Annotated in this window: 49 protein-coding genes, 1 tRNA gene and 1 pseudogene; 24 read left to right on the plus strand and 27 right to left on the minus strand. The window is 75.5% G+C overall.

Annotated elements, in window-relative coordinates:
• The coding region (locus IE321_RS14160) for an alkyl sulfatase dimerization domain-containing protein (protein WP_308439705.1) at positions 1-1,026 on the plus strand (1,026 nt) is incomplete at its 5' end.
• A 31-nt stretch (positions 1,027-1,057) separates the two neighbouring features.
• On the opposite strand, the gene IE321_RS14165 is transcribed toward IE321_RS14160, so the two are convergent.
• From IE321_RS14165 to IE321_RS14195, 7 genes are all read right to left on the minus strand, one after another.
• The gene (locus IE321_RS14165; protein ID WP_190223135.1) at positions 1,058-1,675 is read right to left on the minus strand and encodes a TOPRIM nucleotidyl transferase/hydrolase domain-containing protein; all 618 of its coding nucleotides are present in this window, start codon (positions 1,673-1,675) and stop codon (positions 1,058-1,060) included.
• Positions 1,676-1,736: 61 nt separating this feature from the next.
• Positions 1,737-2,225, minus strand: a complete 489-nt coding sequence (locus IE321_RS14170) for a hypothetical protein (protein ID WP_226652248.1) — start codon at positions 2,223-2,225, stop codon at positions 1,737-1,739.
• Positions 2,226-2,307: 82 nt separating this feature from the next.
• Positions 2,308-4,575 (minus strand): SpoIIE family protein phosphatase, encoded by a 2,268-nt coding sequence (locus IE321_RS14175; RefSeq protein ID WP_190223136.1) that lies wholly within the window; start codon positions 4,573-4,575, stop codon positions 2,308-2,310.
• A gap of 129 nt (positions 4,576-4,704) precedes the next feature.
• A complete protein-coding gene (locus IE321_RS14180) occupies positions 4,705-5,700 on the minus strand; it encodes a TIGR03557 family F420-dependent LLM class oxidoreductase (RefSeq protein WP_190223137.1) in 996 nt (331 codons plus the stop codon).
• 156 nt (positions 5,701-5,856) lie between these two features.
• Positions 5,857-6,129, minus strand: a complete 273-nt coding sequence (locus IE321_RS14185; RefSeq protein ID WP_190223138.1) for a hypothetical protein — start codon at positions 6,127-6,129, stop codon at positions 5,857-5,859.
• A 186-nt stretch (positions 6,130-6,315) separates the two neighbouring features.
• Positions 6,316-8,154, minus strand: a complete 1,839-nt coding sequence (locus IE321_RS14190) for an ABC transporter ATP-binding protein (RefSeq protein WP_190223139.1) — start codon at positions 8,152-8,154, stop codon at positions 6,316-6,318.
• A gap of 107 nt (positions 8,155-8,261) precedes the next feature.
• Positions 8,262-9,077: an alpha/beta fold hydrolase gene (locus IE321_RS14195; protein WP_190223140.1), complete on the minus strand. Its 816-nt coding sequence runs from the start codon at positions 9,075-9,077 to the stop codon at positions 8,262-8,264.
• A 247-nt stretch (positions 9,078-9,324) separates the two neighbouring features.
• Here IE321_RS14195 and katG point away from each other — a divergent pair, with 247 nt between their 5' ends.
• The gene (gene katG, locus IE321_RS14200) at positions 9,325-11,514 is read left to right on the plus strand and encodes a catalase/peroxidase HPI (protein ID WP_190223141.1); all 2,190 of its coding nucleotides are present in this window, start codon (positions 9,325-9,327) and stop codon (positions 11,512-11,514) included.
• Positions 11,515-11,632: 118 nt separating this feature from the next.
• Here the strand turns inward: katG and IE321_RS14205 are convergent, their stop codons facing one another.
• On the minus strand, positions 11,633-11,932 hold the full coding sequence (locus IE321_RS14205) for a hypothetical protein (protein WP_190223142.1): 300 nt from the start codon (positions 11,930-11,932) through the stop codon (positions 11,633-11,635).
• Positions 11,933-12,099: 167 nt separating this feature from the next.
• On the opposite strand from IE321_RS14205, the gene IE321_RS14210 reads away from it, so the two are divergent.
• Entirely contained in the window at positions 12,100-13,422 is a 1,323-nt protein-coding gene (locus tag IE321_RS14210; protein WP_190223143.1) for an ROK family transcriptional regulator, read from the plus strand.
• A gap of 7 nt (positions 13,423-13,429) precedes the next feature.
• On the opposite strand, the gene IE321_RS14215 is transcribed toward IE321_RS14210, so the two are convergent.
• The gene (locus IE321_RS14215) at positions 13,430-14,887 is read right to left on the minus strand and encodes a TerD family protein (protein ID WP_190223144.1); all 1,458 of its coding nucleotides are present in this window, start codon (positions 14,885-14,887) and stop codon (positions 13,430-13,432) included.
• A gap of 270 nt (positions 14,888-15,157) precedes the next feature.
• On the opposite strand from IE321_RS14215, the gene IE321_RS14220 reads away from it, so the two are divergent.
• From IE321_RS14220 to IE321_RS14235, 4 genes are all read left to right on the plus strand, one after another.
• The gene (locus tag IE321_RS14220; RefSeq protein ID WP_190223145.1) at positions 15,158-15,736 is read left to right on the plus strand and encodes an SRPBCC family protein; all 579 of its coding nucleotides are present in this window, start codon (positions 15,158-15,160) and stop codon (positions 15,734-15,736) included.
• Positions 15,737-15,765: 29 nt separating this feature from the next.
• Positions 15,766-15,921 (plus strand): hypothetical protein, encoded by a 156-nt coding sequence (locus IE321_RS14225; RefSeq protein ID WP_043225719.1) that lies wholly within the window; start codon positions 15,766-15,768, stop codon positions 15,919-15,921.
• A 159-nt stretch (positions 15,922-16,080) separates the two neighbouring features.
• On the plus strand, positions 16,081-16,560 hold the full coding sequence (locus IE321_RS14230; RefSeq protein WP_043225717.1) for a carboxymuconolactone decarboxylase family protein: 480 nt from the start codon (positions 16,081-16,083) through the stop codon (positions 16,558-16,560).
• Positions 16,561-16,821: 261 nt separating this feature from the next.
• Positions 16,822-18,402, plus strand: coding sequence for a SulP family inorganic anion transporter (locus IE321_RS14235; RefSeq protein WP_079022136.1), 1,581 nt, complete (start codon positions 16,822-16,824; stop codon positions 18,400-18,402).
• On the opposite strand, the gene IE321_RS14240 is transcribed toward IE321_RS14235, so the two are convergent.
• Positions 18,399-18,737, minus strand: a complete 339-nt coding sequence (locus tag IE321_RS14240; RefSeq protein WP_043225715.1) for a MazG-like family protein — start codon at positions 18,735-18,737, stop codon at positions 18,399-18,401. The two genes, IE321_RS14235 and IE321_RS14240, sit on opposite strands and share 4 nt — an antisense overlap.
• Positions 18,738-18,863: 126 nt before the next feature.
• Complete coding sequence (locus IE321_RS14245) at positions 18,864-19,259, minus strand: VOC family protein (protein WP_190223146.1); 396 nt, start codon at positions 19,257-19,259, stop codon at positions 18,864-18,866.
• Positions 19,260-19,594: 335 nt separating this feature from the next.
• Between IE321_RS14245 and IE321_RS14250 the strand changes: the two are divergent.
• The 3 genes and pseudogenes from IE321_RS14250 to IE321_RS14260 all read left to right on the plus strand — a co-directional run bounded on the left by IE321_RS14250 (position 19,595) and on the right by IE321_RS14260 (position 25,025).
• Positions 19,595-20,478 (plus strand): annotated as a pseudogene (locus IE321_RS14250) (ABC transporter ATP-binding protein).
• Positions 20,478-22,991 (plus strand): FtsX-like permease family protein, encoded by a 2,514-nt coding sequence (locus IE321_RS14255; protein WP_190223147.1) that lies wholly within the window; start codon positions 20,478-20,480, stop codon positions 22,989-22,991. Before IE321_RS14250 ends, IE321_RS14255 begins: the two are co-directional and overlap by 1 nt.
• A gap of 456 nt (positions 22,992-23,447) precedes the next feature.
• A complete protein-coding gene (locus tag IE321_RS14260; RefSeq protein ID WP_190223148.1) occupies positions 23,448-25,025 on the plus strand; it encodes a pectate lyase family protein in 1,578 nt (525 codons plus the stop codon).
• Between the two features lie 4 nt (positions 25,026-25,029).
• On the opposite strand, the gene arcA is transcribed toward IE321_RS14260, so the two are convergent.
• From arcA to IE321_RS14275, 3 genes are all read right to left on the minus strand, one after another.
• Positions 25,030-26,292: an arginine deiminase gene (arcA, locus tag IE321_RS14265; protein ID WP_190223149.1), complete on the minus strand. Its 1,263-nt coding sequence runs from the start codon at positions 26,290-26,292 to the stop codon at positions 25,030-25,032.
• Between the two features lie 22 nt (positions 26,293-26,314).
• Positions 26,315-27,775 (minus strand): basic amino acid/polyamine antiporter, encoded by a 1,461-nt coding sequence (locus IE321_RS14270; protein ID WP_190223150.1) that lies wholly within the window; start codon positions 27,773-27,775, stop codon positions 26,315-26,317.
• A gap of 202 nt (positions 27,776-27,977) precedes the next feature.
• Positions 27,978-29,618 (minus strand): adenosine deaminase family protein, encoded by a 1,641-nt coding sequence (locus tag IE321_RS14275; protein WP_226652664.1) that lies wholly within the window; start codon positions 29,616-29,618, stop codon positions 27,978-27,980.
• 209 nt (positions 29,619-29,827) lie between these two features.
• Between IE321_RS14275 and IE321_RS14280 the strand changes: the two genes are divergently transcribed.
• Complete coding sequence (locus IE321_RS14280) at positions 29,828-30,247, plus strand: CBS domain-containing protein (RefSeq protein WP_043225704.1); 420 nt, start codon at positions 29,828-29,830, stop codon at positions 30,245-30,247.
• 82 nt (positions 30,248-30,329) lie between these two features.
• Here IE321_RS14280 and IE321_RS14285 read toward each other — a convergent pair whose 3' ends face one another.
• Together IE321_RS14285 and IE321_RS14290 are read right to left on the minus strand one after the other, a co-directional pair.
• Positions 30,330-31,508: a lactate 2-monooxygenase gene (locus tag IE321_RS14285; protein ID WP_043225703.1), complete on the minus strand. Its 1,179-nt coding sequence runs from the start codon at positions 31,506-31,508 to the stop codon at positions 30,330-30,332.
• 94 nt (positions 31,509-31,602) lie between these two features.
• On the minus strand, positions 31,603-31,908 hold the full coding sequence (locus tag IE321_RS14290) for a hypothetical protein (RefSeq protein ID WP_190223151.1): 306 nt from the start codon (positions 31,906-31,908) through the stop codon (positions 31,603-31,605).
• 116 nt (positions 31,909-32,024) lie between these two features.
• Here IE321_RS14290 and IE321_RS14295 point away from each other — a divergent pair, with 116 nt between their 5' ends.
• Positions 32,025-33,059 carry an aminoglycoside phosphotransferase family protein gene (locus tag IE321_RS14295; protein ID WP_226652665.1) on the plus strand — a complete coding sequence of 345 codons (1,035 nt, stop codon included), beginning with the start codon at positions 32,025-32,027 and terminating at the stop codon, positions 33,057-33,059.
• A 14-nt stretch (positions 33,060-33,073) separates the two neighbouring features.
• Here IE321_RS14295 and lysA read toward each other — a convergent pair whose 3' ends face one another.
• Both lysA and IE321_RS14305 read right to left on the minus strand, forming a co-directional pair.
• Positions 33,074-34,441 (minus strand): diaminopimelate decarboxylase, encoded by a 1,368-nt coding sequence (gene lysA, locus IE321_RS14300; protein ID WP_190223152.1) that lies wholly within the window; start codon positions 34,439-34,441, stop codon positions 33,074-33,076.
• Complete coding sequence (locus tag IE321_RS14305) at positions 34,438-34,911, minus strand: SAV_915 family protein (protein WP_226652815.1); 474 nt, start codon at positions 34,909-34,911, stop codon at positions 34,438-34,440. Before IE321_RS14305 ends, lysA begins: the two co-directional genes overlap by 4 nt.
• A 368-nt stretch (positions 34,912-35,279) precedes the next feature.
• On the opposite strand from IE321_RS14305, the gene IE321_RS14310 reads away from it, so the two are divergent.
• From IE321_RS14310 to IE321_RS14325, 4 genes are all read left to right on the plus strand, one after another.
• Positions 35,280-36,317: a C40 family peptidase gene (locus IE321_RS14310; RefSeq protein ID WP_190223153.1), complete on the plus strand. Its 1,038-nt coding sequence runs from the start codon at positions 35,280-35,282 to the stop codon at positions 36,315-36,317.
• Positions 36,318-36,373: 56 nt separating this feature from the next.
• Complete coding sequence (locus IE321_RS14315; RefSeq protein ID WP_226652667.1) at positions 36,374-36,940, plus strand: Chromate resistance protein ChrB; 567 nt, start codon at positions 36,374-36,376, stop codon at positions 36,938-36,940.
• Between the two features lie 41 nt (positions 36,941-36,981).
• Positions 36,982-38,163, plus strand: a complete 1,182-nt coding sequence (locus IE321_RS14320; RefSeq protein WP_190223183.1) for an MFS transporter — start codon at positions 36,982-36,984, stop codon at positions 38,161-38,163.
• Positions 38,164-38,552: 389 nt separating this feature from the next.
• Positions 38,553-39,281, plus strand: coding sequence for a hypothetical protein (locus IE321_RS14325; RefSeq protein WP_043228585.1), 729 nt, complete (start codon positions 38,553-38,555; stop codon positions 39,279-39,281).
• A 15-nt stretch (positions 39,282-39,296) separates the two neighbouring features.
• Here the strand turns inward: IE321_RS14325 and IE321_RS14335 are convergent, their stop codons facing one another.
• A complete protein-coding gene (locus tag IE321_RS14335; protein ID WP_229916400.1) occupies positions 39,297-40,988 on the minus strand; it encodes a SulP family inorganic anion transporter in 1,692 nt (563 codons plus the stop codon).
• 619 nt (positions 40,989-41,607) lie between these two features.
• Here IE321_RS14335 and IE321_RS14340 point away from each other — a divergent pair.
• The 4 genes from IE321_RS14340 to IE321_RS14355 all read left to right on the plus strand — a co-directional run bounded on the left by IE321_RS14340 (position 41,608) and on the right by IE321_RS14355 (position 45,387).
• The gene (locus IE321_RS14340; RefSeq protein ID WP_043228587.1) at positions 41,608-42,240 is read left to right on the plus strand and encodes a carbonic anhydrase; all 633 of its coding nucleotides are present in this window, start codon (positions 41,608-41,610) and stop codon (positions 42,238-42,240) included.
• Entirely contained in the window at positions 42,237-42,881 is a 645-nt protein-coding gene (locus tag IE321_RS14345) for an L-threonylcarbamoyladenylate synthase (protein ID WP_043228590.1), read from the plus strand. Before IE321_RS14340 ends, IE321_RS14345 begins: the two co-directional genes overlap by 4 nt.
• Positions 42,882-42,969: 88 nt before the next feature.
• Positions 42,970-43,041: transfer RNA gene (locus IE321_RS14350), tRNA-Pro, on the plus strand.
• A 3-nt stretch (positions 43,042-43,044) separates the two neighbouring features.
• Positions 43,045-45,387, plus strand: coding sequence for a hypothetical protein (locus IE321_RS14355; RefSeq protein WP_190223155.1), 2,343 nt, complete (start codon positions 43,045-43,047; stop codon positions 45,385-45,387).
• 71 nt (positions 45,388-45,458) lie between these two features.
• On the opposite strand, the gene IE321_RS14360 is transcribed toward IE321_RS14355, so the two are convergent.
• Positions 45,459-46,676 carry a S8 family peptidase gene (locus tag IE321_RS14360; RefSeq protein WP_190223156.1) on the minus strand — a complete coding sequence of 406 codons (1,218 nt, stop codon included), beginning with the start codon at positions 46,674-46,676 and terminating at the stop codon, positions 45,459-45,461.
• A gap of 443 nt (positions 46,677-47,119) precedes the next feature.
• Here IE321_RS14360 and IE321_RS14365 point away from each other — a divergent pair, with 443 nt between their 5' ends.
• Complete coding sequence (locus tag IE321_RS14365; RefSeq protein WP_190223157.1) at positions 47,120-47,731, plus strand: hypothetical protein; 612 nt, start codon at positions 47,120-47,122, stop codon at positions 47,729-47,731.
• Positions 47,732-47,738: 7 nt separating this feature from the next.
• On the opposite strand, the gene IE321_RS14370 is transcribed toward IE321_RS14365, so the two are convergent.
• From IE321_RS14370 to IE321_RS14385, 4 genes are all read right to left on the minus strand, one after another.
• Positions 47,739-48,149: a RidA family protein gene (locus tag IE321_RS14370; RefSeq protein WP_190223158.1), complete on the minus strand. Its 411-nt coding sequence runs from the start codon at positions 48,147-48,149 to the stop codon at positions 47,739-47,741.
• Positions 48,150-48,304: 155 nt separating this feature from the next.
• Positions 48,305-49,048 carry a DUF6193 family natural product biosynthesis protein gene (locus IE321_RS14375; protein WP_190223159.1) on the minus strand — a complete coding sequence of 248 codons (744 nt, stop codon included), beginning with the start codon at positions 49,046-49,048 and terminating at the stop codon, positions 48,305-48,307.
• 34 nt (positions 49,049-49,082) lie between these two features.
• The gene (locus IE321_RS14380) at positions 49,083-50,447 is read right to left on the minus strand and encodes an MFS transporter (RefSeq protein ID WP_190223184.1); all 1,365 of its coding nucleotides are present in this window, start codon (positions 50,445-50,447) and stop codon (positions 49,083-49,085) included.
• Positions 50,448-50,680: 233 nt separating this feature from the next.
• On the minus strand, positions 50,681-51,040 hold the full coding sequence (locus IE321_RS14385; protein ID WP_043228674.1) for an ArsR/SmtB family transcription factor: 360 nt from the start codon (positions 51,038-51,040) through the stop codon (positions 50,681-50,683).
• Between the two features lie 209 nt (positions 51,041-51,249).
• Between IE321_RS14385 and IE321_RS14390 the strand changes: the two genes are divergently transcribed.
• On the plus strand, positions 51,250-51,651 hold the full coding sequence (locus IE321_RS14390) for an STAS domain-containing protein (RefSeq protein ID WP_190223160.1): 402 nt from the start codon (positions 51,250-51,252) through the stop codon (positions 51,649-51,651).
• Between the two features lie 233 nt (positions 51,652-51,884).
• Here IE321_RS14390 and IE321_RS14395 read toward each other — a convergent pair whose 3' ends face one another.
• Together IE321_RS14395 and IE321_RS14400 are read right to left on the minus strand one after the other, a co-directional pair.
• A complete protein-coding gene (locus IE321_RS14395) occupies positions 51,885-53,108 on the minus strand; it encodes a GNAT family N-acetyltransferase (RefSeq protein WP_190223161.1) in 1,224 nt (407 codons plus the stop codon).
• A gap of 238 nt (positions 53,109-53,346) precedes the next feature.
• Positions 53,347-54,027, minus strand: a complete 681-nt coding sequence (locus tag IE321_RS14400) for a hypothetical protein (protein ID WP_190223162.1) — start codon at positions 54,025-54,027, stop codon at positions 53,347-53,349.
• A gap of 108 nt (positions 54,028-54,135) precedes the next feature.
• Between IE321_RS14400 and IE321_RS14405 the strand changes: the two genes are divergently transcribed.
• A complete protein-coding gene (locus IE321_RS14405; protein ID WP_190223163.1) occupies positions 54,136-54,645 on the plus strand; it encodes a MarR family winged helix-turn-helix transcriptional regulator in 510 nt (169 codons plus the stop codon).
• A 96-nt stretch (positions 54,646-54,741) separates the two neighbouring features.
• On the opposite strand, the gene IE321_RS14410 is transcribed toward IE321_RS14405, so the two are convergent.
• Complete coding sequence (locus tag IE321_RS14410) at positions 54,742-55,173, minus strand: VOC family protein (RefSeq protein ID WP_043228606.1); 432 nt, start codon at positions 55,171-55,173, stop codon at positions 54,742-54,744.
• An 83-nt stretch (positions 55,174-55,256) separates the two neighbouring features.
• On the opposite strand from IE321_RS14410, the gene IE321_RS14415 reads away from it, so the two are divergent.
• The gene (locus IE321_RS14415; protein ID WP_190223185.1) at positions 55,257-56,039 is read left to right on the plus strand and encodes a 2-phosphosulfolactate phosphatase; all 783 of its coding nucleotides are present in this window, start codon (positions 55,257-55,259) and stop codon (positions 56,037-56,039) included.
• Positions 56,040-56,109 lie beyond the last annotated feature (70 nt).

Genomic DNA, 56,109 nt, shown 5'->3' on the forward strand with positions numbered 1-56,109 from the left:
ACCCACACCATGCACAACATCCTCACCCTGCGCGGCGCCCAGGTCCGCGACGCCCACGCCTGGGCCGGCTACCTCACCGAGTCCATCGGCCTCTACACCGGGGCCGCCGACGTCGCCTTCGCCTCCCACCACTGGCCCACCTGGGGCAACGACACCATCGTCGAGCTCCTCACCCACCAGCGGGACCTCTACGGCTACCTGCACGACCAGACCGTCCGCCAGATCAACCGGGGCCTGACCGGCACCGAGATCGCCGAGACCTTCCGCCTCCCGCCCGCGCTCGAAGGGGTCTGGGCGAACCGCGGCTACTACGGCTCGCTCAGCCACAACGTCAAGGCCGTCTACCAGCGCTACATGGGCTGGTTCGACGGCAACCCCGCCCACCTGTGGGAGCACCCGCCGGCCGAGGAGGCCCGCCGCTGGGTGGAGACCCTCGGCGGCCAGGCGGCGGTCCGGGCCCGGGCCCGGCACTACGCCGACCGCGGCGACCTCCGCTTCGCCGTCACCCTGCTCAACCACGCCGTCTTCGACGACCCGCGGAACGAACGCTCCCGCCGTCAGCTGGCCGAGCTGTACACCCGCCTCGGCCGCAAGGCGGAGAACGCCGTCTGGCGGAACTTCTACCTCACCGCCGCCCAGGAACTGCTGCACGGGATCACCCCGCACGCCACCGCCTCCCTCGGCCCCGACATGTACCTGGCGCTCACCGTCGGGCAGATCGTCGACAGCATGGCCGTACGGGTCGACGGCCCCCGCGCCTGGTCGCTCCGGCTCGTCCTGGACTGGCACATCGGCGACACGTACTGGCACCTGCGCCTCGTCAACGGACTGCTGACCTGGACCAGCGACGACCGGCCCGCGCCGGACGCCGCCCTGACCCTGACGATGACCCGGCCGCAGCTGCTGCGGCTGCTCGCCGGCCAGGGCACCGCGGGCATCACCATGGACGGCGACCGGACCGTGCTCTCCCGGCTCCTCGGCGTCCTCGACACGCCCGAGCCGGACTTCCCGATCGTGACGCCGTGACGGGCCGGGGCCCCGACCGCCCCGGGCCCGCTCAGAGGGAGGCGAGGAGGTCGTCGAGCGGGGCCGGTACGCGGCCGAGGTCCAGGCCCTCGACGAGGACGCGGCCGTAGCGGATCTTCCGTCCCGAGGTCGTGCCGAGGAAGCGGCGCATCCGCGGCAGCGGGCCGCGGTCGCGCTGGGCGGGCTGGTTCAGGAAGGTGCGCAGGGCCCGGCCCTCCCCCTCGGCGTCGACGAGTTCGCCGACCCGGTCCACGCCGAGGGCCCGGATCAGTTCGTCCTCCAGGTCGGCGACGCAGACGAAGAAACCGTCCGGATCCGCCCCCGCGGCGGCCAGGCCGCGGGCGTAGTGGGCGCGCTCCGCCTCGTCGCACAGGCCGGTGAGGCGCAGGCCGAGGCCGGACGGGCCGAGGAGCCGGGCGTGCCGGGCGGCGTTGGTGGCGCCGTTCATGGAGAGCACGCCGACGCCCTCGGCGGCGAGGTCACGACCCCGGCGGGCGGCCAGGGCCTCGACGGCGGCGACGTCGCTGCGCCCCTCCAGGAGCACCACGGTGCGCACGGGCAGGCGGGCGGCGAGGTCGCGCGCGGTGTCGCCCGGTCCGCCGGCCGCCCAGGCGGTGACGGCGGTCCGGAAGGCGTCCATGTCGGTCATGGGAGGAGTCTGGGCGCCGGACGGCCCGGACGGTACCGGTTTTCCGCCGGGCGCGGCGGGCTCAGTAGCGCAGGGCGCTCGCGACCGTGGGGGTCACGGAGCCGGAGAGCTTGTGGGTGCTGCGGGCGGTGCCGTCGCCCGGCTTTCCGGCGGGCACGTCCGAGATCGTGAGGACCACGGCGTCGAGCAGCTTGCCGTCGCCGTCCTCGAACCGCACCTGGATGGCGAAGGACCGGGACGCGTCGTCGGTGTTGCGCACGGTGACCGGGACGGTGGTGCGTCCGTCGGCGTCGGTGGCGGGGTCGCCGAGCTCCACCTCGTCCTTGGCGTCGACGCCGTCCTTGATCTCCGCCATCTGCGCCTCGGCCTTGTCGGCCGCCTCGGAGGCGGCGTCCGTGACGCCCTCGGCGGCGGAGGCCACCGCCGAGGCGGCCTCGCTGACCGCCCCCGACACGGGGTTGTCGCCGTCGTCGGAGCAGCCCGCCGTGCCCATCAGGACGGCTCCCGCCAGCAGGCCGCCCGCGGCGCCCCGTACCCAGCGTCCGGTCATCTCGTGGTCTCCCTCGGCTCGCCCGTCCTCGTCGGAGCCAGTCAACGGCAGCGTCCGGCACCCCGCATCCCGGGACCGGCGTTCAGCGGGGGCCGAGGGCGATGACGGCGATGTCGTCGGCGAGGTGGTGGGTCCAGTCGCGGACGTCGTCGTCGAGGTGGCGGACCAGGTCGTCGGGCGTGTGCCGGCCGACGGAGACGAGCCGCTCGGCCAGGGGGTAGAACTCGCCGCTGGAGTTCCGCGCCTCGCTGAGGCCGTCGGTGTGGGTGAGCAGGGTGGCGCCGGGGTCGAGGGAGACCTGGTGGGGCCGTACGGCTCCGGCGGCGTCCAGCAGCCCGAAGCCGAGCGGGAGGACGGCGGGGACGTCCAGCTCGCGGGTGCGCGCGGGACCGACCTCCAGCGGGGCGAGGTGACCGCAGTTCACCACGTGGAGGTCCTGGGAGGGGCCGGAGTGCTGGAGGAGGAGGGCGGTGGCGAAGAGCTCCTCGTCGCCGCGGGCCAGGGCGGCCCGCCGGACCTGGCGGTCCAGGGAGGCGGCGACCTCGCCGAGGTCCTCGGTCTCGTGGGCCCGGCTGCGGAAGCAGCCCAGGAGGTCGGTGACGGTCTGGACGGCCTGGAGGCCCTTGCCGCGCACGTCGCCGATGAGGATGCGGGTGCCGTAGGGGGTGTCGAGGGCTTCGAGGAAGTCGCCGCCGATCGCGGTGCCGGCGGTCGCGGGACGGTACAGGCCGGCGAGGCGCAGGCCGCCCAGCCGGGACGGGATGGGGTGGAGCACCGCGCACTGGAGGGCGCTGGCGGTCTCGCGGGTCCGGGTCAGCCGCTCGGTCTGCTCGCGGCGCGACCAGGCGACGGCCCCGGCGGCCGCGCCCACGCCGAGGGCGACGATCACGCTCATGGGCTGGCTGGTGTCGGCGTCCACCATCACGTACTGGAGGACCGAGGCGGCGGCCACGACGAGGGCGACGACGGGCCGGCCCAGGGCGAGCGCGGCGACCGCGACCACGATCGTGCCGACCCACAGCAGCTCGCGCGCCTCGGTCGGCAACGGCATGGGCCCCAGGGCGGAGGTGTAGGGCAGCGCCTGGGCGGCGGCGGTGCCGACCAGGATCGCCACGGGCAGCAGGGCCGCGTTCACGCCCAGGTGCGGGCGGGGGACGGCGGCGAGGAAGCGGGCCATCTGCGGGGCGGCGGCCAGCATGGTGCCGAAGCCGACGAGGGTGACGACGGCGAAGCCGCCGACCAGGGCGTGCGAGGCGTGGTCGACCAGGGCGTGCAGCAGCGCCAGCCCGAGCGCGGCCAGCGGCAGCCCGAGGGAGGCCCCGGCCAGCGGGGAGACGTTCCGGTGACGGATCAGGAGGCAGGCGGCGGCGCCGCCGACGCCGAAGGCGGAGAGCACGAGCGCCGTGATCCAGCCGGCGAAGCCCACGGCGGAGACCAGCGTGGGCACGGCCATGGTGAGGACGACCTGGGTGAAGCCGAGGGCGAGGCCCGCGACCAGCGCCCCGGTCCACACGGCACCGGGCACCTGCTCGGCCCTGCGGCGCTCGGGGGCGCGGCGCAGGGCCCTGGCCCGGGCCGCGGCGCAGGCGAGCACGGCGGCGGCGAGCAGGGCGCCGACCCTGAGGTCCTGCCAGCCCCAGAGCGGGGCGAGCTGGAGGGCGGCCGCCAGGCTGACCGCGCCCAGCACGCGGGCGAGGGTGCGGACGGCGTCGGGCAGGGCCTCGCGGGCGAGCGGCCCCGCCTCGGGGAGCAGCCGGCGGACGAGCAGCAGGGCGGCGGCCGCCGCGGCGGCCATGAGGGCGGCGGTGATCCGCCAGCCGGTGAGGGCGGCGGCGTGCGGGGCGAGGTTGACCGCGAGCACGAAGCCGGCGGACATGGCGGCGAGCCAGCCGCCCATGATCCGCCGGATCCGGCCGGGCATGGAGACGGTGGCCATGAAGGCGAGGCAGGAGACGAAGACGGCGGCGAGCGCGGCGGCGACCACGATCCGGCCGAGCACGTAGGTGGCGGGGTCGAAGGAGACGGCGAGGGCGGCGGAGCCGAGGCAGAGCGCCGCGAGGGAAGCGGTGAGGGTGGCCCGGCGGCCCTTGAGGTCGCCGGCCCTGCCGGTGACCGCGAGGACGCCGATGGCGAGGCAGGCGCCGGCGATCTGGGCGACGGCGTTGTCCTCGGCGGTGACGCCGAGGTCGGTGTGGACGAGGGGGGCCACGGCCGCGTTCATGGCGGGCGCGACGACGTACAGTGCGGCGACCAGGGCCAGAACCAGCCCGATCACCCGGGGGGAGACGGCGTGGCCGCTCCCCGGCGCCGGTGCGGCACCCGCCCGGTACGGCGTGGTGGTGCCGGTCATCGACAGGACCTCCTCGTGTTCCCCCGTGGACTTCCCCACCCACGAGGGTGGCAGCGAAGAGGTATGCGCATACAGGGACAAAAGACCTTAAAGTCGTATCAATGCGTGGTGGCGTCGGCCCCGGTCCCCTCAATGCGTGGTGGCGTCGGCCCCGGTCCCCCAGGCCGCGCGGAGGGCGGGCAGCAGGGTGGTGCGGGCCCATTCCAGGAAGGGGGCCTGGTGCCCGCCGCCGATCTGGACGAGCGCGAGGTCGGTGAAGCCGGCCCGCCGGTAGGCGTCGGCGGCCTCGACGACCGCGCCCGGGTCGTCGCCACAGGGGATCGCCCCTGCCACGTCCTCGGGCGTGACGTGCCGGGTGGCCTGGGCGAAGCCGGCCGGGAGCGGCAGCTCGGGGTTGACCCGCCAGCCGCCGAGCGACCAGCGGAACTGCTCGTGGGCGCGGGCCACGGCGGCGTCCCGGTCGGTGTCGTAGCAGAGCGCGAGCTGGCCGATCCTCGGCTTTCCGGTGCCGCCGTGCCGGTCGAAGTCCTCGGTGAGGTCGCGGCGCGGCTCGACGGCGACGAGGAGGTCCGCACGGCGGCCGGCCAGCGCGCAGGAGCGCGGTCCCGAGGCGGCGATGCCGAGCGGGGGCGGCCGGTCGGGCAGGTCCCAGAGGCGGGCGGCGGTCACGTCGAAGTGGCGCCCGTGGTAGGTGACGTCCTCGCCGGCGAAGAGGGCGCGGATGATGTCGACGGCCTCCTCCAGGCGTTCCAGCCGGGTCCGGGCGGTGGGCCAGCCGGCTCCGGTGACGTGTTCGTTGAGGTTCTCGCCGGAGCCGAGGCCCAGCCGGAAGCGGCCCTCGGAGAGCAGCTGCACCGTCGCCGCCTTCTGCGCGACGACCGCCGGGTGGTAGCGGAAGGTCGGGCAGGTCACGAAGGTCATCAGCGGGATGCGGGTGGTGGCCTGGGCGGCCGCCCCCAGCACGCTCCAGGCGTACGGCGAGTGCCCCTGCGCGTCGAGCCACGGGAAGTAGTGGTCGGACACCACGGAGAAGTCGAAGCCGACCCGTTCCGCCTCGACCACGTGGTCGACCAGCTCACGCGGGCCCGCCTGCTCGGTCATCATCGTGTAGCCGAAATGTGTCATGCGCGGCGCCTTGCCGGAGCCGCCCGCCCGTAAACGGAAGCCGGGCGACCGGCCGGACCGGCGCCGCCCCGCACGTGGTCGCGCGGCGGGCACCGCGGCGGGATTCGGCCCCCGCCGTCCCGCCGGGCGGGGCTCCGCCCGGCGGGACGGGGCGGGCTACTCGCGGAGCCGGGCCGCCGCGGCCCTGACCGCCCTGACGACGGTGAGGGGTATGCGGACGTTCTCGCAGAAGCGGCGGACGCGGGAGAGCACGCTCAGGGAGGCGGGCGAGGGGTCCGCGGTGGAGAGCTGGACCCGGACGAGCCGGGGCCGGTGGGCCAGGGCCAGGGCCTGGGCCTCCAGGTCGGCCGCGGACCGGCTGGTGAGAGCGAGGTCGCCCGGGAGCGACAGGTGCAGGACGCCCTCTTCGAAGGCGTGGCCGATGAGCATGGCCGCCTCCTTCCGTCGTACGCCGTCCCACCGCCCGGAGGCGGTGGGACGGACGGTTTCCGTCAAGGCGTTGTGCCGGGCACGCTGGCACCAGGCTGGCAGACGCGGACCGTGTCCGCACCCGCACGGCCCGCAGCCGCCGGGCCGGCGGCCCGGGCGAATCCGCTGGTCGGAGGGGTCACGGGGTCAGCGGGACACGGTGGCCTCCGGGCTGGTCCGGTCGCCGTCGGCCCCGGCCCCTTCGAGGAAGCCGCCCGACTGGTGCCGCCACAGCTTGGCGTAGGTGCCGTCGGCGGCGAGCAGTTCGTGGTGGCCGCCCTGTTCGACGATCCGGCCGCGGTCGAGGACGACGAGCCGGTCCATCCCGGCGACCGTGGACAGCCGGTGTGCGACGACGAGCGCGGTCCGGCCCTCCATCAGCCGCCACAGGGCGTCCTGGACGAGGAGTTCGCTCTCGGAGTCGAGGGCGCTGGTCGCCTCGTCGAGCAGCAGGACCGGCGCGTCGCGCAGGATCGCCCGGGCGAGCGCGACCCGCTGCCGCTGCCCGCCGGAGAGCTTCACCCCGCGCTCGCCGACCAGGGTGTCGAAGCCCTCGGGCAGCGCGTCGGCGAACTCGGTGACGTGGGCGGCCTCGGCGGCCCGGCGGACCTCCGCCTCGGTGGCCCCGGGGCGGGCGAAGGCGATGTTCTCCCGGAGGGTGCGGTGGAACATCGCCGGGTCCTGCGGGACCGAGGCGATGAGGCCGCGCAGGTCCGACTGGCGCATGCGGCTGATGTCCTGACCGCCGATCAGGATCCGTCCGCCGTCGACGTCGGTCATCCGCAGCAGCAGCCGGGTGAGGGTGGTCTTGCCGCCGCCGGAGCGGCCGACGAAGCCGACCTTGGTGCCGTCGGGCACGTCCAGGTCGAGCCCCTCGAAGAGCGGCTTCGCGCCCCGGTGGGCGAAGTGCACCCCTTCGAAGCGGACCGCGCCGGACCGGCCCGCGAGCGCCTCCGGGGCGGGCGGGTCGAGCACCGTCGGCGGCTCCAGGAGGAGTTCGGTGAACTGGGCCGCCTCCGTCATGGAGCTCTCCAGCCGCCGGTAGATCTGGTTGAACTCGAACATGATCCGGGTGGCGTTGGCGTAGTACGTGAACGCCACGATGATCGCCTCCACGCCCCGCTCCCCCGCGCCGAGCATCAGCGCGAGCACCAGCCCCAGCACGTTGGTGAGGACCGAGAGCGGCGCGACCAGGGTGTCGATGCGCAGGTTGCCGTAGTCCCAGGAGCGCAGGGTGATCCGCCGTGACTCGGCGACGCGCGAGCGGTGTTCGTCGGCCTCGCGCCGCTCGGCGGCGAAGGAGCGGACGCTGTCCATGTTGGTGAGCACGTCGGCGACGTGCCCGGAGACCCGGGCGATGGCCTTCTCGCGGTCGGCGACGATCCGCTGCCGGCGCCGCACCAGCGGGAAGACGCAGAACCCGGTGAGCGCGATCATGACCAGCAGGCCGACCACGAGCGTCGGGTCGTACTGCCACAGGACCACCGAGGCGAACAGCAGCGGGACGAGGCTGCCCATCACCTGGAAGGTCAGGGTGTCGACGAAGTCCTCGAACCGGGAGGCGAAGCTGATGACCCGCTTGGTCAGCGAGCCGGCGAAGTTGTCGTGGAAGAAGGCGGCGTCCTTGGCGAGGAGTTCGTCCATGCCCACGACGTAGAGGTGCTCGATGCCCCGGGCGTCGAGCCGGTTGAGGCAGTGGAAGCCGACCCGCCACAGCGCCTCGCCGAGCAGCAGGACGGCGGCGAACACCAGCGCGTAGGGCAGCACCGCGGAGAAGGTGGTGGGGCCGCCGTCGGCGACCCGGCCGACGAGTTTGGCGACCACGAGCGGAGCGAGGTACTGGATCCCGATGTTGCCGAGCGCCGGCAGCAGCAGCGCGGGCACGGCCACCCGCCGGAGCCGGACCAGCTCTCCCCCGTAATGGCGGAGCGCGAGGCGGACGGAGCCTTTGCCCGGTCCGCCGTCGCGTTGTTCTGACGTTCCCATCACGACCTTCCGTCGTCGTTCCGATACGTTCGGTGACGGAGTGTGGCGGAGGGCGGGCGCGCCGGTCCACGGGTTTTCCGGCCGGGCGCGGACCGGAGGGCGTACGGTCAGCGGCGCAGCGCGGCGGCGAAGGCGGCGAGTTCGCGCACGACCCGGTCCGGGTCCTCCCAGTACACGACGTGACCCGCGCCCTCGTGGACGAGGAGGCGCGAGTCGGGGATCGCGTCGAGGATCAGCTGCTGGTCCGAACGGGTGAGGAGGGGGTCCTGGTCGCCCCAGACGACGAGGGTGGGCACGAGGATCCCGGTGAGCGTGGCCGCGAGGTCGGTCTCCAGGAGGCCGCGCAGGGTCTCGCGCCAGACGCGGGCCGGGGCCTTCAGGCTCTCGTCGACGACGGTCTCCAGGAAGCCGGGCGCCACCCTGCCGACGACGAGCCCGCGGGTGAACTCGGCGGCGAACGCCCGGTCCACGGGGTCCTCCAGGGCCCGGACGGCCTCCCAGAAGCCGGTGACTCCGGGCTTGTCGGCGAGCAGCGCGGGGACCCCGAGGAGCACGAGTCCGGCGACCCGGTCGGGCCGCCGGCCGGCCACGATCCGCGCCTGGACGCCGCCGCTCGACCCGCCGACCAGGACGGCCCGCTCGATGCCGAGGTGGTCGAGGAAGGCGACCAGGTCGTCGGCGAAGTCCTCCGGGAGGTAGCCCTCCTCCGGTTTTCCGGCGTCGCCGTGGCCGCGCTGGGTGGGCGCGTAGGCGTGCAGGACGGCCGGCATGGCCCGCAGCATCGGCTCCCAGGTCCACCAGGAGTCGGCGTAGCCGTGGACCAGGACGAGCGGCGGCCCGTTCCCGGGCCGTCCGGTCTCCGCGTACGGCAGCGTGGGGCGTCCGTCGCCGAGGACGGCGCGGTGCGCGACGACGCCGGCCATCGGCACCTCCCGGTCGCTCGCCCATTTCCCGAACCGCGGACCTTTTCAGCGTAGGGAGGCGATTCCGGGGGCTCAACAGGAACGCGTCCGCACGGGGCCGGCGGCCCTTCCGGCGTCATTCCGCACGGCCCGGCCCTGCGTGTTCGCGTGGCCGCGAGCACCTCGGTGCGCGACCATACGGACGCGCCGCCGTGAGAATTCCGGCCGGCGGCGGGAAAGAAGCACGCACACAGGAAGAAGGCCGTACGTGACCGGCAGCGAGAGCGAGAACCCGGCAATTCCCTCCCCCAGCCCGAAGGACACCCGGCCCCGGACCAATCGGGACTGGTGGCCGAACCAGCTGGACCTCTCCGTACTCCATCGGAACGATCCGCAGGCCGACCCCCTCGACCAGGGCTTCGACTACGCGAAGGAGTTCGCCGGACTCGACGTCGAGGAGCTGCGGCGCGACGTCTTCGCCCTGATGAAGGATTCGCAGGACTGGTGGCCGGCGGATTACGGCCATTACGGTCCGCTTTTCATCCGGATGAGCTGGCACGCGGCCGGCACGTACCGCATCGCCGACGGCCGGGGCGGCGGCGGAAGCGGCGCCCAGCGATTCGCGCCGTTGAACAGCTGGCCGGACAACGCGAGCCTGGACAAGGCGCGCCGGCTCCTGTGGCCGGTCAAGCAGAAGTACGGACAGAAGATCTCCTGGGCCGATCTTCTGGTTTTCGCCGGAAACTGCGCGATGGAATCCATGGGGTTCAAGACCTTCGGTTTCGGATTCGGCCGCGAGGACATCTGGGAGCCGGAGGAGATCTTCTGGGGCCCGGAGGACACCTGGCTCGGCGACGAGCGCTACAGCGGCGACCGGGAGCTGAAGGGCCCGCTCGGCGCCGTCCAGATGGGCCTCATCTACGTCAACCCGGAGGGCCCGAACGGCAATCCGGACCCGCTGGCCGCCGCCCGCGACATCCGCGAGACCTTCGCGCGGATGGCGATGGACGACGAGGAGACGGTCGCGCTCATCGTCGGCGGCCACACCTTCGGCAAGTGCCACGGCGCCGTCGGCCCCGAGCACATCGGCCCGGAGCCGGAGGCCGCGCCGGTCGAGCAGCAGGGCCTCGGCTGGAAGAACCGCCAGGGCACCGGCTCCGGCTCCGACTCCCTCACCAGCGGCCTGGAGGGAGCCTGGACGAACCACCCGACCACCTGGGACAACGGCTTCCTCGACAACCTCTTCCGGTACGAGTGGGAGCTGACCACCAGCCCGGCCGGCGCCCAGCAGTGGAAGCCCACCGACCCGGCCGCCCAGGACACCGTCCCGGACGCGCACGACCCGTCGAAGCGGCACGCGCCGATGATGCTGACGACCGACCTGGCGCTGCGCATGGACCCGGTGTACGGGCCGATCGCCCGCCGCTACCACGAGAACCCGGAGCTGCTGGCGGACGCGTACGCCAGGGCCTGGTTCAAGCTGCTCCACCGCGACATGGGCCCGCTGTCGCGCTACCTCGGCCCGTGGATCCCGGAGCCGCAGCTCTGGCAGGACCCGGTCCCGCCGGTCGACCACGACCTCGTCTCCGACGAGGACATCGCCGCGCTCAAGGAGCGGATCCTCTCCTCCGGGCTGAGCGTGCCCCAGCTGGTCACCACCGCCTGGGCGTCGGCGGCCAGTTTCCGCGGCACCGACAAGCGCGGCGGCGCCAACGGCGCCCGGATCCGGCTCGCGCCGCAGAAGGACTGGCCGGTCAACGACCTGCCCGAGATCGCCGAGGCGCTGCGCACCCTGGACGCCCTCCGCGAGGAGTTCACCGCCGGCCGGAGCGACAACACCCGGATCTCGCTGGCCGACCTGATCGTGCTGGGCGGCTGCGCCGCCGTCGAGAAGGCCGCCGCGGACGCCGGTCACACGGTGACCGTGCCCTTCGCCCCCGGGCGGACGGACGCCACCCAGGAGCAGACGGACGTGGAGTCCTTCGCGGTCCTCGAACCGCGCGCCGACGGCTTCCGCAACTACCTGCGCCCGGGCGAGAAGCTGTCCCCGGAGACGCTGCTCCTCGACCGGGCCAGCATGCTCACGCTCACGGCGCCGGAGATGACCGTGCTCATCGGCGGGATGCGGGCGCTCGACACCGGGCACGGCGGGGCGCGCCACGGCGTCCTCACCGACCGTCCGGGCAGCCTGACGAACGACTTCTTCGTCAACCTGCTCGACATGGGCACGGAGTGGAAGGTCTCGGAGCGGGACGAGAACGTCTACGAGGGCCGCGACCGGGCCACCGGCGAGCAGCGGTGGACGGGCACCGCCGTCGACCTGGTCTTCGGCTCCCACGCCCAGCTGCGGGCCCTGTCGGAGGTGTACGCCGCGAAGGACGCGGACGCGAAGTTCGTCCGTGACTTCGTCTCCGCCTGGTCGAAGGTGATGAAGCTGGACCGCTTCGACCTGCGCTGACGGTCCGCCGCCCCGGGCGGCTCCGGACGCGGGCCGGCGCCCGGACGGTCGTGCTGCGACCGTCCGGGCGCCGGAGTCGTGCGGGGCGCCCGCGGGGCGGTGGGGCGGGGGGCGGCGGTCAGGTGGAGATCTCGGGGAGCAGCCCGGTGACCGGCGCGGCCTGGTCGGTGAGCTGGTGCAGCTGGTGGAGTTCGTTGACCCGGCTCAGCCCGCCGAGCTGCTCACCGACACCGGGGTAGGCGGCACGGGCCTCCTCCGTCATGCCGGTGGTGGCGAGGGCGTCCAGTTCGGCGATCGGGCTGATCGGCGGGCCGAGCGGGCCGGCGGGCGCGGCGACGGCCTGCGAGGCGGCACCGCCGAGGCAGGTGAACGCGGCGGCGACGGCGAGGACCGAGGAGATGCGTCGAGGTGAGGTCACACCCTCACAACGGAACGTTCCGCCGGGGGACACGCGACCGGTCCCGGCGTCCACCGAACGGGCCACACCTCCCCCGGGACGCCCGGCCGCTCCGGCCCCTCAAAGCGCCCGGAACCGCGCTGTAGGCTGGCCGTTCGAACCGAGGCCGACCCGCGTGCGGAGGGCAAGTGACCGAGCTCGTCCGGGGGACTCCCGGGCTCGTGCGGGCGGTCAACGACCGCGCCGCGCTGCACCTGCTGCTCCGTCAGGGGCCGCTCACCCGACCCGAGATCAGCCGGCTCACCGGTCTGTCCAAGCCCACCGCCTCCCAGGTCCTGGCCCGGCTCGAAGGTGCCGGCCTCGTCGTCGGCAACGGGCTGCGCACCGGCCTGCCGGGCCGTGTCCCGGAGACGTACCGGGTGAACGCGGCGGCGGCCTACGCGACGGCCGTCGACGTGACGCCGGACCGGATCGCGGTGCGCACCGCCGACCTCGCCGGGGCGGTGCTCGGCGAGGCGGAGGCGCCGGTGCCGGCCGGGCCCGGCCGGGAGGCGCTGGACGAGGCGCTGCGCGCGGCCCTCGCCCTGGCCCCGGCCCCCCGGCCGCCGCGGCGGGTCGTGGTCGGGGTGCAGGGAGCGGTGGACCCGACGACCGGCCGGCTCGCCTACGCCAGCGAGGAGGACATGGCGGCCTGGCTCTTCCCGGACGTGGAACGGACCCTCGCCGAGGCCCTCGGGCTGCCCGTCCGGATCGAGAACGACGTGAACCTCGCGGCCGTCGCCGAACGCGCCCACGCCGCCGCCGACTGCCCGGACTTCGTCCTCCTGTGGGCCGACGAGGGCCTGGGCGCGGCCCTGGTGATCGGCGGTCGCCTGCACCGCGGCCACTTCGGCGGCGCCGGCGAGGTCGGCTACCTCCCCCTCCCCGGCGCCCCCACCGCCCGCGAGGCCGGCCACCCCTACGGCCGCCACGGCTACCAGGAACTCGCCGGTGGCGAGGCGATCCGGGACCTGCTCCACGCCCACGGGGTGCCGGGCGCGGACTTCACCGAGACGGTCACGGAGGCGGTACGGCGGGCGGGGGCGGGGCCCGGGACGGGCGCGGAGGCCGGGACCGGCGCTGGGGCCGAGGACGGGGCCGGGGCCGGGGGCATGGCGGGGGTCGGGGCTGCGGCCGTGGCAGGAGCCGGAAGCGGGGCCCCGGAGAGCGTCGAGGCCGCGCGGGCGGGGCTCGCGGCGGTGGCCGGGCGACTCGCCTCGGGGCTGGCCTCGATCGTGACCGTCGTCGACCCGGGCCTCGTCGTGCTCGCGGGCCGGCTCTGCGCGGCGGGGGGCGAGCCGCTGCGCGCGCTGGTCGAGCGCGAGCTGCACGCGCTCGCCCACTCCCGGGCCCGGATCCGGCTGTCGGCCGTGACCGGGAACCCGGTGCTCGCCGGGGCGCTCGACCTCGCGCTGACGGCGGTCCGCGACGAGGTCTTCGGCGGACCGCCACCCGTCACGCCCTGCCCCTGACGCGCCCTCAGCGGCCTCGGGACAACCAGCCCTTCCGCTCGGCCGGGGCGGGCACGTGCCAGGGGTTCACCGGCACACCGCCCTCGAACAGCGAGCGGGTGCGCGGCTGGACGCGCTTGAGCCGGGCCCGCCACGGCCCGTCCGCCATCTCGAACTGGACGACGAGGGGTCCTTCGGTGAGCGGCACGGTCTCGCGCCGCTTGCCGATCTCGTTGACGACGTTCTCGTCGTCCGGCAGGACGGTGTGGTCGTCGTGGCCGGTCAGCTCGAACACGTTGACGATGAGGTTGTCGTCGCCCCGGTAGTGGATCGCCAGATCGGCGACCCCGCCGGTGTGCAGCAGCACGTCCGGCCCCTGGAACTGCGCCTCCTCCTCGGTCAGCCGCCGGGCACTCGCGAGCGGTGAGACCTCCACCCTCCAGTGCCCCTCGGCCTCCAGGCGGAACCGCAGGGTGCCGTGGGAGGGGACGGTGGCGAGGACCCGGCCGAAGTAGTGGTCCTCGGTGCTGTTGACGAGGTTGTCCCCCTCCTTGTTGCGCCGGTCGAGGAGCGTGAGACCGGTGTACCCCGCCTCCGGCACCTCCAGCTGCACGACGACGGGCCCCGGCGGCAGCCCCTCCACCGTGATGACCTCGTTGTCGCGCCCCGTCTCCGTGTACGGCGCGAACACCGGGCCGTACGCCCACGCCTCGTCCTGGCCGGCCGCCACGGGCGCGGGTGCGGGCGCGGCGGGGGTGGGGGCGGGGTACTGCTGCGGTACGGGCGCGGGCGGCGGGGCGGGGGCCGCGGGTGCCACGGGCGCGGACGGCGGCGCGAAGGCCGGGGCGGGCGCCGGGAAAGCGGGGGGCGCCGGGGCGGGCGCGGGGGCCCCGAAGGCGGGCGGCGTCGGTGCGGGCGCCGAGAAGACGGGCGGCGTCGGTGCGGGCGCCGAGAAGACGGGCGGCGTCGGCGCGGGAGCCTGCGGCTCCGCGTCGGCCACGTGGACGCCGTGGTCGGTGGCGAGGCCCTCCAGACCGTCGGCCCAGCCCTGTCCGACGGCCCGGAACTTCCAGCCGCCGGCCCGCCGGTAGAGCTCGGCGAGGACCATCGCGGTCTCCCCCGCCGCCTCGGCCACCTCGTAGTCGGCGACCGGGGTGCCGTCGGGCGCGAAGGCGGCCACGCCGAGTCCGGGCACGTCGCGCAGGGCGCCGCGGTCCGTGGAGCCGACGACCAGGACCCGGGCGACGTCCGGTTCGAGGGTCGGCAGCCCGAGCTCCAGCCAGTCGGTGCCGTCCTCGGCCCGGAGGAGCCGTACGGCACCGTTCGGGTGCGCGGGCTGCCCGTGGAAGACCACGTCGGCGTCGCCCCGGACGAGCCCCCGTTCGGTCAGGAGGAGCGCCATCGCGTCCACCCCCCGCCCCCGCACGACGATCCGCAACGGCACCGAGGGCACGAAGCCGTTGCCCCCCTTGTTCAGCGTCGTCATCCCGCTCGAACCCTTCCCCTCGTATCCCCACCTGGTCGAACAAGGAAGATCCTCCGCGACCGGCGGCCCGCCGACAAGTGTCGAACCGGCGCGTACCCGTCCGCCGTGACCGTCCTCGGCGTCCCGGCCGCGGCCGGCACCCGCGGCGCTCCCCGCTCGACGGCACCCGCCGAGGGCTCGGTTCGCGGTTTCGCGAGTGGGGCGGGCGGTGCAGGGCATGCGCGGGGGTGTGACGCCGGTTCCGCTCGGGCGTCCGAGGAGGTGAGGGCGGTGGTGCACGGCACGATCAGGGTCGACGCGCCGCTGCGGCGGGTGTACGACCAGTGGACGCAGTTCGAGGAGTTCCCCCGCTTCATGCACGGCGTGGTGGCGGTGGAGCAGACCGACGCGCGTCACCTGCGCTGGCGGACGGGGATCGCGGGGGTGCGGCGGGACTTCGACGCCGAGATCGTCGACCAGCTGCCGGACCAGCGGATCGCCTGGCGGACCCTGAGCGGCGGGGTCCGGCACCGGGGCGTCGTCACCTTCGAGGCGATCGACGCCGGCCACACGCGCGTGCGGCTGGCGATGGAGGTCGAGCCCGAGGGGATGACGGAGCGGGCGGCGGCGGCGCTGGGCATCGTGTCGAGCCGGGTCTCGGGCGACCTCCGGCGGTTCAAGGACTTCGTCGAGGACCGACACGCGGCGACCGGCGCCTGGCGCGGCCGCCTCCGGCCGGGCGACGCGGGCCGGCCGCGGAACCCGGCGCCGGGCCCCGTACCGCCCGTCTCCCCGCCCCCGGCCGATCCCTCCGATCCCCCGGATCCCCCGGATCCTCCGCCCGAGCGGCAGCCGATGCCGCCGCGCTGAGCCCCCCCCGATACGCGAAAGGCTTCGTCATGGTCCCTCTTCTGCTCGTCCTCCTGCTGATCCTGGTGCTGTTCGGCACCGGCTTCGCCGTCGAGGCCCTCTGGTACATCGCTCTGGCGGTGCTGATCCTGTGGGCGCTGGGCTTCCTGTTCCGCAGCTCGGGTTCGCGGTGGTACCGCTGGTGATCCGCGCACCCTCGTCATCGGAGTCCGCCGCCCCTCGCGGGCGGCGGACTCCCGCACGGGGAAGGAGGCGGCAACCTTTAGTTTGATTTTCAACTACTGTTCGGGGGAAGATGAGGCCCAGGCCCCGCCGCACGCGCGGGACCGGCGAAGGAGCGGACAGTGAGCGACGTCGTGGCGGCATCGGCCGGGCAGCGGATCTACCTGGACAAGCAGACCCCGGACGCCTACCGGGCCTTCGTCCGGGCCGCGCAGACGGTCCGGACCGCCGCCGACGCCGCGGGGCTCGACCGGATCCTGGTCGAGCTGGTGAACCTGCGGGTGTCGCAGCTCAACGGCTGCGCCTACTGCCTCGACACCCACACCCGCGCCGCGCTCGCCGCCGGCGAGACCCCCCGTCGGCTGGGAGTGCTCGCCGCCTGGCGGGACACCGCGCTCTTCACCCCGCGCGAGCGGGCCGCGCTGGCCCTGGCCGAGGCCACCACCCACCCGGCCGAGGCCGACGCGCAGGAGCGGGCCTACGCCGAGGCCCGCGAGGTCCTGGACGACGCCGAGCTCTCCGCCGTCGTCTGGGTGGCCATCGCCATCAACGCCTTCAACCGCGTGTCCGTCCTGAGCAAGCACCCGGTACGACCGAGCTGACCACCGGCCGCGCCCGGTCCGAGCCCTCCGGCGGCACGTGACGGGCCCGGCCGCGCGGAGGTGCGCGACCCGCCCGGCGCGGCCGCCCGGACACGGCCCCGGCCGGACCGCGCGCACCTCGCGGCGGAAGACGCCCGGATCGAACGGGCGAGCTGCCGAACGGGCGGGCGGTGAGCCGGCGGGTAAAGTCGGTGGGTCGCCCCCGACCGCCGGGCCCACGCCCGGGTGGCCGCCCTCCTTCGTACGACAGGTCGCTCTTCCTTGCCTTCCCCCGCCGTCCCCGCCCCCGCCCGCCCCGCTCCGGCCGCCTCCCGGCTCCGTGCCCTGAAGCCCGACTGGCTGCGTGACCCCCGGGTGTGGCGGACCGAGGTGCTGGCGGGGCTCGTCGTCGCCCTGGCGCTGATCCCCGAGGCCATCGCCTTCTCCGTGATCGCCGGCGTCGATCCGGCGCTCGGACTCTTCGCCTCCTTCACGATGGCCGTGACCACGGCGATCGTCGGCGGCCGGCGGGCGATGATCTCCGCCGCCACCGGGGCCGTGGCGCTCGTCATCGCGCCGGTCAACCGCGAGCACGGCGTGCAGTTCCTGATCGCCACGGTCATCCTCGCCGGCGTCTTCCAGATCGTGCTGGGGCTCGTGGGCGTGGCCAAGCTGATGCGGTTCGTGCCGCGGCCGGTCCTGGTCGGCTCGGTGAACTCGCTCGCCGCGCTGGTCTTCCTCGCCCAGCTGCCCGAGACCCGGAACGTGCCCATGGCCGTCTACGGGCTGATCGCGGCCGGGATCGTCCTGCTCGTGCTCTTCCCCCGGGTGACGACCCTGGTGCCCGCCCCGCTCGTCACGATCGCCGTCCTGACCCTGGTCACGGTGGCGGCCGGGATCGCCGTGCCGACCGTCGGCGACCGGGGCGCGCTGCCGTCGGCGCTGCCGGTGCCGGGCCTGCCCGACGTGCCGTTCACGATCGGCACGCTGACCACCATCGCCCCGTACGCCTTCGCCGTCGCCCTCGTCGGCCTGGTGGAGTCGCTGCTCACGGCGAAGCTCGTCGACGAGCTCACGGACACGCCGTCGAGCAAGACCCGCGAGTCGGTCGGGCAGGGCGTCGCGAACGTCGTCACCGGCCTGTTCGGCGGGATGGGCGGCTGCGCGGTGATCGGCCAGACGATGATGAACGTGAAGGTGGCGGGCGCCAGGACCCGGCTCTCCACCTTCCTGTCGGGCGCGTTCCTGATGGGCCTGTGCGTGGCCCTCGGGCCGGTGGTCTCTCGGATCCCGATGGCCGCGCTGGTGGCGGTCATGGTCATCGTGTCGGTGGCCGCCTTCGACTGGGAGTCGGTCGCCCCGCGCACCCTGCGGCGGGCCCCCGTCGGGGAGACCGTCGTCATGCTGGTCACGCTGGCGTGCGTCCTGGTCTCCCACAACCTCGCCCTCGGCGTGATCATCGGCTCCCTCACCGCGACCCTCGTCTTCACCCGGCGGGTCGCCCGGCGGACGGTCGTCACCTCGGTCACCGACCCCGACGGCACGACGGTCGTCCACCGGGTCTCGGGCGAGCTGTTCTTCGCCTCGGCGGAAGCCTTCGCCGACCGCTTCGATCCCGCCGGTGACCCGGACCGGGTGGTGATCGACCTGTCCGCCGCACGGGTCTCCGACGCGACCGCCGTCGCCGCGCTGGACTCCGTCGCGGCGGCGTACGCCCGGCACGGCAAGACCGTCGAACTCACCGGACTCGACCCCGAGGGCGCCGCCCTGCGCGCCCGCCTCGGCGCCGCTCCGGCAGCCGTCCCGGCCCCCGCGGACGCCCCGGACAGCACCCCCGAGCCCGCCTCCGCCTCCGTCGGCTAGGGAACCTCGGGCTCTTCGCCCGGCAGCGAGCGGGCCGCCACCCGGCGCAGGTGGCCGGCGAAGACCTCGGGCGCGTCCGGGGTGAGGGTGCGCAGGGCGACCATCGCGGTGATGACGACGTCGCAGAGTTCGGCCTGGACGTCCTCCCAGCTGTGGCTGGTGCCCTTGCGGGGGTTCTGCCCGGTGGCCCCGATCACCGCCTGCGCCGCCTCCCCGACCTCCTCGGAGAGCTTGAGGACCCGCAGCAGGACCTCCTGCCCCGGCGGTACCGCCTGATGGGCGGTGAGCCAGTCGTGGAGGCGGGTGACGGTGGTCCAGGTCTCTTCGTCGCTCATCCCCGCAGCCTGTCAGCTTCCCGGGGCGGACACGCGGGGCCGGGGACGCGTACGGCTCCGGGGCCCGCGGCCGGGTGCGGCCCCGGAGCCGGAGGCCGTACGCGGCCGGCCACGGGCGCGGGAGGGCTAGGCGTCCTCGGCGGGGACGTCCTGGGGGTACCAGCGGAGCTCGACGGTGTTGCCGTCCGGGTCCTTCACGTAGACGGACTGCGCGGAGCCGCGGGCGCCCCAGCGCGGGACGGGCCCCTCGACGACGTCGAAGGCGCCGGAGCCTATGACCTCCTGCCAGTCGAGCGGGTCGACGACGAGACAGATGTGGTCCACGTTGGACTCGCCGCGGGGGCGGGAGAAGAGGTCGATGACGCTGCCCTCGTCGATGCGCACGGACGGGAACGGCACCTTTCCGGCCCGCCACTCCTCCACCCGCTCCGGCGCGAGGCCGAGGGGACCGGTGTAGAAGGCGAGGGACCGCTCGACGTCGGTGACGTTGAGGACGAGGTGGTCGAAGGCTTTCACGCGCATGCGCTGTCTCCCGTTGTTCCGTTCGATGGTGCCGGTCGAACGGGGGCGGTGAGCCGCGACGTCCGGCCGCTCCCGCCCGCCGGACCTCCATGCGCGCGTGCGCGCCCGTGACCGGCCCGCACCTCCCCCGTGCAGGTAGTGCCTATCACGGCGGACCGCCCGCCACCCACCGGTTTCCGGCGGGTCGTCAGGTCGCGCGCCGGGTCCGGCGGTCACCTGGTGGGCCGGGGGTGGGGAAAACCCCCGTAATGATCCACCTGCCGCCGTCATGGTCCCTGACCTGCCCGTTTCCGTAGGTTCGAAGGGAACCACCCAGGTACGAGAGCGGAGACACCATGCGCCTGCGACGCGGCGGCACGCGACGCGACCACGACCACGGACGGCCGGCGGACGCCCATCCGGCGCCGCCCTGGCGCCCCGCCGGACACCCGGTCGGGCACCCGGTCGGACACCCGGTCGGGCACCCGTCGGGGTACGCCGTGGAGCTCGGCGGCGTGCGGCGCCAGTACGGCCGGGGCGGCTCCGCCGTCCATGCGCTGCGGGGGCTCGACCTGGCCCTCCCGCACGGCAGCTTCACGGCCGTGATGGGGCCGTCCGGATCGGGCAAGTCGACCTTCCTCCAGTGCGCGGCGGGGCTCGACCGGCCGACCTCGGGCTCGGTCCGGCTCGGCGGCACCGAGATCACCGGGCTGAGCGAGAACCGGCTGACCGAGCTGCGCCGCAGCCGGCTCGGCTTCGTCTTCCAGGCGTTCAACCTGCTCCCCTCGCTCACCGTCGAGCAGAACGTGCTGCTGCCGATGCGGCTGGCCGGGCAGCGGCCCGACCGGCGGCGGGCCGCCGACCTGCTGGCCCGGGTCGGCCTCGACGGCAAGGCCGGGCGCCGGCCCTCGGAGCTGTCCGGCGGCCAGCGCTCGTCACCCGGCCCGACGTCGTCTTCGCCGACGAGCCGACCGGCGCGCTCGACACGACGACGGCGGCCGAGGTGCTCGCGCTGCTCCGCGACGCGGTGGACACGCTGGGCGCGACGGTCGTCATGGTCACCCACGACCCGGTCGCGGCGGCCTGGGCGGACCGGGTCCTGTTCCTCGCGGACGGGTCGATCGCCGACACCCTGGACCGGTCGGCTCCGGACCGGATCGCGGCCCGGATGGCGGCGCTCACGGCCCCGGCGGCCCCCGCCGGGTTCGCCGGTGCGGCCGGCACGGCGGTGGCGCGCTGATGTCCTTCCGCACCCACCCCGCCCCCGCACCCGCCCGCCGGTCCTTCCGGCCGAACGGGCTCGCCCGCGCGGCCGTGCGGTTCAAGCCGTCCTCCTTCGTCGGCACCTTCGTCGCGCTGCTCCTCGCGGCCGCCGTCGTCTCCGGCTGCGGACTCCTCCTCCAGACCGGTGCGACCGCCTCCCTGCCGGCCGCGCGGTACGCGGGCGTGCCCGTGGTCGCGGCCGCCGACCAGGAGGTCCACATGACGGTGGACCTGGGCGACGAGCGCGACGAGGCCTCCTCCCCGGTGCCGGACCGGGCGCGGCTGGACGCCGCTCTGGCCGGGAAGGCGGCGGGGGTCCCGGGCGTGGCCCGGGCGGTCGCCGACGTCGCCTTCCCGGTGCGGATCCTCACGCCCGGCGGCGGCGCCTCATCGCCGCTCACCGCCTCCGGCTGGGGCTCGACGTCCTTCACCGGCGCCGGCCTGACCTCCGGGCGCGCCCCGGGGGCCGGCGAGGCTGTGATCGGGACGGGTACGCACGCGGGTGCGGGCCCGGCCGACGGCTCCGGCGTCGGTGTGGGCGAGCGGGTCGTGCTGCGCACACCGGGCGGGGAGCGGGAGTTCACCGTGTCCGGGACGTCCGGGACCCCCGGGGTGTGGTTCTCGGACGCAGGGGCGCTCGCCGTCTCCGGTCACCCGGGGAAGGCCGACGCCATCGCCGTCCTCCCCCGGGAGGGCGCGGACGCGGGCGCGGTCGCGGACCGGGTGGCGGCCGCGCTCGACGGTCGCGCGCGGGTGCTCACCGGGGACGACCGGGCCCTCGCGGAGGGCACGGCGGTGCCGGCCGCGCGGGAGCTCCTGATGGGGCTGGGCGGGTCGTTCGGCGGCGTCGCGACGATGGTCGCGGTCTTCACGGCGGCGGGGACGGTCGCGCTGTCGGTGGGGCAGCGGAGCCGTGAGTTCGCGCTGCTCCGGGCGATCGGGGCGACGCCCCGGCAGCTGAGGCGGTCGATCGCGACCGAGGCGCTGCTGGTGGCCCCGCTCGCCGGGGTGCTCGGCTGCCTGCCCGGGACGGCCCTGGCCGTCTGGTGGTTCGGGCAGCTGCGGGCGAAGGGGGCGGTGCCGGAGGGCCTCGCCCTGGACCGGGGCGTGCTGCCGTACGGGGTGGCGGTGGCCGCCGTGGTGGTGACCGCGCTGCTGGGCGGGCTGCTCGCGGCGCGCCGGCCCTCGCGGACCGAGCCGGGCCGGGCCCTGGCCGAGGCCCAGGTGGAGCGGGCCGCGGTGGGTCGGGTGCGGACCCCGCTGGGGATCGCCGCGCTGGTCGGCGGCACGGTCTTCGCGGGGGTGTCGGCGGGGCTGTCCGGCGACGCCGCGGCGAACACGGCCCTCGGCGTCGTGATGCTGTACATGCTGGCGGTCGCCCTGCTCGGGCCGGTCGTGGCCCGGGTCTGCGCGGGGCTCGCGGGGACGGTGCTGGGGCGCTCGGGCGCCTCCGGTCACCTGGCCGCCGCCAACTCCCGCACGAACGCCCGGCGGCTGGCCTCCGCGATCACCCCGATCGTGCTGGCGACCGCCTTCGTCTCCACCCTGCTCTTCCTGCACACGAGCACGGACCGGGCCGCCGAGCACCAGCGGCGGGCGGCGGTGACCGCGGACCACGTCGTGGCGGACCCGGCCGGCCTGCCGGGCGACGCGGCGGAGCGCGCGGCCCGGGAGCCGGGCGTGAGGGCCGCCGTGACGGTGCTGCGGACCTCCGTCCTCGTCCCGTCCGACGTCCAGTTCGCCCCGGCCTCCGCACAGGCCGTCTCCGCCGATCCGTCACCGGTGCAGGACCTCGGCGTGCGGACGGGCGCGCTCGCGGACCTGCGGCCCGGCACGGTGGCCGTGGACCAGCGGCTCGCCGACTCGGCCGGCGTGCGGACGGGCGAGCGGCTGACCCTGCGGATGCCGGACGGCGGCGAGGCGAAGCCGCTGGTCGTGGCGACGTACGCGCGGGGCCTCGGCGTCGCGGAGGTGACGCTGCCGCAGTCCGACCTGACGGGCCGGGTGACCTCTCCGTACCCGACCGAGCTGCTGGTCCGGGGCGGTACGGCCGAGGGCCTGGCCGCGCTGGGCGCGGTCACGGGCCCCGACGGCGCCGCGGCCGCGCACGCTCCGGAGCGCGAGCTGAGCGCCTGGGCGAACCGCACGATGGCCGCGGTCCTCGGCGGCTTCGCGGCCGTCGCCGCCGCCAACACGCTGGTGATGACCGTCCTCCACCGGCGCCGCGAGCTGGGCACCCTGCGGCTGATCGGCACCACCCGCCGTCAGGTGCTGCGCATGATCCGCCTGGAGGCCCTGCTGGTCGCCGTCGGCGGCCTGGTGCTGGGCTCGGCGATCGCGCTGGCGACCCTGGTGCCGATGACGAACGGCCTCACCGGCGAGGCGCCCCACGTCCCGCCGCTGCTGTACGGCTCCCTCGCCGCGGGAGTCGTGGCCCTGGGGCTCGTCTCCACCGCGCTCCCGGCCCGGGCGGCGCTGCGGCACCGGTGATCCTTCCGGCCGGTCCGCCCCGGTGGGCGGACCGGCCGGTGGTCGGTGGTCGGTGGTCGGTGGTCGGTGGTCGGTGGTCGACGGTCGGTGGTCGGTGGTCGGTGGTCGGTGGTCGGTGGTCGGTGGTCGGTGGTCGACGGTCGGGCGGTCGACGATGGCCGGTGTCCGGTCGCCGGCTGGTGCTGGTCGCCAGTCGTCACCATCCGCCATCCGGCCTCCCCCTCGCCCCCGGGCACACATGCCTCAGGAAGGGGCAATCCGTGGGAGCGCTCCCGCACCTGCCGCGGGTCCATGGATTCCAGCCACGTCCGAAGTCTTGTCAGGTACGCGATCGCCCGCCTATCGTCACCCGCCAGAAAGCGCTTTCTAGCGCTTCGGCCCAGGGACGGGACTCACGACGACACGTCACGCGCCGGCACGCCGCCGGCGCGGACGCCAACGAAAGGGCAGGCGAGCATGGGACGACGCTCCCCCTCCACGCGACTCCAGGCGGCCCTGGCCGCCCTGGCGGTCGCGGCCGCCACCGGCGTGATCCTGACCATCCCGGAGGCATCGGCCGCGGTGGCCGCCGGCGCCACCGGCTACGCGAGCCAGAACGGCGGCACCACCGGCGGCGCGGGCGGCCAGACCGTCCGGGCGACCACCGGCACCCAGATCCACGCGGCCCTCTGCGGGCGCGCCTCCAGCAGCACCCCGATCACCATCCAGGTCGAGGGCACGATCAACCACGCCAACACCGCCAAGGTGTCCGGGACCAGCTGCAACACCGCAGCCGGGGTCATCGAGCTCAAGCAGATCAGCAACGTGACGCTCGTCGGCGTCGGCGCGGGCGCGGTCTTCGACCAGGTCGGCATCCACATCCGCGAGTCGAGCAACATCATCATCCAGAACGTCACCGTCAAGAACGTCAAGAAGTCCGGCTCGCCCACCTCCAACGGCGGCGACGCCATCGGCATGGAGAGCGACGTCCGCAACGTCTGGGTGGACCACAGCACCCTGGAGGCGTCCGGCGGCGAGTCCGAGGGCTTCGACGGCCTGTTCGACATGAAGGACAACACGCAGTACGTGACGCTCTCCTACAGCGTGCTGCGCAACTCCGGCCGCGGCGGCCTGGTCGGCTCCAGCGAGACCGAACTGAGCAACGGCTTCATCACCTACCACCACAACCTGTACGAGAACATCGACTCGCGCGCCCCGCTGCTGCGCGGCGGCACCGCCCACATGTACGACAACCACTACCGGCAGCTGAACGAGTCGGGCATCAACTCCCGCGCCGGCGCCCACGCCAAGGTGGAGAACAACTACTTCGAGGACTCCAAGGACGTCCTCGGCACCTTCTACACGGACGCGGCCGGCTACTGGCAGGTCGCCGGCAACGTCTTCGACAACGTGACCTGGTCCCCCAAGGGCACCGACTACAACCCCGCCGGCCCGAACCCGACCTCCAACGCCACCGTGTCGGTGCCGTACGCCTACACCCTGGACAGCGCCTCCTGCGTCCCGGACGTGGTCGCGCGGACGGCCGGCGCGGGCAAGGGCCTGCTGGTCTCGGACGGCTCCTGCACCCCGCAGTCGCCGAGCCCGACGCCCACCGCGACCGCGTCCCCGACCCCGACGGCCACGGCCAGCCCGACGCCCACGCCGACGGCCACGGCCACCACCGCCCCGCCGTCGGGCACCAACCTCAGCATCGGCGCCGGTTCGGACGGCTCCAGCAAGGCCGACGGCACGAGCTACGGCAACGTCCGTGACGGCAACCTCTCCACCTACTGGTCGCCCGCCGGCACGACCGGCTCGGTCTCGGTCAAGTGGGGCTCCCCGACGACGATCTCGTCGGTCCGCGTCCGCGAGGCCGCCGGGGCGGGCACCGTCACCGGCTGGCGCCTCCTGAACGGCGACACCGGAGCCGTCCTCGCCACCGGCGGCGCGGCCGGCACGGTCACCTTCCCGGCGACCGCGCTGAGCAAGGTCACCTTCGAGATCACGGGCGCCACCGGCACCCCGCGCGTCGCCGAGTTCGAGACGTACGCGTAAGGGTTCAGAAGTCCACCGGGTCGCGGACGAGGGGGCAGGTCATGCAGTGGCCGCCGCCTCGTCCGCGGCCCAGTTCCGCGCCGACGATGGTGATCACCTCGATGCCCGCCTTCCGCAGCAGCGTGTTGGTCTGGGTGTTGCGGTCGTAGGTGACGACCACGCCCGGCTCCAGGGCGACGGCGTTGTTGCCGCTGTCCCACTGCTGGCGCTCGGAGGCGTAGACGTCGCCCCCGGTCTCGATGACCCGCAGGCCCGGCAGGCCCAGCGCCTTGGCTACGACGTCCGTGAAGGGCGTGTCGCCCTCGTCGGTGATCTCGACGCCCGGGGCCCGGTCCGAGGGGCGCAGCGAGAAGCTGTGCACGGCGTCCACGATCCTCGGGTAGAGCGTGACGACGTCGCGGTCGGCGAAGGTGAAGACCGTGTCGAGGTGCATGGCGGAGCGCAGCCTGGGCATGCCCGCGACGACGACGTGCTCGGCGGCCCCCTGGTCGAAGAGGGCGCGGGCGACCTGGGTGACGGCCTGCCGCGAGGTGCGCTCGCTCATGCCCATGAGGACGACGCCGTTGCCGACCGGCATGATGTCGCCGCCCTCGAAGGTGGCCTGGCCCCAGTCCCGCTCGGGGTCCCCCCACCAGACGGTGGCGTCCCTGAAGTCGGGATGGTGGGTGTAGACCGCCTTCATGAGCAGCGTCTCGCCGTGCCGCGCGGGCCAGTAGAGCGGGTTGAGCGTGACGCCGCCGTACAGCCAGCAGGTGGTGTCGCGGGTGTACAGGGTGTTGGGCAGCGGCGGCATCAGGTACTCGCGGGCGCCGACGCCCTCGCGGGCCAGGGCGGCGTAGCCGGAGCGGACGTCCGGGGGCAGGTCGGCGGTGGACAGGCCGCCGATCAGGTACTCGGTCAGTTCGCGCGGGGCGAGGGAGTCGAGGAAGGCGCGGGTCTCGTCGATGAGCCCGAGGCCGACCTCGTTGGCGATGATCTTGCGGTCGAGGAGCCACGCCCTGGCTTCGGGGAGGGCCATGGTCTCGGTCAGCAGGTTGTGCAGCTCGACGACCTCGACCCCGCGCTGGACCATCTTGTTGACGAAGTCGGCGTGGTCGCGCTGGGCGTTCTCCACCCACATGACGTCGTCGAAGAGCAGGTCGTCGGAGTTGGTCGGGGTCAGCCGGCGGTGGGCGAGGCCCGGTGAGCAGACGAGGACCTTGCGGAGCCTGCCGACCTCGGAGTGGACGCCGAGGGGACGGGCGGCTGCGGGCGTTTCGGGGTTCATCGCCGGCCTTTCCGGGAGGGGTTCACAGCTCGATCCAGCCGGCGCCGAGGGCGATGACGCCGACCACGGCACCGGCCACGGAGACGGCGCAGACGACCGCCTCGCGGGGGGAGAAGAGGCGCCGGCCCTGCTCCCGGCGGGCCTTGACGAAGAGCAGGGTGGCGGGGGCGTAGAGGATGAGGGAGACGAGGACGAACTTGAGTCCGGCCGCGTAGAGCAGGAAGGCCGTGTAGAGGGTGGCGACGGCGGCGACGACGAGTTCGCGGCGGGTGCCCGTCCCGGCCACCCGGTTCTCCCGGGGGCGCAGGGCGATCTTGAGGGCGAAGCCGGCGGCCAGCAGGAAGGGGATGAGGCTGAGGGCGCTGGTCAGGTCGAGGGCGAAGTTGAAGGCGTCGTCGGAGAAGGCGGTGACGACGAGCACGACCTGGCTCAGCGCGGTGGTCAGGAGCAGCGCGGGGGCGGGCACGTCGTTCGCCGTGGTGCGGCCGAGGAAGCGGGGCATGTCGTCGTCCTCGGCGGCGACGAAGAGGACTTCGGCGGCCATCAGGGTCCAGGCGAGGTAGGCGCCGAGGACGGAGACGATCAGGCCGACGCTGACGAAGACCTTGCCCCAGGTGCCGACGGCGGCCTCCAGGACGCCGGCCATGGAGGGCTGGCGCAGCTCGGCGATCTCGCTCATGGGCAGGATGCCGTAGGACACGATGGTGACCGAGGCGAAGACGGCGAAGACGCTGAGGAAGCCCAGGACGGTGGCGCGGCCGACGTCCTCGCGGCGCCGGGCGTGCCGGGAGTAGACGCTGGCGCCCTCCACGCCGAGGAAGACGAAGACGGTGGCGAGCATGGTGCCGCGGACCTGCTGGAAGAGGGAGCCCGCGTAGTCGGCGCCGCCGAAGTTCTCGGCGAAGACGGCGGGCTTGAAGCAGAACAGCGCCAGGAGGACGAAGACCAGGATGGGCACGACCTTGGCGACCGTGACGATCCGGTTGATGGCCGCCGCCTCCTTGACGCCGCGCCGGATCAGCAGGAAGAAGCCCCAGAGGCCGAGCGAGGAGAGGACGATCGCGAGGGCGGAGTCGCCGTCGCCGAGGGCGGGGGCCACGGCCCCGATCGTCGACATGATGAGGACCCAGTAGGTGACGTTGCCGACGCAGGCGCTGGCCCAGTAGCCGAAGGCCGAGAAGAAGCCGAGGTACTCGCCGAAGCCGGCCTTGGCGTACGCGTACACGCCGGCGTCCAGGTCGGGGCGGCGCACGGCGAGCGTCTGGAAGACGAAGGCGAGCATGAGCATGCCGGTGCCGGCGACGGCCCAGGCGATGAGCGCTCCGGCGACGCCGGTCTCCTGGGCGAAGCGCCGGGGCAGGGAGAAGACCCCCGCGCCGACCATGGAGCCGACGACCATGGCGGTGAGCGTGAGGAGACTGAGCTTGACCGACGGCGGAGCGCCGTCGGGGGCGGCCTCGGCGCTGGGTTCCGCTGCGGTCATGGCGTACCTCCCCGGTGCGCACGCGCCCCGGTCTGGCGCGAAGAGGAGCGTCGGGCCGCTCAGACTCTAGCCGGTGATCACCCCTTACGCCCCTTTTGTAGCGATTGATGGTTACGGGGCTCCGTCGGGCGGTACGGGCTCCGCGGCGGCGCGCCCGGCGCCCGCGGAGTGCGGGGGCCGGGCGCGCGGAGGGTGGACAGGGTCAGCGGACCGGGGTCGCGTGGGCCGTCTCGAAGGCGGCGAAGGCGGCCTCCTGACGCCATTCGAGGGCGGCCTTCGGGCTGCCCTCGACGAGCCGGCGGCAGGCCGAGGAGCGGACCGGGGTGCCGGGGCGCTCGCCTCGGCAGGCGGGGACGGTGCGGTAGCCCTCGGCCGTCGGGTTGCCGCGCCACAGGCTCGCGCCCGGGACGAAGGCGTACTCCAGGGAGGCGCGGGCGAGGTCCTTCAGCTCCGGGTACGACAGGCCGTAGGTGCGGGACGCGTACGCGTACTCGTGGCTGATGTCGATCCGGGACACCCCGGGGTCGTCGGTGGCGAGCACCACCGGCACGCCGTAGGCGCGGTACGTCTCGAAGGGGTGCTCGGCGCCGCGCACGCCGAGGATCTGGGCGTTGCTGGTGAAGGGCACCTCGACGGCGACCTCCCGGGCGGCCATGGTGCGGGCGGTGGACCGCCAGTCGGTCTCGTGGACCAGGTCCACGCCGTGCCCGACGCGCTCGGTGCGGGCGACGTCGACGGCCTCGGCGATGTGGAAGGTCAGGTCCTCGGGCTTGACCAGGCCGGGCCACAGCTCGCCGGCGTGCAGGGTCACGTGCGCCTCGGGGTGGATCCCGCGCAGGTGGGCCAGCATCCGCATCTGGAGGCTGTAGTTCGCGAGGGAGCTGTCCCAGTCCTCCGGCTGGACCAGGTTGACGGCGACGAAGCGCTCGTCGCGCTCGGCCAGCCGCATGCCGAGCGCCATCTGGGTGAAGACCCGGACGGGCGTGCTGCCGCGGGAGACCTGGGAGATCCAGCGGACGGTGAGCCCGCAGGCGGGCCGCTCGCGCTCGGTGCCGCAGCCCGCCGCCTTCCGGAACTCGGCGTCGCCGTCGTCGGCCTCCTTCACCGCCTCGTCGACGAGGGCGTCCAACCGGCCGTCGGCCGTGAGCTTCTTGTACAGCGCGGCGAGGTCCGGGTCCCATCCGACGCTGTCGGCGAGCTTGTTGGCGCTCCACGAGGCCGGGCTGACCATCGTCTCCAGGTACGACTGGTTCTGCGCGGCGACGTCGTCGGCGAACTCGGCGAGCAGCTTGCCGCGGTGACGCCAGGTCACCTCGCCGAACTTTCCGAAGGTGTCGAAGAAGTGGTCGTGGCCGTTGCCGTCCGGCGGGAAGTCCTCCATGGACCAGGCGCGGACGAGCGCGTCGTGGAAGGCCCGGTCCCCCGCCGCGTCGGCGGCGGGACGGGTGCCGGGGCCGCAGGGCGGGACGACCGCGGTCATCGTGGCGGTGTCGACGCAGAGGCCGTCCTCGGCCGCGAGGGTGATCAGGTACTCGGTGGAGACGGCTCCGGAGAGGTGGTTGTGGAGCTCCCCGCCCTTGGGCATCATCCGGAAGAACGCGTCGAGCCGGGCGGGCCGGTCGCGTACGGACGCGAGGTAGGCGTCGGTGCGGGCCTCGCCCGGGGTCGGCACCCGGAGCGCGGCGGCGGGTCCCGCGGCCGGAAGGGCTGCGGTGGACGCCGGGGCGCCGGCGGCGGGATGGGCGGAGGCGGGGAGGGCGGCGCTCAGCGGCAGCAGGCCGAGCGCGGCCACGGCGGCCGGGAGGAACCGGCGGCGGGTGGCGGATCGGTGGGGCGTAGTCACCCCGGCATGATCGTGAACTCCGGGTGGGACCCGGGGCCGGTGAAACGCCGCGCGGGGCCCGACCACCCGACCGAGTGACCGGAACCGCCTCGAACGAGTGATCCCGGGGATCACGTTCGCGTGTCCGGCGCGGCGCATGGTGCCGGACGGAGCGGGCAGCCGCCGCGTGAACGGGTCCACGACGGCACGAACCGCGGCAGGGGGTCGCCATGTCCACCGCACGCGACATCATGACCCCGGACGTGACCTGCGTCCGGAGCGAGGAGAGCGTGGTCGACGCCGCGCGGAGGATGGTCGAGCGCGACGTCGGCGCGCTGCCGGTCCTCGGCCCCGACGGCCGCGTGCGGGGCATGCTCACCGACCGCGACATCGTGGTGCGGGTGGTCGCCGAGGGCCGGGACCCGGCCGCGTGCACCGCCGGCGAGCTGATCCGGGGCGAACTCCTCACGGTCGGCGCCGACGACTCCCTGGCGCTGGTCCTGGAGCTGATGGCCGACCGCAGGGTCCGCCGGGTGCCGGTGGTCGACGGATCCGTGCTGGTCGGCATCATCGCCCAGGCGGACGTGGCCCGCCGGCTCCCCGACGGCACGGTCGGCGACCTCGTCTCGGACGTCTCCCGGGCCACCTGATCCGCCGCCGGAGGAGCCGGTCCGGCAGAACGCCGTCGGAGGAGCCGGGCCGGGTCGGAGGCCCCCCGAGGGGCCGGGCCGCTCAGAGGCGCCGCAGGGCGCCCTCCGCGCGCAGGTCGGCGAGGGTCGGGTAGCCGTCGACGGCCATGAGGAGGTCGGCCTCGGCGAGGAGCGCGCGCAGGACGTGCACGATCCCGTCCTCGCCGCCGGCCGCCAGGCCGTACGCGTAGGGGCGGCCGACGCCGACGGCGGTGGCGCCGAGGGCGAGCGCCTTCACGACGTCGGCGCCGGTGCGGACGCCCGAGTCGAAGAGCACGGGCAGTCCGTCGGCCGCCTCGACGACGCCGGGGAGCGCGTCGAGGGCGGGAAGGCCGCCGTTGGCCTGCCGGCCGCCGTGGTTGGAGCAGTACACCGCGTCCACCCCGCCGTCGCGGGCGCGGCGCACGTCCTCGGGGTGGCAGAGGCCCTTGAGGATCAGCGGCAGGTCGGTGAGGGAGCGCAGCCACGGCAGGTCGGCCCAGGTCAGGGGGTTTCCGAAGACGCCGACCCATTCGAGGATGGCGGCCCCGGGGTCCTCCTCGGGCGCCTTGGCGAGGCGGGCCCGGAAGACCGGGTCGGAGGTGTAGTTGGCGAGGCAGTGGCCGCGCAGCTGCGGGAAGTTGCTCGCGGCGAGGTCGCGCGGGCGCCAGCCGGTGACCCAGGTGTCGAGGGTGACGACGATCCCCCGGAAGCCGGCGGCCTCGGCGCGCCGCACCAGGCTCTCGGCGAGGTCCCGGTCGGTGGGCGTGTACAGCTGGAAGAAGCCGGGGGTGTCGCCGAACTCGGCGGCGACGTCCTCCATCGGGTCCACGGTGAGGGTGGAGGCGACCATGGGCACGCCGGTGCGGCGGGCCGCGCGGGCGGTGGCGAGGTCGCCGTGCCCGTCCTGGGCGCAGAGGCCGATGACGCCGACGGGCGCCATGAACAGCGGGGAGGGCAGCCGGAGTCCGAAGAGGTCGACGCCGAGGTCCCGGGTGGTGGCCCCGACCATCATCCGGGGCACCAGGCCCCACCGCTCGAAGGCGGTCACGTTGGCCCGCTGGGTGAACTCGTCGCCGGCGCCGCCCGCCACGTAGGAGACGACCGACGGGGGCAGCGCGGCGCTCGCCCGGGCCTCCAGTTCGGCGTAGCTCATGGGGAGGGCGGGGAGGACGCCGCCGAGCCCGGCGAGGTAGATCTCGTTCTGGTAGTCGCCGTACCGCCCGCCGAACGCGCCGCTCATCCTGGGCCCCGCCCTTCCGTCGCCGTCCCGGGCCGGGCCCGCCCCGGCCGCCGGTGGCGCCCACGGTGCCATTCCGCGGGCCGGAGCGCCATGGTCAGGAGGGAGGCGCGAGGCGTCCGGGGCCGTGCCCGGGCAGATGGAGGCACATGCGGAGTTCGTCCTCCGGCACGGCCGTGACCTGTTGTCCCCAGTGCGCGGTGAGGCGGCGGGCGACGTCGAGGAGGCGGCGCCGGTCCTCGGGGGTGTGGGCGGGGAAGCTCGCGCGGCCCCGGGCGGAGATCGCGTGGCCGAGTTCGCCGAAGAGCACGTCGCGGAAGCGGCGTTCCTCCTCCTCGGTCAGCGGGGAGGGCGCCGGCCCGTCGGTCACCGGCCGGACGTTGTACAGCTCCCGGGGCTCCATGGGATCGCCGCTCCTTGTCGTCGCTTGTCGTCGGGTGGGTGCGGGATCGAGCCCGACGGCCCGTGGGCGAGCATATTCCGGTGCGCGCGGGGCGGGACCGGTGGTGGAATCGCCGGATGCGCAGCAGCGACGGGCCGGCGACGGCGGCGGTGGAGACGGTGGTGGACCGGGGGCGGTTCCCGGACGCGGCGACCCCCTGGGACGACGGGCGGTGGCGGCGGGAGACGCTCGGCTGGGCCGAGGAGGTCCTGGCGGAGCACGGCCTCGCGGAGACGGGGGCGCGTGAGGTGCGGGTCCGCCCGTGGTCCGTCCTGATCCGCTTCCGCACCGGCGACGGCGGGCGGGACGCGGTCTGGCTGAAGGCCGGCGCCCCGTCCAACGCCTTCGAGGCGGGGCTCGCCGGGGCGCTCGCCGCGTGGGTGCCCGAGCACGTGATGACCCCGCTGGCGGTGGACGCCGGGCGGGGCCGGGTGCTGCTGCCCGACGGCGGACCGCTGTTCCGGGGGCTGCTCGACGAGGGCGCGGCCGGCCCGGAGGCGTGGACGGCGGCGCTGGGGCGGTACGCGGACCTGCAGCGGCGGCTCGTCCCGTACGCGGACCGGCTCGTCGGCCTCGGGGTGCCGCGGGCGCGGACCCGGGACCTCCCGGACGCCTTCGACGCCCTGGTGGCCGACAACCCCCTCCTCGACGCCGCCGAGCGGGCCGCGCTGCTGCGGCGGCGGCCGCGGCTCGTCGAACTGTGCGCGGAACTGGACGCGTTCGGCCTGCCGGACACGCTCGACCACTGCGACCTGCACGACGGGCAGGTCCTCGCCCCGGCCCCCGGCCGCTTCACCTTCTTCGACTGGGGCGACGCCTCCGTCGCGCACCCCTTCGGCAGCCTCCTGATCCCCGTCCGCGCGGTGCGGGAGCGGTACGGTCCCGAGCACGTGGCCCCGATGGTGGACGCGTATCTGGAGCGGTGGTCGGGGCTCGGCCCGTCCGCCCCGGAGCTGCGACGGGCCGCGGCCCTGGCGGTCCGCCTGGCGGCGCTGGGGCGTGCGGGCACCTGGTTCCGGCTGTTCCCCGGGACGCCGCTGGCCGACAGTCACGATTCGAGCGCGTACTGGCTGCGGGAGCTCTTCGGAGCGGAGGACCTGACGGCGGTGTGACGGCGCCCGGGCGGCTACAGCCCGACGTCCCGGGCCCGCAGGTCCTCCAGGGTCTCGCGCCGGACCAGCAGCCGGGGGGCGCCGTCGCCGACGGCGACGACCGGCGGGCGGCCGACCAGGTTGTACGAGGAGGCCATCGAGAGGTGGTACGCGCCGGCCACGGGCACCGCGAGCAGGTCACCGGGCCTCAGGTCGGCGGGGAGGGCGACGTCCTCGGCGAGGATGTCGCCCGCCTCGCAGTGGCGCCCGGCGACGGTGGTGCGGGCGGTCGGGGCACTGGAGCGGCGGCCGATCAGGCGGGGCGCGTACCGGACGCCGTAGAGGGCGGGGCGGGGGTTGTCGCTCATGCCGCCGTCGACGGCGACGAAGGCGCGGCCGGGCGTCGTCTTGACGGCGAGGACCCGGTAGACGGCGACGCCGGCCGGGCCGACGACCGCCCGGCCCGGTTCGACGAGCAGCCGGGGCACCGGCAGCCGGGCGGCGGCGCAGCTCTCGGCGAGGGCGGCGCGGAGCCGGCGGGCGAGCGCGGTCGGGTCGAGGACCGGGTCGCCGGGCCGGTAGGCGATGCCGTGCCCGCCGCCGAGGTCGAGCTCCGGCAGGACCACGCCGTGGGCGTCCCGGATCCGGGCCGTCAGCCCGACGAGCCGCCGCAGGGCGGTGAGATAGGGCTTGGTCCCGGTGATCTGGGAGCCGAGGTGGCAGTGCAGGCCGGTCAGTTCCAGCTGCGGCTGCCCCAGCACCCGGGCGACGGCGTGCTGGGCGTGCCCGTCGCGCAGCGAGAGGCCGAACTTCTGGTCGTCGGTGCCGGTACGGATCTTGGCGTGGCCGCCGGCGCCGACGCCCGGGGTCACGCGGAGCATGACCTTCTGGTGACCGCGCGGGCCGACGGCGGCGGCGAGCCGGGCGATCTCGGAGGCGCTGTCGATGACGATCCGGCCGACGCCGAGGCGCAGCGCGGTGTCGAGGTCGGCCGGGGACTTGGCGTTGCCGTGGAGGAGGATCCGCTCGGGCGGGAAGCCGGCGGTGACGGCGAGTTCGAGCTCGCCGGCCGAGCAGACGTCGAGGCCGAGCCCTTCCTCGTCGACGAGCCGGACGAGACCGCGGCAGAGGAACGCCTTGGCCGCGTAGTGCACGTCGGCGTCGGGAAAGGCGGACCGGTAGGTGCGGCAGCGGTAGCGGATCTCGGCCTCGTCGAGGACGTAGACGGGCGTGCCGTGGGCGTCCGCGATGTCGTCCAGCGGGACCCCGGCGATCAGCACCCGCCCACCGGGCTCCTCGGTGGTGGTGGCGGGCCAGACGGAGTACTCCTCCGCGGCGCCGTCCGCTCCGGTTCCCGCGCGGGGCTCTTCGGTGCCCGAGCCGGGCAGTTCGGTGACGGTCATGCGGCGGTCCCCCTCGCGGCCGCGTCGAAGCGGCGGGCGCACGGGGTGCCGGGGCGGGGACGCGCGGGGTACGGGGACTCGGCGACGGGCCCGGGGACGGCTTCGGGGGCGGGGGCGGGCCCGGCCGGGGCCGGGGTCGGGGCCGGTGTGAAGGGGGCGGTGAGGACCGGGTCGACGGTCAGGGCGCGGACGCCGAGGGGGCGGGTGAGGGCGCGCAGGGCTGGCTCGGAGAGCGGGATCCAGGGCTGGTCGCCGCCGAGGGTGGCGCGGAGCCGTTCCGGGCTGGTGAACGCGACGGCCGTGCGGGCGCCGACGGGCGTGCGGTAGAGGCGGGTGGTGACTCCGTGGGCTCCCGGCCGGACGGGCACGCAGAGGCGTCCGACCGGGGCCGGTTCGGCGGGTTCCGCGTCCGTGGGCTCGGGGGCCGGCTGCGCGGGGCCGCGGTCGTCGGCGAGCGGGGTGCGGGGCATGGGGTCCTCCGGTCGGTCCGGCCCCGCCGACGGTTCGGCGGGGCGCGTCCTCGCAGCCTTGCCCGGTGCGGGGCGCCCCGTCCGCCTCCCTGACGCGGTCCTGACGCCGACCCCGGCCACTCTTGACGCGTTCGTCACGGGGGGGCGGGGGCACGGCGGGGAGGTCCCGGGGCCGGGGGGCGGCCGGGGACAGCTCGGGCCGTGCGGCCGAAAAGCAGCTCGGACCGTACGGCCGGGAGGCAGGCTCGGACCGTCCCCGGCACCCCGAACGGACATTGCTACTAATCCTCTAAGCTGCTTAGTATTCACGAGCCTTCGCACCCGGCGGCCGCACCGCGGCCGCCCCCTGAGGAAGAGGGAGCACCGCCGTGCCGTCGCACCGCCGCCCGAAGCAGCCGCACCCCCGTTACGCCGGTGTCGTGACCGCCACGGCGGCCGCCGTCGCCCTCTCCACCCAGCAGGCGACGGCCGACCCGCTGCCCGACCCCACCAAGAAGGGCGTCCAGGCGCAGGTGGACCGGCTGTACGAGGAGGCGACGCAGGCGACGGAGAAGTACAACGGCGCCAAGGAGCGGGCCGACGGGCTGCGCCGGCAGGTCGGCCTCCTCCAGGACGGGGTGGCGCGCAAGCAGGCCGAGCTCAACGAACTCCGCGACCGGATCGGCCTGCTGGCGGCGGGTCAGTACCGCGCGGGCGGCCTCGATCCGGCCCTCCAGCTCTTCCTCTCGTCCGACCCCGACGCGTACCTGGAGCGCGCCACGGCCCTCGACCGGGCCGGCGACCGGCAGACGGCGGCGCTCCGGCGGTACCTGGACGAGCAGCGGACGCTGCGGCAACAGCGCGGCGAGGCGTCGGAGCGGCTGCGCGACCTCGGAGCCGTCCAGCGGGAGCTGGGCACGCGCAAGGGCGAGATCCAGGGGAAGCTGCGCGAGGCACAGCGACTGCTCAACACCCTGTCGGCGAAGGAGCGGGCCCGGATCGCCGAAGCGGAGCAGCGGGCGAACCGGGCCAGCTCGCGGGTGGAGCCGGGGAACGAGCCGAGCGCCTCCGGACGGGCGGCGACCGCCTTCGCCGCGGCGAAGAGCCGGGTCGGGCTGCCGTACGTGTGGGGCGCGAGCGGCCCGTCCTCCTTCGACTGCTCGGGGCTGACCTCGTGGGCGTTCCGCCAGGCGGACGTCGCGCTCCCCCGCACCTCGCAGGCGCAGGCGTCGGCCGGGACCCGGATCGACCGGCCGGCCGACCTGCGGCCCGGGGACCTGATCGTGATGCGGACCGACCTCAGCCACATCGGCTTCTACGCGGGCAACGGACAGATCCTGCACTCCCCCAAGCCCGGCGCGCAGGTCCGCTACGAGTCGATCGCCCGCAGCGGGATGCCCTTCATGTGGGGCGTGCGGATCGGGTGACGCGGGCCCGCCCCTGACGCACACGGATGGATGTAACGCCTGCTACATTCGCCCGCGTGACAGAGAAAGCACAGACCGCCCGCTGGCTGCTCCTCGTGGTCAGGCTGCCGTCCGAGCCGTCCCGGCACCGCGTCGCCGTCTGGCGCGAGCTGCGCAAGGTCGGCGCCCTCTCGCTCGGTCAGGGCGTCTGGGCCGTGCCCGACGTCCCCGCCTTCGAGGGCGGGGTGAGCCGCGCCCTCGAACTCACCGACCGGGCGGGCGGCGAGGCCATCCGCCTCGACGCGACCGGCCGCGGCCCCGAGGACGCCGACCGTTTCGCCGCGCTCTTCACCGCCGCGCGGGAGGAGGACTGGACGGAGTTCCTCGCCGACTGCGGGAAGTTCGAGGAGGAGATCGCCAAGGAGATCCGCACCGCCAAGTTCACCCTCGCCGAACTGGAGGAGGAGGAACAGTCCCTGGAGCGGCTGCGGCGCTGGCACCGCGACCTGACGGCCCGTGACGTCTTCGGCGCCCCGCTCTCCGGACCGGCCGGCGAACGGCTCGCCCACTGCGTCACCGTGTGCGAGGGGTACGCGGAACTGGTCTTCGACGCCCTGCACCGGCCGGGCGGTGAGGAGCGGTGACGGAGGAGAAGGGCACTCCGGGCACGCCGCCGTCGTGGCGGTTGTGGCCGCTTTACGCCGCCGGGTTCACCACCGCCTTCGGCGCCCACGGCGTCGCCGCCGTGCTCGGCGGGGACACCGACGACGTCGTCGGCTCGCTGCTGATGCTCGGCGCGCTGCTCGCGCTGTACGACGGGGCCGAGGTCCTGCTCAAGCCGCTGTTCGGCTCGCTCGCCGACCGGATCGGCGCCCGTCCCGTCATGATCGGGGGCCTGATCGGCTTCGCCGCCGCGTCCGCCGCGTACGTCGTCGCCGACAGCCCCGGCTGGCTGTGGGCGGCCCGGCTCGGGCAGGGCGCCGCCGCCTCCGCCTTCTCGCCGTCCGCCTCCGCGCTGGTCGCCCGGCTCAACCCGGCGGCCAAGCACGGGCGCGCCTTCGGCTCGTACGGCTTCCACAAGTCGATCGGCTACACCCTCGGTCCGCTGCTCGGCGGCGCGCTGATGTGGCTCGGCGGACTGCGGCTGCTGTTCGGCGTGATGGCCGCGCTGGCCGCGCTCGTCGCCGTCTGGGCCCTGCTCGCGGTGCCGGCCGTGCCGCCGCTGCCGCGCCGCCGCCAGACGGTGCTCGACCTCGCCCGCCGCCTCGCCGACCCGGTCTTCCTGCGGCCGACGGCCGCGCTCGCCGCGGCGACCGCCGCGCTGTCGGTCGGCGTCGGCTTCCTGCCGGTCTCCGGGGCCGCCGCCGGATACGGCACGGTCGCCACCGGCGCCGCCGTCTCCGTCCTCGCCCTCACCGCGGCCGTCGTCCAGCCGAAGGCCGGACGGGCCCTCGACGAGGGCCGGCTCACCACCGGCCGGGGCCTGACGACCGGTCTGCTCGTCACCGCCGCCGGGCTCGGCTGCGCCGCGATCCCCGGCCTGCCGGGGATCCTGCTCGCCGCCGTCCTGATCGGCGCGGGCACCGGACTCATCACCCCGCTCGGCTTCGCCGCGCTCGCCACCGCCACCCCGAAGGAGCGCCTCGGCCAGACCATGGGCTCGGCCGAACTGGGCCGCGAACTCGGCGACGCGGGCGGCCCGCTGCTGGTCGCGGGCGTGGCCACCGCCGCGGGCCTCGGCACCGGCTACGACGTCCTCGCCGCCGTCATCGCGGCCGGCATCCTGATCGCACTGGCGCGCGCGGGACGGGGACGTACGGCCCCGGGCGCGGCGGGCACGCCGACGGGGGGCGGCCCCGCGGCCTGACCCGCCCGGCCCCGCTCCGCCGGGCGGCGGACCGGGGAAGCCGTCCGGTCGTGCTGGCACTTCGTGTCTCCGTCCGGGGACCGGCACACCCCTCACCGCCAGGTCGCGATACCGGTGGGGGGTATCGGATTCCCTGGGGGGCGCCGGGAGTCGGGGCCGGCACCGGCCGGGAGGCCCGTATGGCACCGCGTGCCTGGTCGGAGGGGACCGGGAAGTCGGCTGGACGGAGGGCCTGGGAAGCTGAAAACCTCGGCGATTGAGGACCCGATCACCGGTCCCGTACGTGCGCCGCCGCGAGGGGAGCGTGGCGCGGGCCCGTGATCGTCGCGTCCTCGAAGGCGCGTCCGCCGCACCCGTACGCGCCGGTACCGCGAGGAGGAGGACCACCGATGACCGCCGCCCGGGAAGAACGGCTGCAGCTCGACGCCGCGAGCGTCGACAACGCGAGGACGACGCTGCTCCAGCTCCTCGCACGGGCGGGGGTGTACTCCGGCGACGCCGAGGAGCTGATCGGCCTCGTGGAGGCGGGCGCCCTCGCCGTGGCGCACGAGGAACTGTCCGGCACCGGCCGGCAGGCCCCGCCGGGGAGCGGCGAGCCGTACGCGGCGGGCTGGCGCGAGGGCTCACGGGCCGTCACCGAGGGGCTCGCCGGCCTCGCCGACCGGGCCCTGGGCAAGGCCGTCGCGGCGGACGCCGAGGGGGAGCCGGACCCGCGGACGCGGGTCGGGCGGATGGAGGTCGAGCGGGCCAAGGTGGCGGTCGTGCCGCTCTACCTCACCTTCTCCGAGGAGTCCGACCTCGACCCCGAGGTCACCGAGCAGGTGCTCGCGTCCGCGCTCGCCACGATGGGGGCCCGGCAGCGGGCCGCGTATCCGGGGCGGCTGACCTCCTTCGCCGCCGACCACCGGACCCATCTGGAGCGGCTGTACGCCACGTACGGGCCGGGCAGCGCGATCGCCATCCACGGCCGCTACACCCTGGTCCACTCCCCCACCAGCCTCGCCGTCCTGGAGCGGCTCGCCGCCCACCCGGCGGAGCTGCGGGAGGAGTGGGACGCGGCCGAACTCCCGCCGGCCTGGCTGGACGGACTGACCCGCGCCTGGGACGCCACGGTCTGACGCCGGGCCACCCCTTCACGGGCCCGCGGGCGCGGCGGCCGGCGCCGCGTGCGGGTCGGGGAAGGGCGGGAGCCGCACGGGGTGAGGCCCGGCGGCGGTGTGCCGTTCGGCCCACGCGGTCATCGCGGCGCGGCAGGCGTGGTCCAGGTGGTGCAGCCCCGACAGATCCACCTCGACGGGCCGGTCCCGGGGCAGCGCCTCCAGGGCGTCGAGGAGCTTCGGCAGCCCGAGGAAGGTCGCCCCGCCGCTGAGCCGGACCCGGAGCACGCCGACGGCGGGCGGACGGGGCAGGCCGTACGGGGACGGTGCGTCGTGCGGGGACGGACAGGGCTCGCCGTGCGCGGGCGATTCGCCGTGCGGGGGCAGTACGCCGCGTGGGGGCCGGTCGTCGTCCGAGGGCGATGCGCCGTCCGAGGGCGATGCGCCGTCCGGGGGCGGTTCGTCGGTGTGGTCCACGCGGAGGTGGGACGCCTCCCAGGCGGCCTTCGCGACGGCGAGGCCGAGGCCGACGAGCACCCCTTCGAGCATGCCGACCGCCACGATCGCCGCCGCCGTCGCGGCGAGCACGGCCGCCTCGCCCCGGTGACCGCGCCACAGGGCGACGATCCCCCGGAAGGGGATGAGCTTCCAGCCCGCGTGGACCAGGATCCCGGCGAGCGCCGGCAGCGGTACGTGAGCGAGCGCACCCGGCAGCAGCACGGCGAAGACCAGCAGCCACACGCCGTGCAGCACCCGGGAGGCCCTGGTCCGGGCGCCCGCCCGGACGTTGGCCGAACTGCGGACGATCACGGCCGTCAGCGGCAGTGCGCCGAGCAGGCCGCAGAGGGTGTTCCCGACGCCCTGGGCGACCAGTTCGCGGTCGTACTCGGTGCGCGGCCCGTCGTGCAGCCGGTCCACGGCCGCCGCGCTGAACAGCGACTCGGCGGAGGCGATCAGCGCGAAGGCCAGCACGGCCCCCAGGACGGCCGGCTCGGCCAGCAGCAGGAACGCGGCGGAGTCGGGCGGCCGGACGGCGGCCAGGACGCCGTCCACTTGGACCGTCGCGACGGGCAGCCCGGCGAGGGCGGTGACGAGCCCCGCGAGGAGGACCGCGACCAGGGCGCCGGGCAGCGCGCCGACCCGCCCCGGCAGCCGGATCCAGGCGACGATCACCAGGACCGCGCCGGCGGCGACGGCCACCGAGGCGACGGCACGCGGGTCGGTGGCGGCCCCGGCCAGCTCCGCCGGCAGCGCGGCCAGGCGGGCGGGTCCGCCGTCCGGGGCGGCGACCCCGGCGGCCGCGTACAGCTGTCCCGCGACGATCACCAGCCCGATGCCCGCCAGCATCCCCTCCACGACGGAGAGCGAGATGGCCCGGAACCAGCGCCCCCAGCGGAGCAGGCCCAGCGCCGTCTGGACCAGCCCGGCGGCCAGCACGATCACCCCCAGCCCGGCCAGGCCGAAGGCCCGCACCGACTCCAGGACCAGGACCGTCAGCCCCGCGGCGGGCCCGGAGACCTGGAGACTGCTGCCCCGCATCACACCGGTCACCAGCCCCCCGACGATGCCGGTGACCAGCCCGAGTTCCGCCGGAACCCCGGAGGCGACCGCGACGCCGACGCACAGCGGCAGGGCGACCAGGAAGACGACGAGCGAAGCGGCGAAGTCCTGACGGAGGTGGGCACGGGAAAGGCGACGGGGCCGCCCGGGCGACGGGGAAGACGGCATGCTGAGGAACCCCTCACGGTCGGAAGGACGACGATCGGGCGGGTCCGCGACAGGGCGCGGGATTGCGCTGGGAGGCGCTCGTGCGGGAGGGGGCGCCGGGGTGGTGCGCGCTCGCGTGGGGGTGGGATGCGGGGCGCCCGGGGCCTGGAGGCGAAGCCGGCGCGGGACCGCGGGCATGGCCCCGGTTCGGGGCGGCGGCGAGGGGTGTCGACCGCAGGCTAGTGCGGGCCGGGGCGCGGACGGCGCGGCTCGGTGGCGGCGGCCCGTTTCCGGCCGGAAGCGAGCGCTACGTGACGCGAACCGCCGCCGGACCGGCGCGGGGGCGCTCCGGCAGGAACGGCGCGTCGGCCGCGAGCGCCGCGCACTCGGGCACCGGTGGGGCGCGCGGAGGCATGACGGGAGGCGCGGGTCCGGGTCCCGGGTCAACAGCCGGGTCGGCTGTTGACAGCCCTCGGCCTCACCGTCGCCCCAGGTACCGGGTGAGAAGGGACAGGGCGGCCGAAAGGGGTGTGGGCTGGGGTGACGGAGGTGGCGGGGGCGGGTGCGATGCGTCACAAGGGGGTCGGCAGGGGGGCGGTCCGGTAGCGCACGGGGCGGGGGGCCCGCATAGGGTGGCGGCATGCCCAGAACATCTCCGGCCCTTGCCCTCGACGCCCTCCTCGACGGCAACCGTCGCTTCGTCTCGGGCACGCCCGAGCACCCGAACCAGGACGCCGCCCGTCGCACGGAGCTCGCGCCCGGCCAGGACCCGTTCGCCGTCATCCTCGGCTGCTCCGACTCGCGGCTCGCGGCCGAGATCATCTTCGACCGGGGGCTCGGCGACCTGTTCGTCGTGCGCACCGCCGGTCACGTCATCGGCCCCGAGGTCCTGGGCAGCGTCGAGTACGCGACGAGCGTCCTCGGCGCGCGGCTCGTGGTCGTCCTCGGCCACGACTCCTGCGGCGCGGTGGCCGCGGCCCGCGCGGCCGTCGAGGACGGCTTCGCGGCGAGCGGCTTCGTGCGGGACGTGGTGGAGCGGGTGACGCCGAGCATACTGGCGGCCCGGACCGCCGGTCTGACGGCGGACAGCGACATCATCGACGAGCACATCAGGCACACCGTGGACCTGCTCCTGGACCGCTCCCGGCTGCTGTCCGAGCAGGTGGCGGCCGGCGAGATCGCCGTCGTCGGCCTCGGCTACGAGCTGGCGGGCGGCAGCGCCCGTCTGGTGACCACGCGCGGGGTCGTGGCGGAAGAGGGCGCCGCGGCGTGACGTCCCGTTTCGACTGTTCCGATCCGGCGGCCCGCGCGGCGGGCCTCGGCGAGGCCGCGGCCGCGGTGCGCCGCGGCGAGCTGGTGGTCCTGCCCACGGACACCGTGTACGGGGTCGGGGCCGACGCCTTCGACCCGAAGGCGGTCGCGTCGCTGCTCGCGGCGAAGGGCCGCGGCCGCCACAAGCCGTCCCCCGTCCTGGTCGACTCGGCCGCCGCGCTCGGCGAGCTGACCGACGAGCTCCCCGACGCGGCACGGGCGCTGATCGACGCCTTCTGGCCGGGCGGCCTGACCCTGGTGGTGCGCCACCGGGCGTCGCTCGACTGGGACCTGGGCGAGACGGGCGGCACCGTGGCGGTCCGGATGCCGGACCACCCGCTGACGCTGGAACTCCTCGCGGCGACGGGCCCGCTGGCCGTGTCGAGCGCCAACCTCACGGACCACCCGTCCCCGCAGGACTGCGACGCCGCGCAGGCGATGCTGGGCGGCTCCGTCGCGGTGTACCTCGACGGCGGCCGGACCCCCGGCGCCGTCTCGTCGTCGATCGTCGACCTCAGCGGCGAGACCCCCGTCCTCGTCCGCGACGGCGTCCTCCCGGTCGCCGAACTCCGCGCCCTCGTCCCGGACCTGATCGTCCCCTGACGCGCCCGCGCCTCTTCCCGGCCCCGGCCCCGATCACGCGAAAACCGCGTTGCCCGGGGCCGGGGCCGGTGGCTAGCGTCTGTGGCATCGACGTGTAGCTCAGCAGCAGAGCGCCGGGCTCGGGACCCGGAGGGCGCGGGGGCGGCACCCGCCACGTCGGCTCATGAACACGCACGCTGATCAGCAGCCTCCGATGTCCACGCCCTTCACCCCCTCCCCCGACCATGTCCGGGGGATGCTGGCACGGGCCTTCACGACCGCGCTCACCCACGCGGACCCGGCGACCCGGCAGCGGGCCGAGGAGCGGGCGCGCGGCTGGCGGGACGTGCTGGCGGGGATGGCCTCCGGCACCCTGCGGATCGGGTCCCGCACGCCCGTGGCAGGCCTGCCGGCCTGGGTGACGCCCGAGGTCCTGCACGGTGGCTTCGCGACCGGGGCGGCGCGGGCCGGCGGTCCGCTCCAGCCGTACGAGGCGGAGGCGGCGCGCCGCGCCGGGGTGCCGGCCGACCGGGCGGCGCTCTTCGCGTATCACCTGACCGAGCCGGGGCTCGCCGCCCTGTGGGCGCTGCTGGACTCGGCGCGGTACGAGGTGACGCTGCCGGAGGAAGCGGCGCTCCTGACGGTGGCGTGGCTGGTCCGGGCGGGCGAGACGGACGCGGCGGTCGAACTGGTCGGTGTACTGGGGCCGTTCGCGGACAAGTTGCGTTTCCTCCCGCGTCCGGCGGAGCGGGCCGCGCCGGAGCCGGGCGCGGTGCACCGCTCCACGGTCGCGCAGGCGCGGGCCGCGCTGGCGGGTCGACGGCCGCACCGCGCGGTGGAGGCGCAGCGTGAAGCCCTGAGGGTGTGGCGCCCCTTCGCCGATGAGGTCCTCGCCCATTGGCTGGAGTTCACGGGACCCGCAGGCGAGGTGGGACGCGGTGCGGAGCCGGACGCCGGGTGGCTGGCGCACGGCCGGGCGCTGCTGGACCGGTACGAGAGGCTGGCCGCCGCGCATCCGCTGACCGGCCGGCACCGGGATCCGCGTGGCAACGAGGGGATCCTGCGCGGGGCCTTGGCGGAGCTGGTCGCCGGGCGGCGGCTGGACGCGCGACGGGCCGGGCTGGTGCGGGTCGCGGTGACGGGAATGGTGCGGAAGCGGGGCCTGCCGGGTTCGGAACGGCACGCGGCGCTGCGCGGAGTCCAGGCGGCGCAGGCCGCGCTGCCCGCGCATCACGCGCTGGCGCGGCTGGTCGGCGACCGGCTGGCCGGGCTCCCGCAGGAGTCGGGGCTCGCCGACGTGGCACCGTACGTGACGCCGGTGACGGCGGCCGAAGGAGCGCGGACGGGTCTGCCCGAGGGGGCCGACGTGCCGCCGTCGGTACGGCGGGTGGTGGCGGTGACGCGCAGCGCGCCGCTGGGCGTCCTCGTGGCGGCCGGGGTCGTCCCCTCGGCGGAGGCGATGGCCGAGCTGGTGCCGCAGCTGGTCGCCGCCGAGCGGACGGCGGTCCACCGGGACCCGGAGCTGCGCGCCCTGATGGCGGCGAACTACCGGGCCTTCCGCGTCCGCCGCTCGCTGCTCCTGGTGAACCTCGCCCGCCAGGTGACGCCGGAGGAGCTGCCGTGGGTGCGGGCGGTGGGCGGGCACGCGGCGGGCGACGACACGACCCGGAGTTCGGCGGTCGCGGCGGCACGGACCCTGGCGGAAACGGCGGTGGAACACTTCCCGGGCACGCTGCTGCCGAACCCGTTGGTGCGTGAACTCGGCGTGCTGCTGGGCGCGTCGGGGCTGGACGCGCCGCTGACGGAGGAGCTTGCCGCGGACATCTTCATGGGCCGGTTCAGCGGGAAGTTCCTCGCGTCGGCGGGGGTCGCGGCCGAACTCCTGGGCGGGGGTTCGCTGTACGAGCGGTACTACGGCATCGACTACGCCGAGCTGGGCGCCCTGGCCGCGCGTCGGGACGGCGGGCACCGAGGCCGGGGGCGGCCTCGAACGGGCGGGGGCGACGACGTCCTGGCGGAGTTCGCCCGACTGTGCCACGTCCGGGCGGGCCGGACGCGGGGTACTGGTTCGGTCGCCGAGAACGGCATGGTGATCGAGCAGGCGCAGATCCTCACGACCCACAACCTGGCGACGCTGGTGCGCCGGGTGGGGGTCGCGCCGGAGCCCGGCTGGGCGGAGACGGCCCGACGCTGCTTCGGCACGGTGGAGCGGCTGACGGAGCGGGCGGGGCGGGGCCCGTACCCGCTGTCGGCCCTGAAGGACGCCGCGTACGCCTGGCGGCAGCTGGTCTTCCACCTGACGCTGTGCGGGGAGGCGGAGCGGTCCGAGGTGCTGGCGTGGCTCCCGGCCGAAGCCGCCCGCCGCCCACTGGTGGCGTCCCGGCTCGCGCCGGCGCTGCTGGGGCTGCGGCACGTGGCCGGCGGCGGACTGTTCGAGGCGGACGGGACGGCCCTGGCGGGTCGGGCGCGGCGGCTGACGGGCTGGACGGCGTCGGGCCACTGGCTGCGGCCCGACCCGTGGAAGTGACGGCGGGCGCGGAACCGTGCCCCGGCCCCCCTTCCAGGGGTGCCGGGGCACGGTCGTGGTGGCGGTGGTGGTTACGGGACGAGGCGGAGGAGGCGGTTGGGGGAGCCGGTGCCGGGGGTGGTGACCTTGTCGGGGGTGGCGCCGTTCACGAGGGCGGTGGCGACCTGGGCGGGGGTGGCAGAGGTGTGGCCCGCGAGGTAGACGGCGGCGGCGCCGGCGACGTGCGGGGCGGCCATGGAGGTGCCGGAGATGGTGTTCGTGGCGGTGTCGCTCGTGTGCCAGCCGGCGGTGATGGAGACGCCCGGGGCGAACAGGTCCAGGACCGCGCCGTAGTTGGACCAGCTGGCCTTGGCGTCGGTGTTGCCGGTGGCGCCGACGGTGAGGGCCTCGGTGACGCGGGCGGGCGACGAGTTGCGGGCGTTCACGCCGGAGTTGCCGGCGGCGACGGCGTAGGTGACGCCGTCCGCGATGGAGCGCTTGACCGCGTTGTCCAGGGTGGTGGAGGCACCGCCGCCCAGGGAGAGGTTGGCGACGGCGGGGGCTCCGGCGGTGTGGTGGGAGGTCACCCAGTCGATGCCGGCGACGACGCCGGCGGTGGTGCCGGAGCCGTTGGCGTCGAGGACGCGGACGGCGACCACCTTCGCGGCCTTGGCCACGCCGTAGGTGGAGCCGGCGATGGTGGTGGCGACATGGGTGCCGTGGCCGTTGCCGTCCTGCGCGACCGTGTCGCCCTCGACGGCGTCGTAGCCGTTGACGGCCCGCCCCGCGAGCTCGCCGTGGCTGATCCGTACGCCGGTGTCGATGACGTACGCGGTGACCCCGGCGCCCGCGCTGTCCGGGTACGTGTAGGTGCCGGAGAGCGGCAGGGACGCCTGGTCGATGCGGTCGAGGCCCCAGGGCGCGTTCGTCTGGGTCGCGTCGGCGCGGACGATCTGGTTCTGCTCGACCGTGGCCACGGCGGGGTCGGCGGCGAGCCGGCGGGCGGCCGCCGCGTCGAGGGTGACGGCGTAGCCGTTGAGCGCGGCGCCGAAGGTCTTGCCGACCTTGCCGCCGTACCCGGCTATGAGCCCGCGGCCCTTGGCGGAGCCGGCCGCGAAGCCGGCGCCCGGCTTGAGGGTGACGAGGTAGCTGCCGCCGACGGCGTCGGGCGAGCCGGCCGCGACGACGACGCCCTCCGCGGGGGCCGGGGCGGCCTGGGCGGGGGCGACGGCCAGGCCGGTGGCGAGCGCGGCGACGGTGGCGGCGGAGGCGATCAGGGTCCGGCGGGCGGTGCGGTTCGGGAGTGCCATGGTGAGGGGTTCCTCCTCTGGGCGGCGCGCCCCGGTTCGGGCGGCACGGCGGTGGGGGTCGCGTGCGGTCGCACGCACCGCCGGGGAGGGGGTCCTCCGCTCGGCGTGGGCAGAAGCCTGTGCCTCACCGGCCGCGCGGATCAAGGAAGTTGGCCGCCTGTCATGTATCTGCCATACATCGGCAACGGAGACTCCCCCGATCCCCTGCCGAACCCCCGCGAACCACCCCGCCCCCACCGCCGTCGCGTTCCGGCCGCCATGCGCGAGGACCGGCCACGGGATGCCGGGGCGGGCCAGGAAGTGGGGCGGTCCTGGGGGCAGGGTGGTCCTGGGGATGGGGGCCTCGGGGTGGGGTGGCCCTGGGGCGGGGTGGCCCTGGGGCGGGGTGGCCCTGGGGCGGGGGCGGTCGCCGTACGAGGAGTGGCGTCCGTCATGATCGGCGGATGCCGAGGAAGACCGCGCCGGACGCAGACGCCCCCACCCTGTCCCCGTATCAGGAGGCGCTGCGCCGGCGTCTCCTCGCCGCCCCGGTCGTCCCGGCCCCGGCGCCGTGGCGGAGCGTCTTCGGCGGTCACGCCGCCGTCGGCGGGCTCACGGGCATCGGCTTCGGCGAGGACCCCGGCACCGGGCACGACCTGGTGATGGTGGTGTCCCACGCCGGGTACGGCGTCTTCGACGCGGTGACGGGCGAGCGGATCGCGCGGGACAGCGACCCGGAGGACGACGGCCCGGACGGCACGCCCGACCTGTCGTGCCCCTGGATCGGACCGCTCGCCGGGCGACGGGTGCGGATCGCGGGACTGTCCGGCGGCGGTCTGCACAGCACGGGCGGCGACGGCTGGACGGTGGACGTCGAGGCGCCCGACTGGCCGCACCACCGGGTCCTGCTCTCGGACAACGGCGGGAACTGGCACCGCCCGCCGCACACCGAGGGCTGGTGGCACGTCCTGCACTCCACCTGGTCGACGCTGCGCACCGTCGGGTTCTCCCCGTCGGGCCGGACGCTCGCGGTGGCCACGTCCAGCGACCTGACCCTATGGACGCGCTCCGGGTGAGGCGCGGTCAGGCGTCGAGGACGGCGGCGACGGCCTCGATCTCGACGAGCTGGTCGTGGTACCCGAGCACGGTGACGCCCATCAGGGTGCTCGGCACGTCGTGGTCGCCGAAGGCGTCCCGGACGACCTGCCAGGCGGCCACCAGGTCGCTCTGACGGGTCGTCGCGACGAGGACCCGGGTGCTGATGACGTCGTCGAGGCCGGCCCCGGCGTCCTTCAGCGCCGTCCGCAGGTTGACGACGCAGGCGGCCGCCTGTCCGGCGACGTCCCCGACGGCGACGGTCGCGCCGTCGGCGTCGAGGGGGCAGGAGCCCGCGAGGAAGATCAGCCGGGCCTCGGCGGGCGCGGTCGCGGCGTACGCGTACTCGGCGACGTCGGACAGGGTGGCGGAACGGATGAGGGTGACGGCGCGGGGCACGGGGGGTCCTCTCGACTGCGGCGGTCCCGGGCCTCGCCGGCCCCGGACGGTTGTCTGGCCCCACGGCGGGGCGTCACCACCCTCTCAGGCGAGCCCCGGCGCTTCGACCCCATTTCTCCGGCGGCGGCGCCCCCGCCCGATCCGAAGTCCGCGCCCTAGGGCAGCTCGCCGTACCGCACGGGTCCGATGCCGTCCGGCAGGAGCCGCAGGGCCGCCGCGACGGCCTCGTGTGCGGTGCGGAACTCCTGTCCCTGCTCCGACATGACCGGCGCCATCCTGAATCCGCCCTCGCCGGTGCACCACAGGACCGGGCCCACGATGTCCAGGAGCGGGCGGGTGGAGGAGGAGAAGCGCAGGGCCCAATGACTGGTGAAGGGGTAGAGGGCCCTGAACTCCGGTGCGGCGTGGGCGGCTTCGACCAGGTCCCGGTGCGCGTGCGCCCAGGGCGTGGTCAGTGCGGCGGCCTCGGCGCGCAGCTGGCTCCACTCGGACTCCACGAGCTGTACGGGGTCGGGCTCGGCCAGTTCGAGGCGGCCGGTGGGACGCGCGAAGGGGGCCGCCGCGTGGACTTCGTCCAGCGACTCGCCGTCGTGCCAGGCACGGACGGCCCGCGCTATCTGCGCGAGGTCGTCGGTCTCGCCCCGGAGCACGGACAGGCCCAGGATCCGGTCGTCGGCGTCGACCGACCACTTCCGTTCGTGATTCCACGCGGTCACGCGCAGCGGTTCCCGGTGGGGCGGCACGCTCCCCGTGGAGGCGGCGGAGAGCGGCTCGTCGGCGGGCGAGGTCAGCGGTACGTCGTCGAGGGCGCCGTCCGCGACGGCGCGGAGCGCGGCGGCGAGGCTTCCGGAGGCGGCGACGTCGGGGTACAGGGCGGCGGGTTCGGGCGGCGGGGGCATGAGGGGGATTCTGCCCGGCCCCGCCGCCACCCGTTCAGCCGGTGGGGGACGGCCCGGAGGCGGTCGGCCAGTGGCGGTGCAGCGCGTCGATGCGGAAGGCGTGGACGTGGCGGTGGCCGGGCCCGGCCCCCGCGGCGGTGTGGGGGTGGCCGGCGGGGAGTTCGGGGTGGGCGTGCTCCAGCTCCTCGGGGTCGCGGCGCGGCCAGAGACGGGTGGCGGCGACGGTGGCGGCCAGGGCGACGGTGGCGAGGGCGGCCGCCGAGGCGGCGGCGTCCACGCGGGAGGCGAGCCAGCCGGCGAGCGGGTAGGTGAGCAGCCAGCAGGCGTGCGAGAGGGAGAAGCGGGCGGCGAAGAGGGCGGGCAGGTCACGGTCGGACGCGGACCGGCGCAGCAGCCGCCCGCCGGGGGTGAGGACCGTCGAGGTGGCGGCGCCGAGGCAGGCCCAGAGGACGAGCAGGGCGGGCCAGGCGGCCGCCCGGTGCGCGTCGGCCCAGCCGGAGGCGAGCCCGGCGGCCAGCAGGGCCGGCGCGATGGTGAGGGCCCCGGCGGCCGGGAGCATGAGGGCGCGGTCGCCGGTCCGGCCGAGGAGCCTGGGGAGCAGCAGGGCGACGGTCATCGAGCCCGCCCCGTACGCGGCGAGGGCGAGGGACACGTCGCCGGCCGGGCGTCCCAGTCCGTCCCGGACGAGGACGACGGTGTCCACGAGGACCAGGGCTCCGGCGGCGGCGACGGCGAGGTCGAGGGCGAGCAGGGCGCGGAGCCGCGGGGTGGCGAGGAGGACCCGGACGCCGAGGACCCGTCCGGCGTCCGGGCCGGTGTCCGGGTCCGGGTCCGGCGGGAGCCGCAGCGGCAGGACGAGGAGCGCGGAGAGCAGGAACCCGGCGGCGGTGCCGGCGAACAGCCAGCCGTACGGCACGAGGGTGAGGAGGGCGGCGGCGAGGACCGGGCTGAGCAAGCTCTCCAGGTCGTAGGCGAGCCTCGAGAGCGCGAGGGCCCGGGTGTAGTCGCGCTCCTTCGGCAGGACGCGCGGGATCGTCGCCTGAAAGGCGGGGGTGAAGACCGCCGAGGCCGCCTGGAGCAGCAGCACGAGCCCGTACACCTGCCACACCCGGTCCACGAACGGCAGGGCCAGCGCCGCGCCCAGTCGCACGAGGTCGGCACCGACGAGCAGGGCCCGGCGCGGCACCCGGCGGGCCAGCGCCCCGGCGAGCGGCGCGAGTCCGACGTACGCGGCCATCTTGAGCGCGAGCGCGGTGCCGAGCACGGCGGTGGCGTGCGTCCCGGCGAGGTCGTACGCCAGGAGCGCGAGGGCGACGGTCGCCAGGCCGGTGCCGGTGAGGGCGACGGCCTGGGCGAGGAAGAGGTGCCGGTAGGTGCGGTCGCGCAGGACGGACAGCATGGGGACGCCCTCGTTCGGCAGCGGGGTGCGGTCTGTCTCACCGTAGCGGACATGTGCATGCGTGCGCACATGTACACGCGATATGAGTGGGAGGCGGAGCCCGGCAGAGCCCGGCAGAGCCCGGCAGAGCCAGACAGAGCCCGGCAGAGCCCGGCGGAGCCAGACAGACCCAGGTGGACCCCGATGGCCCCTTCGGCTCCTTCGGCCTCTTCGGCCTCTTCCGCCCCTTCCGCTCAGTCGTGCCAGGGCTCCCCCGTCACCACGTGGTCGGCGCGGTTCAGGGCCTCGACCACCAGCCGCTTGAGGTGCCCGTCCGGTAGCGCGTACACCACGCGCCTGCCGTCCTTCCGGGTCTGTACGAGGCCGCCCAGGCGCAGTTTCGCGAGGTGCTGGCTCACCGCCGGTCGCGCGGCTCCGCAGGCCTCGGTCAGCGCGCTCACGTCGGCCTCCCCGCGCGTCAGCACCCACAGCAGCTGGAGCCGGGTCGGATCGCTGAGCAGCCCGAAGACCTCGGCGGCGGCGGCGAGCTCCGCCGCCCCCGGCGTCCGCGGATGGACGGGGGACACGACCTGTTCACGCACGGAATCCGCCATGCGCCCATCGTAGGGACGGGGCCGGGGGTGGTGGGCCCGGCCGGTCATCGCGCTCCGGGGCGCCGCGCCGGACCGCCCGCCGGCCGGACCGCCGGTGTCCGCTTCTCGGGACGGGTGACCGATCCGTGGACCGTCGTGCACGGGGGCGGGGTCTCGGGTGAGGATGCTGCGGACGGCCGGGACATGGCCGGGAGCGAGGAGAGACGACGATGACCATCGAGTGGCGCTACACGATCCACCCCGGCCTCGGTGTGCTCTCCCTGGCCGGTTTCCTGGGGCAGGAGGCCGTGGGGCGGTTCCAGGGAGCCGTCGGCTGGGCCGTCGCACGGGGCACCGGCCCCGTCGTGCTGGACCTGACCGGGCTGCGCGGGTGGTCCGACGGCGGCCGCCTGGCCGTGTCGGAGGCCGCGCTGCGGCTCGCGGCGGAGGGACGGGGCCTCGAACTGGCCGCCGTGCCGGAGAGCGGGGCGCCCTCGGGCGGCTCCGGCTTCGGCGACGGGAAGGTGGTCGTCGCCGTGCACGGCGACCTCGCCGCCGCGCTCGCCGCCCACCGGGACCGGGGCGTCGAGGAACGCGAATGGCGGAGCGACGCCTGGCCCGAGGACGCCTGAGGCCGGTCGCCGTCCTCGGACGGCCGTCCCCGGGCGCCCCGGCGCCCCCTCAGAACCAGTGCAGGCGGTGCGGCGGGCGTTCCCCGCGCGGAAGAGGGCGTCGTCCCAGGTCGCCGGCTTCGGAGCGCCCCGGGGCCCCTCAGAACCAGTGCAAGCAGTACGGCGGGCGCTCCTCGTACGGAAGAGGGCGTCGCCCCAGGCCCAGTCGGCTTCGGAGCGCCCCGGCGGCGCCCTCAGAACCAGTGCAGGCAGTGCGGCGGGCGCTCCGTACGGAAGAGGGCGTCGGCCCGGGCGGCCGCCTCGGGGTGGTGGGCCCGGATGTGACCGGCGCGGATCAGCGTGCCGGGGGTCGTGCCGCCGAGGTAGAGGGAGCCCAGGTCGGACACGTCCAGGGTGAGGTCCGGGTCCCGGTCCGTGGGGGTGCACTCGGCCTTGCCGTCCCGGACGGTCAGCAGGTGGCGGCCGCGCTCGCCCAGGAACGGGTCGTCGACGTCGAGCACCAGTTCCCCGTCCGCGAGCCAGCCGCCGCGCGCGGTCAGCGCGCGCGGGACGTCGAGGAGCCGCACCCAGAGCCAGTCGGTGTCGTCGGTCAGCTGCCCGGCGCGGAAGTCCGCCAGCCAGTGGCGCAGCGGATGGCCAGGCGGGACCTGCTTGAAGACGACCTTGGTGACGAGGTCGTGGCCGAGCGCGAACCGGGCCAGCTCGCCGAAGACCGCGTCGTCGACGGTGATGATCTCGTCGACCGTGAGGGTCCCGGAGTCGACGGTGTAGGTGGCGTAGCCGTCGGCCACCCCGTGGGCGTCCCGGTGCGCCGCCACGTAGCGCGGCGCCGCCGCGACCGGTGGCTGGCCCGCGCCCCGCGCCCACCAGTGCGGCGGCCGTCCGAGCGCGCCGGGCTGGGTGCGGCGGTACCGCTCGTAGACCTCTTCGAGGAGGGCGCCGCAGTCGGCCCGTCGCAGCACCTCGACCGTACCGCTGCCGCCGTCGGCCGGGCCGAGTCCGCGGGGCCGGGCGAAGGCGCCCCGGTCGCGGGGCACGGTCACCCGTTGCGTGGAGGTCGCCGGTCCGTAGCCGAACCGGCGGTAGATGACGGCCTCGGAGGCCAGCAGCACGGAGAGGGCCTCGCCGCGCGCCCGCAGGTCGCCGAGCTGACGTCGCATCATGGCGGTGAGGACGCCCTGCCGTCGGTGTGTGGGCAGGACGCCCACGGCGGTGACGCCCGAGACGGGCACGACGGTCTCCCCCGGCAGGGTCAGCTCGAAGGAGTACGCCCCCGCCGTGCCCACCGGCCGGCCGTCCTCCGCCAGCGCCAGCAGGCTCCGGTCCATCTCGAACGCCGACCACCAGACGCCCGAGCCGTCCTCCCCCGGGGTCTCCGGGAACAGCCCGAACGCGCGATGCAGGGTGTCGACGAAGACGCCCAGGTCCTCGTCGCCGGTGGACCGAATCTCCGTCACTGCCGCTTCCTCCCCGTGCGGCGGCACCGCACGTCGCGGTTCCGTCCGGGACCCAGTGCAGCGGCGGTCCGGGGCCGGGTCAAACGGTTAAACGGTTCGAAGGGGGTGGGGGTGGTCGCGTCCGGGTGGACGGGCCTGCCGGTGCGGCGCGGCATCATCGGCCGGGCGTTCCAGACCGGCCGTCCGACCGCACGGGCCGCCGGGCCGCCCGTCCGCCCGTCCGCCTGACCGCCGTGGCTCATCCGTCCACCGCGGACGGCAGCCAGATCTCGGAGAAGGCGAGGCCGTGCTCGCGGGTCTCGGCGCCGCACGCGCAGCCGAGCACGGCGACCCGCCAGTCGCACGTCACCCTCCACGGGCCGTCCGCCGCTCCGCACCCGGGGCAGTGGACGGTCTCCGCCGTCCAGACCCCGGGGGCGGGCCTGCCGTGACGACGGAACCGGCCCTCGTGCACGATCCGCCAGGGCCCGATCACGGGGGTACGGGGCACCGCCCCCGGCACCGGCGGCGCCGCCAGGACCGTGAACAGGCCGATCAGACGGGGCAGTAGAGCCTCGCCGGCACCGGTCGGGACGGCCGCCGTGCCGTCCGCCGCGCACACCGGCGTCCCGTACGCCGGCGCCGCCGCCGCGACGGGCGGGTTCGGAAAGGCGTGCCAGGGCAGGAAGGCGCGTGCCATGGCGGCGAGCAGGGCGGCGGCGGGCGGGCTGACCGCGCCCCCGTCCAGGTGGTGCAGGACCGTGCGCAGCAGCCTCTGGAGCCGCCGGTCCCGCGCGTCCGCGTCCGGGCGCGCCGGAAGCGGGGCCGCGAGGCGTGCCCGTACGGCGGCCCCGGCGGCGGAGTCCCCCGGCCCGGGCCGCCACCGTCCCGCGTCGAGCGCCCGCTCGGCCCACTCGACACGGTGCAGCAACTCCCGCATGAGGGGCGTCGGTTCCGTGGGATCCGACGGCCCTCCGCACGACCCGTTCACCGTCGCGGCCTCGCTCTCCTCCTCGACGCCCCACAGCGCTGGGGTAGCGTCGTGATCATGGAATCGCAGCCCGACACCCCTCGGACCGACCAGGCTCCGGCCGACCCCGCCGCCACCGACGACCTGCTCGCCACGCAGCCCGTCGGCTACTGGAGCGGCCTCGCGCACGCGGCGGTCACCCGACGACTGCGCGACACCATGGCGCGGGTCGACGTCACGCAGCCGCAGTACTGGGTGCTCAACCACGTGCGGTACCGCCCCGAAGCACCGAGCCGCCGGGAGGTCGTCGACGAACTGACGCCCCTGGCCGACGGGCCCCATGAGATCGGCAGGGTCATCGACCAGTTGACGCACCGCGGCTGGGTTCGCCTCGACGCCCGGCGGCGACTGGAGCTGACCGACGACGGAGAGGCCGCCAGGGCGCGGCTGCGCGCGCTCGTGTCCGAGCAGCGGGCCGTGGTCCACGAGGGCGTCAGCGACGAGGAGTACGTGGCCGCGCTCAAGGTGCTGCGCCGCATGATCGCCAACGCCGAGCGGGAGGACGAGGAGCCCACGGGCCGGGCCTGACCCGGCGCCCGGCCCGACGCGAGCGCGCCGGCGCCCGCTCGGCGACGCGGCCCGCCGCCCTCCTCCCCCGGGAAGGAGGGCGGGTGCGACCAGCCGTCAGTCGAGGCAGAACTCGTTGCCCTCGATGTCCCGCATGTTGATGCAGGACTCGTTCTCGCCGTCCGCGTACAGCGTCTGGTCGTGGACCGCGCCGAGCGCGACCAGGCGCGCGCACTCGGCCTCCAGTACGGCCAGACGCTCGTCGCCGACGAGTCCGGTGCCGGCCCGGACGTCGAGGTGCACCCGGTTCTTGGCGACCTTGCCCTCGGGAACCCGCTGGAAGTACAGGCGCGGCTCGTCGCCCACCGGAGGGATGGCGGCCCAGTCCGCGCCCCGGCGTCCGGGGGTCCCGCGGTCGAACTCGTCCCAGGAGTCGAAACCCTCCGGGGCCGGCGGCGCGTCGTACCCGAGCACCGACCGCCAGAAGCGGGCGACGCGCTCCGGTTCCGCGCAATCGAAAGTGATCTGGACCTTCTTGATCAACGACATCCGGTCATCATAGGGGCGGCCTTTCCGTCGTCTCCCGGATTATTCGCGGCGCCCTCAGGAGCCCGTGAGCGATGATCACCGGCATGGACGCCCACTTCCTCCCCATCTCCCGAGTCCGCCAAGTCCCCTCCGTGGCCGTCGTCGTGGACGTCATGCGCGCGTACACCGTCGCCGCCTGGGCCTTCGCCCGGGGCGCCGAGAAGATCGTGCTCGCCGAGTCGACGGCCGACGCGCTGGCGCTCACGGGCCGTCACCCGGGCTGGGTGGCGCTGAAGGACGGGCCGCCGGCCCCCGGTTTCGATCTCGTCAACTCGCCCGGCCTGCTCCGCTCCGCCGACCTGTCCGGCCGCACGGTCGTGCAGAAGACCACGGCCGGGACGGTCGGCGCCCTCGCGGTGAAGCACGCCCCGCTCGTGCTCTGCGCCGGATTCGTGGTGGCCGAGGCGACGGCGCGGGTACTGCGGGCCGGCGGGTACGAGGAGGTCACGTTCGTCGTCACCGGGGAGGACGGGCGGGCCGACGAGGACCTGGCCTGCGCCGAGTACATCGCCCACCGGGCCACCGGACCCGACACGACCGCCGCGACCGCCACCGGACCCGCCACGGAAACCGCCGGCGCACCAGGCGCCACCACCGGACCCGCCACGGACACCACCACCGCGCCCGGCTCCACCGCCGACCGCGCCGCGCCCTACCTCCGCCGCGCCGCTGCGTCGCGGGCCGCCGTCGAGCTGGCGACCGGGATCCGCGAGGGCGCGCACGCCGACGACGTCGCCCTCTGCCTGGAACTCGACCGCTTCCCCTTCGCCATGGCGGCGACCCTGGAGGACGGCCTCATGGTCCTGCGCCCCCACACGCCCCACTGACCGGCACCGGAGCCCGCACCCCCTCCGCACCACACCGCCCCTTCCGCTCAACGCCGCCCCCTCCCCCTCA

The organism is Streptomyces hydrogenans (genome assembly GCF_014656075.1).
GTDB lineage: Bacteria > Actinomycetota > Actinomycetes > Streptomycetales > Streptomycetaceae > Streptomyces > Streptomyces hydrogenans.

What these genes read in the sequence shown, in the direction of transcription:
- IE321_RS14165 (WP_190223135.1), bottom strand. Translation starts at nt 1,675, where the DNA reads ATGACCGACATGGACGCCTTCCGGACCGCCGTCACCGCCTGGGCGGCC.
- IE321_RS14170 (WP_226652248.1), bottom strand. Translation starts at nt 2,225, where the DNA reads ATGACCGGACGCTGGGTACGGGGCGCCGCGGGCGGCCTGCTGGCGGGA.
- IE321_RS14175 (WP_190223136.1), bottom strand. Translation starts at nt 4,575, where the DNA reads ATGACCGGCACCACCACGCCGTACCGGGCGGGTGCCGCACCGGCGCCG.
- IE321_RS14180 (WP_190223137.1), bottom strand. Translation starts at nt 5,700, where the DNA reads ATGACACATTTCGGCTACACGATGATGACCGAGCAGGCGGGCCCGCGT.
- IE321_RS14185 (WP_190223138.1), bottom strand. Translation starts at nt 6,129, where the DNA reads ATGCTCATCGGCCACGCCTTCGAAGAGGGCGTCCTGCACCTGTCGCTC.
- IE321_RS14190 (WP_190223139.1), bottom strand. Translation starts at nt 8,154, where the DNA reads ATGGGAACGTCAGAACAACGCGACGGCGGACCGGGCAAAGGCTCCGTC.
- IE321_RS14195 (WP_190223140.1), bottom strand. Translation starts at nt 9,077, where the DNA reads ATGGCCGGCGTCGTCGCGCACCGCGCCGTCCTCGGCGACGGACGCCCC.
- IE321_RS14215 (WP_190223144.1), bottom strand. Translation starts at nt 14,887, where the DNA reads ATGACGACGCTGAACAAGGGGGGCAACGGCTTCGTGCCCTCGGTGCCG.
- IE321_RS14225 (WP_043225719.1), top strand. Translation starts at nt 15,766, where the DNA reads ATGGTCCCTCTTCTGCTCGTCCTCCTGCTGATCCTGGTGCTGTTCGGC.
- IE321_RS14240 (WP_043225715.1), bottom strand. Translation starts at nt 18,737, where the DNA reads ATGAGCGACGAAGAGACCTGGACCACCGTCACCCGCCTCCACGACTGG.
- IE321_RS14245 (WP_190223146.1), bottom strand. Translation starts at nt 19,259, where the DNA reads ATGCGCGTGAAAGCCTTCGACCACCTCGTCCTCAACGTCACCGACGTC.
- IE321_RS14255 (WP_190223147.1), top strand. Translation starts at nt 20,478, where the DNA reads ATGTCCTTCCGCACCCACCCCGCCCCCGCACCCGCCCGCCGGTCCTTC.
- IE321_RS14260 (WP_190223148.1), top strand. Translation starts at nt 23,448, where the DNA reads ATGGGACGACGCTCCCCCTCCACGCGACTCCAGGCGGCCCTGGCCGCC.
- arcA (WP_190223149.1), bottom strand. Translation starts at nt 26,292, where the DNA reads ATGAACCCCGAAACGCCCGCAGCCGCCCGTCCCCTCGGCGTCCACTCC.
- IE321_RS14270 (WP_190223150.1), bottom strand. Translation starts at nt 27,775, where the DNA reads ATGACCGCAGCGGAACCCAGCGCCGAGGCCGCCCCCGACGGCGCTCCG.
- IE321_RS14280 (WP_043225704.1), top strand. Translation starts at nt 29,828, where the DNA reads ATGTCCACCGCACGCGACATCATGACCCCGGACGTGACCTGCGTCCGG.
- IE321_RS14285 (WP_043225703.1), bottom strand. Translation starts at nt 31,508, where the DNA reads ATGAGCGGCGCGTTCGGCGGGCGGTACGGCGACTACCAGAACGAGATC.
- IE321_RS14290 (WP_190223151.1), bottom strand. Translation starts at nt 31,908, where the DNA reads ATGGAGCCCCGGGAGCTGTACAACGTCCGGCCGGTGACCGACGGGCCG.
- IE321_RS14295 (WP_226652665.1), top strand. Translation starts at nt 32,025, where the DNA reads ATGCGCAGCAGCGACGGGCCGGCGACGGCGGCGGTGGAGACGGTGGTG.
- lysA (WP_190223152.1), bottom strand. Translation starts at nt 34,441, where the DNA reads ATGACCGTCACCGAACTGCCCGGCTCGGGCACCGAAGAGCCCCGCGCG.
- IE321_RS14305 (WP_226652815.1), bottom strand. Translation starts at nt 34,911, where the DNA reads ATGCCCCGCACCCCGCTCGCCGACGACCGCGGCCCCGCGCAGCCGGCC.
- IE321_RS14325 (WP_043228585.1), top strand. Translation starts at nt 38,553, where the DNA reads ATGACCGCCGCCCGGGAAGAACGGCTGCAGCTCGACGCCGCGAGCGTC.
- IE321_RS14335 (WP_229916400.1), bottom strand. Translation starts at nt 40,988, where the DNA reads ATGCCGTCTTCCCCGTCGCCCGGGCGGCCCCGTCGCCTTTCCCGTGCC.
- IE321_RS14340 (WP_043228587.1), top strand. Translation starts at nt 41,608, where the DNA reads ATGCCCAGAACATCTCCGGCCCTTGCCCTCGACGCCCTCCTCGACGGC.
- IE321_RS14355 (WP_190223155.1), top strand. Translation starts at nt 43,045, where the DNA reads ATGAACACGCACGCTGATCAGCAGCCTCCGATGTCCACGCCCTTCACC.
- IE321_RS14360 (WP_190223156.1), bottom strand. Translation starts at nt 46,676, where the DNA reads ATGGCACTCCCGAACCGCACCGCCCGCCGGACCCTGATCGCCTCCGCC.
- IE321_RS14365 (WP_190223157.1), top strand. Translation starts at nt 47,120, where the DNA reads ATGCCGAGGAAGACCGCGCCGGACGCAGACGCCCCCACCCTGTCCCCG.
- IE321_RS14375 (WP_190223159.1), bottom strand. Translation starts at nt 49,048, where the DNA reads ATGCCCCCGCCGCCCGAACCCGCCGCCCTGTACCCCGACGTCGCCGCC.
- IE321_RS14380 (WP_190223184.1), bottom strand. Translation starts at nt 50,447, where the DNA reads ATGCTGTCCGTCCTGCGCGACCGCACCTACCGGCACCTCTTCCTCGCC.
- IE321_RS14385 (WP_043228674.1), bottom strand. Translation starts at nt 51,040, where the DNA reads ATGGCGGATTCCGTGCGTGAACAGGTCGTGTCCCCCGTCCATCCGCGG.
- IE321_RS14390 (WP_190223160.1), top strand. Translation starts at nt 51,250, where the DNA reads ATGACCATCGAGTGGCGCTACACGATCCACCCCGGCCTCGGTGTGCTC.
- IE321_RS14400 (WP_190223162.1), bottom strand. Translation starts at nt 54,027, where the DNA reads ATGCGGGAGTTGCTGCACCGTGTCGAGTGGGCCGAGCGGGCGCTCGAC.
- IE321_RS14405 (WP_190223163.1), top strand. Translation starts at nt 54,136, where the DNA reads ATGGAATCGCAGCCCGACACCCCTCGGACCGACCAGGCTCCGGCCGAC.
- IE321_RS14410 (WP_043228606.1), bottom strand. Translation starts at nt 55,173, where the DNA reads ATGTCGTTGATCAAGAAGGTCCAGATCACTTTCGATTGCGCGGAACCG.
- IE321_RS14415 (WP_190223185.1), top strand. Translation starts at nt 55,257, where the DNA reads ATGGACGCCCACTTCCTCCCCATCTCCCGAGTCCGCCAAGTCCCCTCC.